The organism is Brevibacterium sp. AGC70 (genome assembly GCF_057334195.1).
This window is the reverse complement of record NZ_JBHFIH010000018.1, coordinates 468,939-510,756: the sequence shown is the minus strand read 5'-3', so window position 1 is coordinate 510,756 and position 41,818 is coordinate 468,939. Positions and strand designations below refer to the sequence as shown.

General features: G+C 60.6%; 35 protein-coding genes. 22 read left to right on the top strand and 13 right to left on the bottom strand.

All coding sequences use genetic code 11. The annotated features are described in order from the left end of the window. From ACE03M_RS17665 to ACE03M_RS17655, 3 genes are all read right to left on the bottom strand, one after another. Positions 1 to 1,469, bottom strand: a 1,469-nt coding sequence (locus ACE03M_RS17665) for an aspartate ammonia-lyase (RefSeq protein ID WP_485935345.1), incomplete at its 3' end; no start/stop codon positions are given. A 5-nt stretch (positions 1,470 to 1,474) separates the two neighbouring features. After that, positions 1,475 to 2,767 (bottom strand): flavin-containing monooxygenase, encoded by a 1,293-nt coding sequence (locus ACE03M_RS17660; protein WP_485935344.1) that lies wholly within the window; start codon positions 2,765 to 2,767, stop codon positions 1,475 to 1,477. A 241-nt stretch (positions 2,768 to 3,008) separates the two neighbouring features. Next, a complete protein-coding gene (locus ACE03M_RS17655; RefSeq protein ID WP_485935343.1) occupies positions 3,009 to 3,941 on the bottom strand; it encodes a LysR substrate-binding domain-containing protein in 933 nt (310 codons plus the stop codon). A gap of 174 nt (positions 3,942 to 4,115) precedes the next feature. Here ACE03M_RS17655 and ACE03M_RS17650 point away from each other — a divergent pair, with 174 nt between their 5' ends. The 5 genes from ACE03M_RS17650 (at position 4,116) to ACE03M_RS17630 (ending at position 9,450) form a co-directional block, all read left to right on the top strand. Beyond that, positions 4,116 to 4,580, top strand: coding sequence for a RidA family protein (locus ACE03M_RS17650; protein WP_485935342.1), 465 nt, complete (start codon positions 4,116 to 4,118; stop codon positions 4,578 to 4,580). Further along, positions 4,577 to 5,260, top strand: a complete 684-nt coding sequence (locus ACE03M_RS17645; RefSeq protein WP_485935341.1) for a DUF1028 domain-containing protein — start codon at positions 4,577 to 4,579, stop codon at positions 5,258 to 5,260. The genes ACE03M_RS17650 and ACE03M_RS17645 overlap by 4 nt, the downstream gene beginning before the upstream one ends. Continuing rightward, a complete protein-coding gene (locus tag ACE03M_RS17640; protein ID WP_485935340.1) occupies positions 5,257 to 6,450 on the top strand; it encodes a M20 family metallopeptidase in 1,194 nt (397 codons plus the stop codon). The genes ACE03M_RS17645 and ACE03M_RS17640 overlap by 4 nt, the downstream gene beginning before the upstream one ends. Positions 6,451 to 6,552: 102 nt before the next feature. Then, positions 6,553 to 7,902 carry an MFS transporter gene (locus tag ACE03M_RS17635; protein WP_485935339.1) on the top strand — a complete coding sequence of 450 codons (1,350 nt, stop codon included), beginning with the start codon at positions 6,553 to 6,555 and terminating at the stop codon, positions 7,900 to 7,902. A 36-nt stretch (positions 7,903 to 7,938) separates the two neighbouring features. Then, on the top strand, positions 7,939 to 9,450 hold the full coding sequence (locus ACE03M_RS17630; protein ID WP_485935338.1) for an aldehyde dehydrogenase family protein: 1,512 nt from the start codon (positions 7,939 to 7,941) through the stop codon (positions 9,448 to 9,450). Positions 9,451 to 9,519: 69 nt separating this feature from the next. On the opposite strand, the gene ACE03M_RS17625 is transcribed toward ACE03M_RS17630, so the two are convergent. Beyond that, positions 9,520 to 10,137: a TetR/AcrR family transcriptional regulator gene (locus tag ACE03M_RS17625; protein WP_485935337.1), complete on the bottom strand. Its 618-nt coding sequence runs from the start codon at positions 10,135 to 10,137 to the stop codon at positions 9,520 to 9,522. Between the two features lie 146 nt (positions 10,138 to 10,283). Here ACE03M_RS17625 and ACE03M_RS17620 point away from each other — a divergent pair, with 146 nt between their 5' ends. The 3 genes from ACE03M_RS17620 to ACE03M_RS17610 all read left to right on the top strand — a co-directional run bounded on the left by ACE03M_RS17620 (position 10,284) and on the right by ACE03M_RS17610 (position 14,610). Then, the gene (locus tag ACE03M_RS17620) at positions 10,284 to 11,837 is read left to right on the top strand and encodes an APC family permease (protein WP_485935336.1); all 1,554 of its coding nucleotides are present in this window, start codon (positions 10,284 to 10,286) and stop codon (positions 11,835 to 11,837) included. Positions 11,838 to 11,842: 5 nt separating this feature from the next. After that, positions 11,843 to 13,807: a primary-amine oxidase gene (locus ACE03M_RS17615; RefSeq protein WP_485935335.1), complete on the top strand. Its 1,965-nt coding sequence runs from the start codon at positions 11,843 to 11,845 to the stop codon at positions 13,805 to 13,807. A 125-nt stretch (positions 13,808 to 13,932) separates the two neighbouring features. Further along, positions 13,933 to 14,610: a hypothetical protein gene (locus ACE03M_RS17610; RefSeq protein WP_485935334.1), complete on the top strand. Its 678-nt coding sequence runs from the start codon at positions 13,933 to 13,935 to the stop codon at positions 14,608 to 14,610. Positions 14,611 to 15,069: 459 nt separating this feature from the next. Here ACE03M_RS17610 and ACE03M_RS17605 read toward each other — a convergent pair whose 3' ends face one another. Both ACE03M_RS17605 and ACE03M_RS17600 read right to left on the bottom strand, forming a co-directional pair. Further along, positions 15,070 to 16,743: an amidohydrolase gene (locus ACE03M_RS17605; RefSeq protein WP_485935333.1), complete on the bottom strand. Its 1,674-nt coding sequence runs from the start codon at positions 16,741 to 16,743 to the stop codon at positions 15,070 to 15,072. Between the two features lie 42 nt (positions 16,744 to 16,785). Further along, entirely contained in the window at positions 16,786 to 18,276 is a 1,491-nt protein-coding gene (locus ACE03M_RS17600) for a peptide MFS transporter (RefSeq protein WP_485935332.1), read from the bottom strand. A 195-nt stretch (positions 18,277 to 18,471) separates the two neighbouring features. On the opposite strand from ACE03M_RS17600, the gene ACE03M_RS17595 reads away from it, so the two are divergent. Then, a complete protein-coding gene (locus tag ACE03M_RS17595) occupies positions 18,472 to 18,861 on the top strand; it encodes a DUF2891 family protein (protein WP_485935331.1) in 390 nt (129 codons plus the stop codon). 154 nt (positions 18,862 to 19,015) lie between these two features. Here the strand turns inward: ACE03M_RS17595 and hutH are convergent, their stop codons facing one another. The 5 genes from hutH to ACE03M_RS17570 form a co-directional block, all read right to left on the bottom strand. Further along, positions 19,016 to 20,575 (bottom strand): histidine ammonia-lyase, encoded by a 1,560-nt coding sequence (hutH, locus tag ACE03M_RS17590; RefSeq protein WP_485935330.1) that lies wholly within the window; start codon positions 20,573 to 20,575, stop codon positions 19,016 to 19,018. Positions 20,576 to 20,615: 40 nt separating this feature from the next. Beyond that, complete coding sequence (locus ACE03M_RS17585; RefSeq protein ID WP_485935329.1) at positions 20,616 to 22,196, bottom strand: BCCT family transporter; 1,581 nt, start codon at positions 22,194 to 22,196, stop codon at positions 20,616 to 20,618. Positions 22,197 to 22,410: 214 nt separating this feature from the next. Continuing rightward, on the bottom strand, positions 22,411 to 23,967 hold the full coding sequence (locus ACE03M_RS17580; RefSeq protein WP_485935328.1) for a zinc-binding metallopeptidase family protein: 1,557 nt from the start codon (positions 23,965 to 23,967) through the stop codon (positions 22,411 to 22,413). Next, entirely contained in the window at positions 23,964 to 25,667 is a 1,704-nt protein-coding gene (locus ACE03M_RS17575) for an amidohydrolase (RefSeq protein WP_485935327.1), read from the bottom strand. Before ACE03M_RS17575 ends, ACE03M_RS17580 begins: the two co-directional genes overlap by 4 nt. A gap of 32 nt (positions 25,668 to 25,699) precedes the next feature. After that, a complete protein-coding gene (locus tag ACE03M_RS17570) occupies positions 25,700 to 27,001 on the bottom strand; it encodes an MFS transporter (protein ID WP_485935326.1) in 1,302 nt (433 codons plus the stop codon). A gap of 208 nt (positions 27,002 to 27,209) precedes the next feature. On the opposite strand from ACE03M_RS17570, the gene ACE03M_RS17565 reads away from it, so the two are divergent. Genes ACE03M_RS17565 through ACE03M_RS17555 form a run of 3 tightly spaced genes read left to right on the top strand, consistent with a single transcriptional unit; the run spans position 27,210 to position 29,488 of the window. Then, positions 27,210 to 28,118, top strand: a complete 909-nt coding sequence (locus tag ACE03M_RS17565; RefSeq protein ID WP_485935325.1) for an Lrp/AsnC family transcriptional regulator — start codon at positions 27,210 to 27,212, stop codon at positions 28,116 to 28,118. A 9-nt stretch (positions 28,119 to 28,127) separates the two neighbouring features. Continuing rightward, complete coding sequence (locus ACE03M_RS17560) at positions 28,128 to 28,556, top strand: (deoxy)nucleoside triphosphate pyrophosphohydrolase (protein WP_485935324.1); 429 nt, start codon at positions 28,128 to 28,130, stop codon at positions 28,554 to 28,556. Between the two features lie 2 nt (positions 28,557 to 28,558). Then, positions 28,559 to 29,488, top strand: a complete 930-nt coding sequence (locus tag ACE03M_RS17555) for an HNH endonuclease (protein WP_485935323.1) — start codon at positions 28,559 to 28,561, stop codon at positions 29,486 to 29,488. A 215-nt stretch (positions 29,489 to 29,703) separates the two neighbouring features. Here ACE03M_RS17555 and ACE03M_RS17550 read toward each other — a convergent pair whose 3' ends face one another. Then, positions 29,704 to 30,150, bottom strand: a complete 447-nt coding sequence (locus ACE03M_RS17550; RefSeq protein ID WP_485935355.1) for an acyl-CoA dehydrogenase family protein — start codon at positions 30,148 to 30,150, stop codon at positions 29,704 to 29,706. After that, positions 30,062 to 30,268, bottom strand: a complete 207-nt coding sequence (locus tag ACE03M_RS17545; RefSeq protein WP_485935354.1) for an acyl-CoA dehydrogenase family protein — start codon at positions 30,266 to 30,268, stop codon at positions 30,062 to 30,064. Before ACE03M_RS17545 ends, ACE03M_RS17550 begins: the two co-directional genes overlap by 89 nt. Before the next feature lie 278 nt (positions 30,269 to 30,546). Between ACE03M_RS17545 and dctP the strand changes: the two genes are divergently transcribed. From dctP to ACE03M_RS17495, 10 genes are all read left to right on the top strand, one after another. Beyond that, the gene (gene dctP / locus ACE03M_RS17540) at positions 30,547 to 31,662 is read left to right on the top strand and encodes a TRAP transporter substrate-binding protein DctP (protein WP_485935322.1); all 1,116 of its coding nucleotides are present in this window, start codon (positions 30,547 to 30,549) and stop codon (positions 31,660 to 31,662) included. A gap of 52 nt (positions 31,663 to 31,714) precedes the next feature. Next, a complete protein-coding gene (locus ACE03M_RS17535; RefSeq protein ID WP_485935321.1) occupies positions 31,715 to 32,236 on the top strand; it encodes a TRAP transporter small permease in 522 nt (173 codons plus the stop codon). Next, positions 32,227 to 33,702 (top strand): TRAP transporter large permease, encoded by a 1,476-nt coding sequence (locus tag ACE03M_RS17530; protein WP_485935320.1) that lies wholly within the window; start codon positions 32,227 to 32,229, stop codon positions 33,700 to 33,702. Before ACE03M_RS17535 ends, ACE03M_RS17530 begins: the two co-directional genes overlap by 10 nt. 48 nt (positions 33,703 to 33,750) lie before the next feature. After that, positions 33,751 to 34,791, top strand: coding sequence for a thiamine pyrophosphate-dependent dehydrogenase E1 component subunit alpha (locus tag ACE03M_RS17525; protein WP_485935319.1), 1,041 nt, complete (start codon positions 33,751 to 33,753; stop codon positions 34,789 to 34,791). Between the two features lie 11 nt (positions 34,792 to 34,802). Beyond that, positions 34,803 to 35,774 (top strand): alpha-ketoacid dehydrogenase subunit beta, encoded by a 972-nt coding sequence (locus ACE03M_RS17520; protein ID WP_485935318.1) that lies wholly within the window; start codon positions 34,803 to 34,805, stop codon positions 35,772 to 35,774. Continuing rightward, positions 35,771 to 37,192, top strand: a complete 1,422-nt coding sequence (locus ACE03M_RS17515; RefSeq protein ID WP_485935317.1) for a dihydrolipoamide acetyltransferase family protein — start codon at positions 35,771 to 35,773, stop codon at positions 37,190 to 37,192. The genes ACE03M_RS17520 and ACE03M_RS17515 overlap by 4 nt, the downstream gene beginning before the upstream one ends. Next, entirely contained in the window at positions 37,192 to 38,601 is a 1,410-nt protein-coding gene (locus ACE03M_RS17510; protein ID WP_485935316.1) for a dihydrolipoyl dehydrogenase family protein, read from the top strand. Before ACE03M_RS17515 ends, ACE03M_RS17510 begins: the two co-directional genes overlap by 1 nt. A 44-nt stretch (positions 38,602 to 38,645) precedes the next feature. After that, positions 38,646 to 39,722: a Zn-dependent alcohol dehydrogenase gene (locus tag ACE03M_RS17505; RefSeq protein ID WP_485935315.1), complete on the top strand. Its 1,077-nt coding sequence runs from the start codon at positions 38,646 to 38,648 to the stop codon at positions 39,720 to 39,722. 7 nt (positions 39,723 to 39,729) lie between these two features. Next, a complete protein-coding gene (locus ACE03M_RS17500; protein WP_485935314.1) occupies positions 39,730 to 40,248 on the top strand; it encodes an Lrp/AsnC family transcriptional regulator in 519 nt (172 codons plus the stop codon). Positions 40,249 to 40,342: 94 nt separating this feature from the next. Continuing rightward, positions 40,343 to 41,722, top strand: coding sequence for an NAD-dependent succinate-semialdehyde dehydrogenase (locus tag ACE03M_RS17495; RefSeq protein ID WP_485935313.1), 1,380 nt, complete (start codon positions 40,343 to 40,345; stop codon positions 41,720 to 41,722). Positions 41,723 to 41,818 lie beyond the last annotated feature (96 nt).

Genomic DNA, 41,818 nt, shown 5'->3' with positions numbered 1-41,818 from the left:
GTCATCTCATCCCGGGGAACCGCCTCGGTGCTGTCGGCCGAGTTCTCCACACCGTGATCGGCAGGCAAGCCGGTCAGACGCTCGGGCTTGAGGATCTCCTCGAGTTGGGTTCGGTCGAGGAGCCCCTGCTTCACGACGAGGTCGGAGATCGGTTCATTCGTCGCCAGCGCCTGCTTCGCCAGTTGCGCGGCAGGGGCGTAACCGATGACCGGGGCGAGAGCGGTGATGACGGTGACGGAACGGGCCACAGTGTCCTCAAGGGCCGCCTCGTTGGCGGTGATGCCGTTGACACAGTTGACACGGAAAGTCTGGCAGGCACGTTCAAGCCAGGTGATCGACTGGAACAGGGAATGAGCGATGACCGGCTCGAACGCGTTGAGCTGGAGCTGGCCGGCCTCGACGGCCATGGACACAGTGACGTCGGCACCGGCGACCGAGTAGGCGACCTGGGAGACCGCCTCGGGAATGACGGGGTTGACCTTGCCGGGCATGATCGAAGAGCCCGCTTGACGGGCCGGAAGGTTGATCTCACCGAAACCGGCCTGTGGTCCCGAGGACAGCAGACGCAGGTCGTTGGCGATCTTCGACATCTTCAGAGCACTGCGCTTGAGCGCCCCGGAGAAGGTGATGAAGACCCCGGTATCCGAGGTGGATTCGACGAGGTCGCCGGCGGTGACGAGTTCGAGTCCGGTGATGGTGCGCAGGTGCTTGATCACCGCTTCCTTGTACCCGACGGGTGCGTTGATCGCCGTTCCGATCGCAGTGGCGCCCATGTTGACCTCCCCGAGGAGTGCGACAGCGTCTTCGAGCCGCTGCACGTCCTCGCGCAGGGTGGTGGCGAAGGCGTTGAATTCCTGGCCCAGGGTCATCGGCACCGCGTCTTGGAGCTGGGTGCGACCGACCTTGATGATGTGGGAGAACTCGCGGCCCTTCGCGGCAAAGGCATCGGCCAAAAGAGTGAGTTCGACGAGGAGGTTCTGCAGTGAGAAGGCCAGTGCGATCTTGATCGCCGTTGGGTAGGTGTCGTTCGTCGACTGGCTGTGGTTCGTGTGGTCGTTGGGGTTGATGAACGAGTAGTCGCCCTTGGCGTGACCACCGATCTCGAGCGCACGGTTCGTGATCACCTCATTGGCGTTCATGTTCGTCGAGGTGCCTGCCCCTCCCTGGATCACGCCGACGGTGAACTCGTCGTGGAGCCGCCCACCCTTGATCTCCTCGCAGGCGGCGTCGATGAGGTTGGCTCGCTGCTCATCAAGGGCACCGATTTCGAGGTTCGCCCGTGCCGCGGCCTGCTTGACGCAGGCGAAGGCGCGGATGAAGTCAGGGTAGACGGAGACCGGGCGGCGGGTGATCGGGAAGTTCTCCATCGCCCTAGCAGTGTGGACGCCCCAATAGGCGGTGTCGGGGATCTCGAGGCTGCCGATCGAATCGGTCTCGGTACGGGTAGGTGCAGAAGCGCTGTCGGTCATATTCATTACGATACTGCGCGGTCGAGGAGGGCGTTATGATCCGGCTCATAGTCGCGGTACTTCCGCTGGATCTCGATCTGATCGGCGAGGTATTTCGCGTCGTGCCACACCCCCCAGATAAAGCTCGAACCGCGACGCGACAGCCACGGCAGACCGAGGAAGTACATGCCGGGAACAGGTGTGACGCCGCGCTGCTGGACCGGGTGGCCTCGCTCGTCGAGGACACCGTCGACCTGCAGCCAGGAGTAGTCGACACCGAATCCGGTCGCCCAGATCACGGTGGTCACGCCCGCGTCAGCAAGGTCGAGTTCGAGGATCGGGTTCGTCACAGTGTCGGGATCAGGGCCGAGCACATGTGCTTCAGGCTCGGGTGGCAGGTCGAGGCCGTTGCGTTCGATGTAGTCGTCGGCCTCACGCAGCAATGAGAGATAGTTGTAATCGCCGCGGGCGATGTTCCTGCCCAGGTCGGAGCCGATCTGCAGTGTGCCGTGGAGATAAGCGTTCGCTCGGCCGAGCAGGGTGATGCCCGAGTCCGCGAGGTCACGGAAGTCGACCGTGTGGCCACCTTCTGCACCGGAGACGGCGATGGTGACGTGGTCAGCCCCGACAGGTGGTGCTGCCAGATCCCATTTGCCCAGGGCCCCGAGCCACCAGCAGAAGTCGCGGTGGCGATAGGCCCGCGGTGGGCGATCGTGTGGGCCCACGGCCAGATAGACCTTCTTGCCGGACTTCTGAATCTCCGCGGCGATCTGGACCCCCGATGATCCAGCGCCGACGACGAGCACGGCCCCCTCGTCCAGCTGTGCGGGGTTCTTGTACGAGTTCGAATGGATCTGGGTGATCCCGGAACTCTCAGGGATGATCGCCGGGATGGTCGGAGTCTGGAAAGGGCCTGTCGCGGCGACGACGAAGTCGGCCTCGATGGTGCCCTGATCGGTATCGACGAGGTAGCCGCGGGCCTTCTCGCGTTCGGTCACTGTGGTCACGGTGATTCCGGTGCGCACAGGGAGGTTCTTGCGTTCCACCAGTGTGCGGAAGTATTCGGCGACCTGGTCTTTGGTCGCGAATCCATCGGGATCCACGTCGGCAAACTCCTGGGTGGGGAACCGGTCGTGCCAGGCAGGGCCATTGGCGACGAGGGAGTCCCAGCGCCTCGACTGCCAGGCCTCGGCAATCCGGTTCTTCTCCAGGACGATGTGGGCAACTCCCTTGGACTGCAGGTGCTCGCTCATCGCGATTCCGGCTTGGCCCGCGCCGATGATGACAACTTCGGTGGTCTCGGTCTCTTTGCCCGGCATGGGACACTCCTGTTCTCGAAAACCGCACCTGACCTGCAGATACGGCACTTGCGTCTTTGCTCGTGAGCCGACGTTTCTCGTCGCTCTCTCGGGATCCAGCAAACCGCAGGTAAGAGTGTCAATGCCAATAGTTGTTGACGGTCAATTGCATCTACTGAATAGATGTAGCCGCCTTGAGTCAATCATTTCCGGGTATCTCAAAGCTCAGCAGAAAGCACGGAACTCAGCCGAATCGACTAGATCAGACGTAACCCTCGCCTGAGGCCGCCTCGGCGAAGATCTCGCGCATCATCGCCGTCACGGCCCTCGCCTTCGCTGTTCCTGCCGCCTGCGACAATGCCGAGACGACGAGGTGAAGGCTCGGCGCAGGGTCAGCGATTTCGAGGATCGCAGTCTTCGCACCGGTGTAGGTCTGTTCGATGTCGGGGCGCTGGTTGAGGATCGAGAACCCCAGCCCCATCGCGACCATCGAGCGCACGGTCTCGTAGTTCGAGGACTTGTATTTGACCTTGGGAGTGATGCCGGCCGAACGCAGCATGGTGAGGAAGTACTCGCGGCTGTCGGGCAGGTCGAGGAGGACGAGGGGGTCCTCGGCGAGCGTGGACAGCTTGACTCTCTTCTTCCCGGCCAGCCGGTGGCTCGTGTCGACGATGACGTGCGGTCGCACCTCGCCGACCCGCTGGGCCTGGATGCCTTCGGCATCGGTGAGGTCGTAGTTGATCGCGATCTCCGCCCGCCCACTGCGCAGCGCGGCCATGCACTCCTCATGGTCACCCTCGACAACCTCGATCGACAGCTCGGGGTGGCGTTCGTTGAGCCGCCCGATGAGCTGGGGAAGGATGAACGGGGCCAGGGTCTTGAAGCAAGCGAGGACGATCGTGCCGCGGACCTCGTTCTGCCCGGCTTGGATCGATTCGACCGCATCGGTGATGAGCCCGAAGATCTGGCGGGTCTCGTGCAGCAGCCCTTCACCGGCGGGAGTGAGGACGAGGCCCTTGGAGTGCTGGCGCACGAAGAGCGGGGCACCGAGTGCCTTCTCCAGTTGATTGATCGCCGTGGACACCGCCGATTGGGCGATGTGGAGCTCCTGGCTGGCCGTGGTCATATTCAGTGTCTTCGCGCATTCTGCGAAGTACGAGAGCTGGGTGAGCGTGATCGAGAACCTGTGGACCATGGCGACCTCTTCGTCAGTGAAGTTATTCTTCAGATTTGGAATCTGTTTTTCAGATGGAGTCTCTAGATAATAGCTATTTCACAGATACTCCGATGTTTCCGAGAATGGAACCACACACCGAACGGCCCCACAACCCGTTCGACATGTTCCGATCAGCTCGAAGAGGAGACCGCAGTGGCCGAACCCACGCACACACGTCTGAGAATGTTCAACACCAAAGAGACCTACCCCGAACAGAATCTCGACAACGATCTGTGCCAGGCCGTCGTCGCCGGTGGTGTCGTCTATCTCCGCGGGCAGATCGGCCAGGACCTGGAGACTCGCGAGTCCGTGGGCATCGGTGACGTCACCGCGCAGGCAGAGAAGGCAATGTCCAACATCGCCATGCTCCTCGAAGAAGCGGGCAGTCGGCTCGAGGACATCGTCAAGGTCACCATCTACATCATCGATCCCCGCTACCGCGAGGATGTCTACCGCACCGTGGGCAAATGGCTCAAGGGCGTCTACCCCGTCTCGACCGGCATCGTCGTCCAGGCTCTCGCCCGCCCCGAGTGGCTCGTCGAAATCGACGCCACCGCCGTCATCAGCGAACCCAGCGCATCCACGGCCGCATCCACCCACGCCGAGGTGGCCAAGTGACCTTCTCCCTCCTCCTCCACGATCCAGATACCGGTGAGTTCGGTGCCGCAATCGCCTCGTCCTCCCCTGCCGTATCCGCCCGGTGCCTCAACCTGGCCGACGGAATCGGCGGAGTGAACTCGCAGAACGTCACGGACCCTCGCCTCGGCGGGCGGATCCTCGACGAGATGGCAGCCGGGAAGCTGGCGCAGCTTGCCCTCGATTCCATCGTCGACCAAGTCGAGTCCGAGATCATCGCCTACCGCCAGATCCTCGTCATCGACGGCGGCGGCAACACCGCCGCCCATTCCGGCGCCGAGGCGCTCGGGATCTTCGGTGCCCGCACAGAACAGAATGCCGTGACCGGTGGAAACATGCTCAAGTCGCTCGACGTCCTCGATGCCTTCATCGAGACCGCCCTGGAATCGAAGGGGCGGATCGAACGTCGCCTCTTCGCAGCCTTCCAGGCCGCCTTCGACGCCGGTGGAGAGGCCGGTCCCGTGCATTCGGCCGGGCTCGCCGTCGTCAGCGACGCCGGGTGGAGGGTGACTGATCTGCGCGTGGACTGGGCCGAGGATGACCCAATCGGAGAGCTCGGTGAACTTCTCGACATCTGGATGCCCCAACGCGAGGACTACATCACCCGCGGTCTCAATCCCGTGGCCTCACCGTCCTACGGTGTCCCCGGAGACGAGCGATGAGCCAGCCCACCGACGTCGAACAGTCCACGACGCAGGGCGCCGCTTCAGTGACGACTGCAGATCAGTCCGTGAAGGATCAGATCGCGGCCCGCCTCGCCGAGGTGGGCCCGGTACTCATTGGTCTGTCAGATTCGCTCCACGACGACCCCGAACTCGGGTGGCAGGAATTTCGGTCCTCCGCCTCGGTGGCCGGCGTCTTGGCCGCTCACGGATTCACCGTCGAACATCCCTACCTCGGACTCGAGACCGCCTTTCGTGCAACATTCGGCACCAGCGACTTCACCATCGGATTCCTCGCCGAATACGACGCTCTGCCAGGACTCGGTCATGCCTGCGGGCACAATCTCATCTCCGCTATGAGCGTGGGAGGGGCCATGGGCCTTGCCGCAGTCGCCGATGAACTCGGCATCACGGTCGAGGTCATCGGCACACCGGCCGAAGAAGGCGGCGGCGGGAAGATCGAACTCCTCGAACGCGGCGCGTTCACTGAGCTCGACTTCGCCCTCATGGCTCACCCCGCACCCGTCGATGTCGCCGAAGCCGAGCCCTTCGCCGTGACGCACTGGCATGTCGAATACACCGGCCGGGCAGCTCACGCTGCCGCCTACCCGGAGCGCGGCATCAACGCCAATGACGCATTCCTCGTCGCCCAGGTGGCCCTCGGCCTGCTGCGTCAACAGCTGCCGAAGACGGTCAGGGTTCACGGTGTGATGACCAACGGCGGTGAAGCACCGAACGCGATCCCGGCGAAGACGGAAGGCCGATGGTACGTCCGGGCCGAATCGACCGACGAACTGCTCGAAGTCGAGAAGCAGGTCATCAACTGCTTCGAAGCAGGAGCGCTGGCCACCGGAGCGAGCCTGTCGATCACTCCGGAAAGCAAACGGTATGCCGAGATGCGCACCGATGAGGAAGCGCTGGAGTCCTACCGGAGCAATGCCATCGCCCTTGGACGCAGCTTCGACGTCGACCCGGTCGCGGCCACGATGAACCGCGCCTCGACGGATATGGGCAATGTGTCCCAGATCGTCAACGCCATTCACCCCTACATCGGGGTCGGCGGTGACGCGAGCAACCACCAGGCCGCCTTCGCCGAATCCTGTGTCGGGGAAGAGGCCGAACGCACGCTCCTCGACGGCGCAACGGCTCTGGCGTGGACTGCAGCGGACGTCAGCGCCCGGCGTTCCTGAACCACCTGCACCATCGGTCTCAGCCTGAGGCCACACGCAAAGCATGCAACACCACACCACAAGGTCCCCGGCGGACCTGAGGTTCCAAAGGAGGAACTCGATATGAGCGGTGCACACCCTACCGATGCGAATGATCTGGCCTATAAGAAGGGCCTGCAGAAGAGCGTCGCCGCCGGATCCATCGGCGTGCTCGTCCACTGGTTCGACTGGGCCGTCTACGCCTATATGGCGACGACGATCGCAGCGATCTTCTTCCCTGAAGGCGACGAAACCGCAGGACTGCTCGCGACCTTTGCCGTCTTTGCGGTCTCTTTCCTCGTCCGCCCGCTGGGTGCGATCATCTTCGGTCGTCTCGGCGACAAGCTCGGACGCAAGGTCACCCTCTCAGTCGTCATCCTTGCCATGGCGGCTTCGACTCTCGTCCTCGGCATCCTGCCGACCTACGAGACGATCGGGATGCTCGCCCCGGTCCTCCTCATCATCACACGCATCGTGCAGGGTCTGGCCGCCGGCGGCGAATTCGGCAGTGCGGCGGCGTTCCTCGGCGAGTTCTCGCCCAGGAAGCGCCGAGGCTTCGGCTGCAGCTGGCTGGAATTCGGTTCCCTGCTCGGGTTCCTCCTCGCTTCTCTCGTCGTCTTTCTGCTCACCCAAGTGCTCAGCCCCGAACAGGTGCTGGCGGGCGGCTGGAGGATTCCCTTCCTCATCACCGTTCCTCTGGGTCTCGTCGGCCTCTACATTCGCCGCAAAATCGAGGACACTCCAGAGTTCGAGGCGCTGCAGAAGATGGAGACCGTCTCCGAGTCACCGCTGCGCGAGGTCTTCGAGCGCAACCCCAAACAGTTCATCCAGACGTGTGGCATGGAGATCTTCATGAACGTCACGTTCTATGTCGTCCTCGTCTACCTGCTCACCTACCAGGAGACCGAGCTGGGCTTCGATCCCGGCCGAGCGGCCCTGCTCTCGACCCTGGCCTCGGCACTCGGACTCATCATCGTTCCGCTGTCGGGCATCGCCTCCGACAAGTTCGGTCGCAAGCCCGTGCTCATGACCGCCGCAGTCTCCCTGACAGTTCTCGCGATCCCGCTGTTCATGCTCATGCAGGTCCAGTCCGACCTGGCCGCGTTCGTCTCGACCTTCGGGCTGGCGTTCATCCTCGCCATCATCCTCGGCACTCACGCCGTGACCGTCGTCGAGCTCTTCCCGACGCGGACCAGGCAGACCGGGCTCTCGATCGCCTATGCACTCACGGCCGCTCTGTTCGCCGGCACCGCGCCCTACGCCCTGACCTGGCTCATCGAGAACACCGGCAGCATGCTCAGCCCCGGCTTCTTCTTGGCCGTCGTCGGCGTCGTCGGCATCATCACCGTGGTCTCGATTCCAGAGACCAAAGGCATCGACCTCCTCAAGGACGATGATCTCGATACCCCGGCAACCGCCTCGGCGAGCGCTTAGCTATCCATCCCACCACACACGACTGGAGACTCGCCCATGACCGACACCATCTCAACACCCACCGGCATCGCCACAACCTGGCATGACAAGGCAGCGAAGCTGACCATCGACGGACGTCCCGTGATCAACGGCGAGCGCGTCGAGGCACACTCGGGCCAGACCCAGGCGAAGACGAACCCTGCCAACGGTGAGACGATCTCGCAGCTCCACCTCGGCGGGCAGGCCGATGTCGATGCCGCGGTGAGTGCGGCACGTGCGGCCTACGAATCCGGGGAGTGGTCACGAGCCTCGGCCACCCATCGCCGTGAAGTGCTGCTGCGCCTGGCTGAGCTCATCGAGGCGCGGGCCGACGAATTCGCTCTGCTCGACACCCTCGACATGGGCAAGCCGATCGGGGAATCTTCGACGATCGATGCTCCCGGTTCCGCCGCGCTCTACCGTTTCTACGGGGAGGCGATCGAGAAGACCGCGGACGAAATCCCGGTCACGCCGGTAGGGTCGACCGCCCTGGTGACCCGTGAACCGCTCGGGGTCATCGGCATCATCGTGCCGTGGAACTACCCGCTGGAAATCGCGACGTGGAAGATCGCTCCAGCCCTGGCGGCAGGCAATGCGCTCGTCGTCAAACCCCCGGTCGAAGCCTCGCACTCGATCCTGCTGTTGGCCGAACTCGCTGCCGAGGCGGGAGTTCCGGCAGGCATCCTCAACGTCGTCCCCGGTCGCGGATCGGTCGTGGGCAGGGCGCTGGGCATGCACATGGACGTCGACATGCTCGGCTTCACCGGTTCCACCGAGGTGGCCATGCAGCTCCAGCAGTATGCCGGGACATCGAACATGAAACGTCTGGCCTTGGAAGCCGGCGGGAAGAGTTCGAACATCGTCTTCGCTGACTGCGACGACCTCGAAGCTGCGGCTGTGAAATCAGCGTTCGGTGCCTTCTACAACCAAGGCGAGGTGTGCTCGGCGAACTCACGTATCTTCGTCGAACGCCCCGTGTACGAGGAGTTCCTCGAACTGTTCAAGGCAGCGGCTGATGGCTTCCAGCCCGGCGATCCGCTGGACCCTGAGACGGCGATCGGTTCACTGGTCTCTGAGAAGCATGCTGACCAGGTGTGGGAGTGTGTCGAGGAGGCCCGCGCAGACGGCACCATCATCAAGGGCGGCAATCGCCCGGAGATCAACGGGTCCAAGGCATTCATCGACCCCACGATCGTCACCGACCTGCCCGCCGACCACCGCCTCCACCAGCATGAGATCTTCGGTCCCGTCGCTCTCGTCACTCCCTTCGACACCGAGGACGAAGCGATCGAGAAGGCAAACGGTACGCCCTATGGGCTCGCGGCCTCACTGTGGACCGGCAGCATGGCCCGGGCCCACCGGGTCTCGTCCCGCCTCGTCGCGGGCACGGTCTCTGTCAACACCGTCGATGCCCTCGGTTTCACGACACCCTTCGGCGGGTTCAAGCAGTCCGGATTTGGTCGGGATCTGTCGGTACATGCACTGGAGAACTACTCGGACTTCAAGACCACCTGGCTGCAGTGGGGGTGATCGCCTGAGGTGCCCCTTCAGCGCGGTGAACCTGCAATAGCTACCCGTATACGGCGCGCTTTTGCAGGTTCACCGCGCTGTTTTTGTCTCTGATAACGCACACCCCGCCATGACCTCGGCATTAGCGGCGATCATCCGATAGATATCGTCGGCGTCGAGCGGTGTTCCGCCCATGAAGTGCAAGCCGTAAGCATCCTCCATCGCCACCAGGTTGCTCGCCGCCGTCTCGACTGGCAATGCCATCGTGAACTCACCGGCCTCGACGCCTTCGCTCAGCACATCGGAGTAGAGCGAGACCTCAAGCCGATACAGCTCAGCCATGAGCTCAGCATGATATGCGTCCCGATAGGCGTGGGTGTGCAGTTCGTTGAGAACCTGAAAATCGACATCGTCTCGAGACCGAGGGATCCCGCTGCGGATCATACGACTGAGCTTGAGTCCGGGGCTCTCCGCTTCGGTTCCCTGATTCCGCCGATTCCAATAGAAGCGCGAAACAGCGTCTTCGTGGACATCGCGCACCAGATCGCCGAGGTCCGGGTAGTAGTACGCAACCGACCCGGCACCTAGCTCCGAATAGGCGGCAACATCGATCGCGCGCAGGCCGTTGAGGCCCCGTGCAACGATGGCTCGTTTCGCCGAGTGGACCAGCTGTTCACGCCGCGCCTTCTGATTCTTCGGTCTCGCCATACGCTCATTATCTCCTGAAGTGATCTAGATAAACACTGATCGCTATGCCGAAATCGCCACTTTCCTCTGTTCATCACCAGTCATCCATGCCATTCTTTTGGGTGTAGCCCAAAGAATCAAATGGACGCCCACTCACAAGGAGGTGGATGGTGTCTTCACACGAACAGACCACCGCATACGCGGACGAACAGAAGCAGCATCTGAAGAAGACTCTCGGTCGCTTCGACATCGTGCTCATCGTCATGTCGGCCGTGCTCAGCATCGAAGTCCTCGCCGAAACGGCAGGCTTCGGCGCCGAGACATTCACCTGGACTCTCGTCCTCGCCGTCTTCTTCCTCGTGCCCTACGCCCTCGTCTTCGCCGAGACCGGCAGCACCTTCGTCGGCGAGGGCGGAGCCTATCTGTGGGTCCGTCAAGCCTTCGGCCGACCTGCTGGCGCAATCGCCTCGATCCTCAGCTGGGTCACACAGCCAGTGTGGGTCGGCGGCTCCATGGCATTCCTGGCCACCGGCACCTGGAACCAATTCATCAGCCCGCTTGAGGCAGGATCGGTCGGCGATTGGGTCTTCAAGATCGTCTTCATCTGGATCACTGTGCTCGCCGCGATCGTGTCACTGTCGAAGGCAAAGTGGCTGCCGACACTCGGCGGTGCGCTCAAGGTCATCTTCATCGCGTTCTTCCTCTTCACCACGATCATCTACGCAGCACAGCACGGTGTGCAGCCACTGCACCTCTCCGACTTCAGCCCCAGCCTCGGCGGATTCCTCGGCCTCGTTCCGCTGCTGCTCTTCTCTTACCTCGGCTTCGAGGCATCAAACAGCGCATCGGATGAGATGAAGGACCCGAAAAAGGACATCCCGGCCGCAATCGCACGCTCGGGCTTCATCTCGGCTCTCTGCTACCTCCTGCCCGTCTTGGCCATGCTGCTCGTACTTCCCACCGAGACCATCACGGGAATCGGAGGCATGCTCGATGCAGTCAAGACCGTCTTTACGATCTACGGTCCCGCCGCCGAAGTCATGGTCGTCGTCGCAGCTCTGCTGTTCGTCATCATTCTCGCTTCACAGGGCGCTGCCTGGATGATCATGAGTGACCGCATGCAGGCGCTCACCGCCGCAGACGGCGCTTTCTTCGGCGGGTTCTTCGGCAAGATCTCCCGAGGACTGGGCACTCCTGTCAACGTCAATCTGCTTTCGGGGGTCGTTGCCACCCTCTTCCTCATCGCGGCCATGCAACTCAGTGGTGACGCAGGAGCGCTGTTCGGCGTCGTGCTCTCGATTTCCATCTCGACCTTCCTGCTCAGTTACCTCCTCATCATCCCGGCAGCGATCAGACTGCGGTGGAAGCACCCGGACATCGAGCGCCCGTTCCGCGTGCCCGCGAGCAACATCGGCTTCACCATCCTCGGCGGCATCGCCTTCCTCTGGATCCTGCTCGGCTCGTGGGTCGCCATCTTCCCCGGCACTCTCGATCGGCTCTTCGGCCTCGACTACAACTTCCTCGACGAATGGGGTGTCGACCAGGGACCGTTCACCGCGCTCACCCTCGGCACTCTCATCGTTCTTGCCGCTCTCGCGATCGTCGGCTATATCCGCGGTGCCAAGATCCGCGCATACCGGCCCGCTCTTGACCCCGAGACGCTGCAAGCCAGCCTCGACAACAACTTCGACAAGCCACTCACTACCCCGGAAGGTGTCTGAACGAAATGACCACGACCACCTCAATGACGTCTCCCACGTCGACCGCTTCACACCCCCTCGACCGCCTGACCGGCGAGGAGATCGAACTCAGCCGAGCCATCATCGTCGACGCGGGCCACGTCAGCGAGCAGACGCTGTTCGCTCTGGTAAGCCTCGTCGAACCCCATAAACGTGACGTGATCACCGGCGCGACGAACCTGGATCGTCGTGTGCGCTCCCTGCTCGTCGAACGCGGCAGCGGCGAACAGACCGAGATTCTCGTGTCTCTGACCGAGCGCAAGGTTCTGTTCGCTCGCGTACTCGACGTCGCGAACGAAGGACAGGCCCCGATTACGATGACCGAGTACGAATCGGCCGAACAGATGATCCGCAACGACACCACCTTCCGTGCGGCGATCGAGGCTCGCGGCATCACCGACATCGAGACAGTGCGCATCTGTGCACTCTCGGCCGGCCGCTTCGACATTCCCGGCGAGGAGGGTCGTCGCCTCGTCCGCGGTTCCTCCTTCATCCAGTCAGACCCACAGGACAACGCCTGGGCGCACCCGCTCGAGGGACTCGTCGCCTACCTCGATCTCAACACCGGTGAGGTCATCGACGTCATTGACACCGACATTGTCCCGGTGCCCAAGGAACGCTTCGACTACCATCTCGACTCGTGGCTGCCCAAGCCGCGCACGACGCAGAAGCCGATCGAGATCTCTCAGCCCAAGGGCGTGAGCTTCTCCCTCGACGGAGACGTGCTCAGCTGGGAGAAGTGGCAGGTCCGCCTGGGCTTCGACCCGGTCGAGGGGCTCGTCCTCCACCAGATCGGCTTCGATGACAACGGCCGGCAGCGCCCCATCGTCTACCGCGCCTCCGTGGCAGAGATGGTTGTGCCCTACGGTGACCCGAGCCCCGTGCGCTTCTGGCAGAACTACTTTGACGCCGGTGAGTACTCGATGGGCAAGAGCGCGAACTCGCTCGAACTCGGCTGCGACTGCCTCGGCGAGATCCAGTACTCCGACGCTGTGCTCGCCAACGAACAGGGTCACGCACACACCATCAAGAACGCGATCTGCATCCATGAAGAGGACGCCGGCATCCTGTTCAAACACACCGATGAGTTCACCGGAGCTGCCGATGTGCGCCGCAACCGCCGCATCGTCATCTCCTTCTTCATCACCGTCGGCAACTACGACTACGGCTTCTACTGGTACCTCTATCTTGACGGCACAATCGAACTCGAGTGCAAGGCCACAGGTATCGTCTACACCGCGGCCTACGGCGATGAGTCCCAGCGTCAGCGCTGGTCATCACCGCTCGGCGACGAAGGCCTCGGCATGCCCTTCCACCAGCACATGTTCTGTGCCCGCCTGGACATGCAGGTCGACGGCATCGAGAACGCGGTCGACGAACAGGAAGTCGTGCGCGTTCCCTTCGGTGACGACAACCCTTACGGCAATGCGTTCACCCGCAAGCAGACCCGCCTGACCGAGGAAGGCGGCAGGCTCGCCAGTGGTGAGGCCGGCCGAGTCTGGCACGTCATCAACCCGGAAAAGCAGAATCGTCATGGATTCCCCGTCGGCTACCAGTTGCACATGCCCGATGAGCCGACAATGATGGCGGCCGAAGGATCGTCGATTTCGAAGCGAGCCGGATTCGGGTCGAAGCATGTGTGGCTGACTCAGTTCGACGAGAACGAGCGGTTCCCGTCGGGCACATACCCGAATCAGAACCCGGGACAGGGCACCATCACCCAGTGGGTAGAGCAGCAGCGTCCGGTCGACGGTGATGACATCGTCCTCTGGCCTTCGTTCGCCATGACTCACTTCCCGCGGCCCGAGGACTGGCCGATCATGCCGGTTGACCGACTCGGATTCTCGATGAAGCCCTATGGCTTCTTCGACCAGAATCCCGCGCTTGATGTCCCGCGCCCCAAGTCGGGCCACTGCACCTCGGAAGGCGGCAGTTCCTGCGAGTGCGGCTGACATTCGCGGAGAGGGCGGTGTTCGAGCCTGAGTGCCCACCACCCCCCTTTCCGGTACTCTCACAAATACCTGGTCGTCTGTAGGCAAACACGAATGACCGATGCCCAAAGGAGGGCGAACATCACATGAGCCCCATCGCATCCATTCTCATGGTCGCTGCGGCAGTTCCCTGTGTCATCGGGGCCATCAATTCACGGAGTCGCATGGCGATCACCGCATCATCGGTGATGTTGCTGGCCATGGTCGACCTGGCATATGTGAGTCTTCTTTCGCCGGTCCTCTGGTCGGGAACGCTGCTCCTCGTTGGATTGTGCGTAGCGATGCGGCTCGGGTCGAGGCTGAAGGAGAAGCCGACAGCGAGAGCAATGAGTGCATGGCCCGAGAAAGTTCTTATCAGCGCCACCACTGCTCACTCCCCCACTGCACCCACCTTGAGCGATACCGCTGAGTCATCATCGCTGGAGCGACCAACCGAGTGGCACAAGGCCCGCCCGTTCCCTCACCTAGGAAGATCGTCCGCGATCCTGTCCGCGGCCGCTTATCCGATCATGGCCTGGCAGGTCCTCAACCATGGGGCCCACCATGCTGCCGGTTCGGGCGCCGGTGCCCACGCCGTTCATCAGCACCACGGGCAGGCCTTCGACGGCTCTCTCGCCAGCGGTGTCATCACGTTGAGCGTCATCGTCGTATCGCTGCTACTTGCGCTCTGCGCGGTACAGGCTCTAACCCGCAAACGGCCCGCGCTGATGTTCGAAAGCCTTGGCATGGCCACGATGCTGTTAATCATGCAGTTCATGAACTGAACCTGACCTGTGGTTGGCACTATGAGTCAGATGTTCGAAAAACTCGTGCCGAAAAGACGACGAATGTGCCTTAGAGCCCGGTGGTGAATTGCGCAGTGCACCTCGGGCACGCGTCCACCCCATATAAGCCTCGATCGTCAGCTGCGTCCAGCACATCACAGAGAATGGCACTCCGGCTCCGCTCGTCGCGGGGCTATGCTTCGCGAGGTGCCCGGCGCATTCGGCACGGCAGAGATTGCACGGGTAGTACAGCCTACGGCAAGCGAAACGAATGGCAATGATGTCGAGCTCGGTCGAGTCATGCGCGCAAGGTGTCTGGCGATCGCCCGTTTTACCCAGTACTTGTGGCGACATCGCCATTGTCTCTGTCGTCCGTCAGGGAAACACTCGGACCACAGCCTACTCTGCGGCGAATATCCCGACCACAGTCGTCAACGGCTCATCCTTCAGGAAAAGGAATCAACTCCGCTGATAGACAACCTCTCCCGCAGACACTGTAGTCTCCACCAGAATGTCACCAAGATCCCCCGGCACCACCTCGAACGGGTCCCGGTCGAGGATTGCGAAGTCCGCTGATTTCCCCACCTCAATACTTCCCGAGGCATCGTCGAACCCATTGGCATAGGCGGCGTCGACTGTATAGGCACGGAGCGCCTGCCCGACGGTGATCTTCTCATCGCCGAGCAGTGGCTCATTCTGCGCGACATCGTCTTGACCATGGGGATCATTATGCGGGGCCGTCCGGTTGACTGCCACGTGCATGCCCCAGATCGGATCGGGGCTCGAGACCGGCCAGTCGCTGCCGAAAGACAGCCGGACTCCGGCGTCCCTCATCGAGGCAAAGATGAAGTGATGAGACTGCTGATCTTCGTGGAGCAGCGGCAACTTGGTGTCGACGAGAACAGAGTCACGCCTGGCCCACAAGGGCTGCACATTGGCGATGATTCCGGCCTCCGCCATCCGAGCCAGCTCGGCGGGATCGGCGATGTCGAGATGGGCGACCTGGTGACGACGCGCCGGCGACGGTCCACCGTTCTGGGTCAGTGCGTCAACAGCCAGTTTGAGAGCATTGTCGCCCACGGCATGGATGTGGACGTCGAAGTCGTTGGCTTCGAGGCCGCTGACGATCTCGTTGAGTTCATCGGCCTCGAACATGAGCAGACCATGTTCGTGATCGTGACCGCGGTAGGAGCGTTTGAGAGCGCCGGTGAGGTTCTCACAGACACCGTCGAGCATGATCTTGACGACTGTGGCCTGCAGACCACCTCGGCGTCGGTTGCCGTCGATGCCTTGGATCGTGGCTCGTCGTTCCTTGACGGTCTCGATCTGCTGGGCGTAGGGGACGGCACGGTCCCACCACAGCGCGGCGGTGACTTTGCTGGCAAATCTACCGTCTTCGGCAGTCGAGATGTATGGGTGGAAGGTATCGATCGGTGAGCCGGTGAGGACCCCGACGCCGGCATCTTGCCAGCCGACAATGCCCAGCGAATGGAAGTAGTCCTGCGAGTTCCTCAGCGCCAGGTCCACATCCGCCGGGGTCCTCGGAGGGAACAGGCCTGTGACGAGTTCCGCTGCGCTTTCAAAGAGCAGCCCCATGGGATTACCCTCGGCGTCCTTGACGATACGTCCGCCATCAGGGTCAGGAGTATCGCGAGTGATCCCCGCGACCTCGAGGGCACGGGTGTTGACCCAAGTGCCGTGAGCATCGTGGCTGGTGATCGAGGCAGGGCGATCGCTGACAACGGAGTCCAGATCGCGGCGGTGAGGGAATCCATCGGTGAAAACGTCCCCGTACCACCCGGACCCGAGGACCCATTCGTCGTCTGGATGTTCATCAGCGTACTCGGCTATTCGATCGAGATAAGGCTGGTAGCCGTGGATGTCGTCGAGGTTGCATTCCACCATCCCCAACCCGCCGAGGACGGGGTGGGCGTGAGCGTCATGGAACCCGGGGATCAGTGTCCGACCGTTCAAATCGATCACTTCGGTGTCGGGACCGGTCGCTGCCGTGCAGTTGGCATCGCCGATGGCGATGATTGTTCCCGCGTCGATGGCGACGGCGTCTGTTGTTGGTGTCATCGGATCCATCGTATGAATGGTTCCGCCGCGGTAGATACGGTCAGCGACAGGCATGAGGAACTCCTTGGTCATGGGAAGGTGCAGAACTGTGGAAGGTCAGGCGACGCCGAGCTTCCGCAGTGGGCCGCGGATTGCGTAGAGGAAGATTGCCGTGAGCAGACTGATCACGGTCATGAGGGCAAAGAATCCGACTTCGCTGGTCTCGGAGTACAGCTGTCCCATGAAGCCGGAGAGACTGGCACCGGCGGCTGTGGTCAAACCCCATAGGGCCATCATCTGGGAGTTGAAGGCAACGGGAGACAGCTGGGAGGCCACTGACATGCCGATCGGTGCGTAGGTCACCTCGGTGATGCCCATGACGATCATGCCGGCGATGACAGCGACGAGAGGAATCAGGCCGGAGAAGATCAATGGGAAGATCGCGAAGAGCCCGAACGTCAGAGTCATCAACACGAAACCGAATGCGAGCTTCGATGTCGTGCTCGGAACGCGACGGTTGGGTCGGTTCGCCAGCTTCTGCCCATACGCGGCAATGATCGGCCCCGCGACGATGCCGGCGATGACTTCAAATGTGCTGATATAAGCGGCGGGCATCGAGTAGCTGCCGATGTTCAGTTCCACCCGTGAATCAGCGTAGACGGCGAATGTGGTGAAGAGTTGGAGGATCATCGTCCAGAAAATCGCACCGGTGATGAAGAGCGGGATGAACGCCTTGACCTTCAGGCGCTCGTCCGCGGTCACGTTCTTCGATCGCAGCATGGCCACGAAGTACACGACGGCGACGATGAGGATCGTCCCGAGCACGTAGTTGTTGAGATTGCCGGTGGACATGAGTCCCGTGCTCACGAGCATGGCGATGACGGCAACCACAGCGATGCCGAACCCTGCAGCTTTCCACTTGCCCTGCGAACTCACCGGGTTCGGGACGATCCGAGCTTCTTCGGGCACTGTGTTACGACCGAGGAAATATGTGATGAGACCGATGGCCATGCCGACTGCCGCGGCACCGAACCCATAGTGGAACCCGAGTTCGACCTGGAGGTACCCGGTAGCAAGTGGGCCAAACAGGGCACCGATGAGGATACCTGTGTAGAAGATCGCATAACCGGAATCCCGCCGAAATGATGGTTGAGCGTACAGCCGACCCACCATGGCATGAGTGTTGGGCGCGAGCGCACCCGTGCCGATCGTGATGAGCGCCAGGCCCGTGAGAAGTCCCGCCATTCCTGGTAGGGCCGCGAGGCTGATGTGCCCCGCCATGATGATAGCGCCGCCGGCCATCACCATTGTTCGAGCCGGAACCAGCCGATCGGCGAACCAGGCTCCCACGGGCTGACCGAGATAGACGGCGCCACCGTAGGCGCCAGCAATGGCCAGAGCTTCGGTTTCGGTCAGCCCCAATCCACCGTCGCCGGCCGAGTAGTAGATGTAATAGGCGAGGATGACTTGGAGTCCGTAGAAGCTGAAGCGCTCCCACATCTCGATGGACGAGAGGGTGAAGAGCCCGATCGGCTGTCTTTGCTGAGTAGGACTCGTATCCGGCGAGCTGGCCGGTCCCGCGGGGTCGGCAATCTGAGAATTGGACATGACTTCCTCGGCATGTTGAGTGCCCTGTCGAGCACAAGATTCTGTGTGGATGGGTGAATTGAAAGGGCCACCGCTATCCGGCTGAGGTGGTGCTTCGAGCCTAATGACGTCGCTTCATCGATTCCAATAGTCGTTCTGGATGTCCACTGTCTGATTTTCAGATGGGCGACGACCCTGGGTTGCAGAATCGTTCCCATGACATCCACTGCTGACTTCGTCCACCTCTTCGCCGAGGTAGCCCTGGCCAACATCACCCGCGAGTATCTATTCGCCGCCCACCACGTCGCACGCAGATTGATCGACATCGTCCCGGCAAGCGAGAAGAACCCGGCCTTCGCAAACTCATTCGACTGGCACTCCAGCGTGCACATGCACTACCTATTGGTCTCGCGTCTGGACACCGAGCCTGATCGCAGTGCAGATTGGCGCGATGAAGCCATCGCCGAGGCGGCCCGCCGCTTTTGTGCCGAGGACCGGGCCTGGAACTTCCGTCAGGAGCGCAGCGGCCATGACTGCCTCTCCCCCGGGCTCTGCGAGGCCGACCTCATGGCAGAAGTCCTCACCGAGAATGTACTCGCTGTCTAGTTGCCGAACTTCTTGTCGGAACTGACACTTGCAAAATCGGCACTGACGCCGGTTGAAGTCATCGACTCCACCGACACTGTGTCGTCAACATAACCGGCCACCTCACGCCCGCCACGTCCGGATGCCCGGCGTCAAGCTTCTCAAGTCATCCGGGTCAAACTGTGCGCAATTTGCTCCCACCTGACTCCACCGCAGTTATGAGTTCTTCACCGACGATCAGAGAATGAATCGCTTCGATATCTTTGTGGACCTGGCGGTCTCTTTCAAGCTTCGGGACCACCGCTCGAACTGTGTCGTAAGCAGCGCCCACTCCTCGTCCGATGGGTTCAGACGAAATGAACTCCACCGCTTGGCACGCACACAGGAGCTCGATGGCGACCACCTGGGTAACATTCTCGATCACCTCCAGACTCTTGAGTGCGGAAGAAGTGCCCATACTCACATGGTCTTCTTGACCCGCTGCTGATGGAATGGAGTCCACCGAAGCAGGCTGAGCCAACCGCTTGTTGTCAGAGACCAGCGCGGCGGCAGTGTACTGAGGAATCATGTACCCCGAGTCGGTGCCCGGGTTCGGCGACAAGAATGGAGGAAGTCCGCTATGGTGAGCGGAAGTCAGCCGGAATGTCCGCCGTTCTGAAATGCTGGAGAGTTCTGTGAGCGCTATTGCGAGCATGTCCAGAGCCATCGCCACAGACTCACCGTGACAATTCGACGACGACAATGACATCTCATCCTCGGCGAAGATCAGCGGGTTATCGGTCGCGGAGTTCATTTCATCTTCGATCACAGACTTGACGAATCGAATCATATCTTTTGCGGCACCGTGTACTTGAGGAATCGATCTCAGGCTCAGAGCGTCCTGCACCCTGCACTGGGAATCCGCCTCCTCCAAGCTGCTTCCCTGCAACAATGTTCGGAGGTTCTCGGCCGTCGCCCCGACGCCCTCGTGCTTCTTCACAGCGCCGATACGAGCGTCGAATGCGGAGACGTTCCCACGAAGTCCCTCAACTGAAACGGCGCTTGCGATGTCCGCCGTCTTCAGCAGCGACAAGGCATCGTGCACGGCTAGGCCTCCGAGTGCGACCATGTCGCACGTGCCGTTGAGCAGACTCAGTCCCTCTTTTGCCTGCAGGACGACCGGCCTCAGTCCCCGGCGTTTGAGCGCTTCTGCACCAGAGACCTCCGAGCCATCCACGCATGCTTCGCCTTCACCGATGAGAACCAACGCGATATGGGCTTGGTATGACAGGTACCCGAGCGACCCCTTGCGAGGCACTCGCGGGATCACGTCTTCATTCACCATGCCAAGAAGCAGATCCACGACTTCTTCCCTGATCCCGGAGTACCCGAGCGAAAGGTTTCGGACCATCACTGCCATCACCGCGCGCGTTTCGACCGCAGAGAGAAGGTCTCCTACTCCGCTGGCGTGGCTGCGGACAAGGCTGAGCTGCAGCTGGGCTGATTCCTCCGGGCTGATTCGGATCTTGCTGTTATCGCCGACACCGGTCGTAATTCCATAGACAATTGCGTCCTGACTCAGCAGATCGTCGACGACTCGCCGGGACTCCCGAATCCCGCGACGCGCATCATCCGAAAGCCGCACCAAACGTCGATCTCGGGCGATGCGATGCAGGTCATCGACGTTGAACCCAGAGGGACTGATGGTCACATATTCTTGCGTGTTGATCTCATGCTCCTTCGCTCGAAACGACATTCTTGATGCTTTCGGTCTGACGGCAGAAACGGGAACAGGCTCAGTTCTCGAGTTGCGCAGCTTCAGCCGGGTCCGCCCTCGGTTCACCCATCACTTTCGTGTCCGACCGAAGGTTTTTGACGGCAGAGAACGAGATGAGAATGATCAGGAACAAGACGGGAAATCCTGCAAGGGTTGCGGTCTGTTTGACCGCGTCAATGCCCGAAATCTCTCCACCGGTTCCGGCCGTCACGGTGAGTATTGCCAGAACCCCGATCAGTCCACCCCAGAAGATCTTGACCACGGCCGGCGGCTCCGGATTTTTGAGGTCGTTTCCGGTAGTTGTCAGAGACGACATCGTAGTGGTCAGTGAATCAGCCAGAGTGGTGAAGGAGATGAAGATTGCGATCAGCATCAGGATGCCGAAGAGCAGCGAAAGTGGGAGTTCGTCCAGGAAAGCGAACAGGGACAGTGGCACACCGCCTTCGCCGTTGATGATGTCCCAGAGTTTGCCGTCGCCCTTCCAGTCGAAGTACATCGCTGCTCCACCGAATACCCAGAACCAGAATGCTCCGAATGCCGCCGGCAACAGCATATTGACCGTGACGAACTCACGGATCGTACGCCCATAAGAGACGCGAGCGATGAACATACCGATCAAAGGAGCATTTGCTCCCCACAGCGCCCATTCGAAAATCGGCCAATCGCGGGGCCACGATTCGCCATCCATCGGGCTGAACCATAGATGCATCTCCGCGAAATCGGAAAGGTACTTTCCAGTTCCTTGAGTACCAATGGTCATGATGTAAGCCGTTGGGCCAACCACGAGCACGAAGACCAAAAGCAAGAGGAAGAGCCTGGTGTTCTGCTCCGCCAGGAACTTGATTCCTTTCTGCAGGCCGGTGTAGCTCGACAGAATATAGGTGATGGTGATGAGAATGGCGATGACAGCCCACAGGGTGGGCCCGTTGACGATGTCCGTATAGTGCGAGACGCCGCTGCCGATCTGCAGGACCCCTTCACCGAGGATCGCGGACATAGCACCCGCAATGGCGAACATGCAGACATTGTCAACGATCGTTCCGATGCCACCGAGCGCCCGCTTTCCGAAAATCGGATACAGCGCGGAGCTGACGGCATAGGGCATGCCCTTGTTGTAATGTGCGTATCCGATTGCTATTCCGCAGATGACATACAGGGCGTATGGCGCGATCGTCCACTGCATCGTCACGGCCGCGATAGAGAACGTCGCTGCCTGTTCAGATCCTGGTTCCAGCCCAAGCGCCGCCGGAGGGTTCATAAAATGGGTCAGTGGCTCGGCGGTTCCCCAGAACAGAATGCCGGTACCGATCCCGCTGGTCAGCGAGATCGCAAACCATTGCCATTTCGTCATGGTCGGTTTGGCTGAGTCACCACCGATTTTGATCTTTCCGAATTTCGAGAAGCCCAGATACAGGCAGACGAAGATCAAAACGAAAACGGTCAAGCTGAACAGCCAACCGAAGTTGCTGAAAGCGAACCCCACCACGGACGACTGTATGTTGTAGAACCACTGAGGGGCTGCGATACCCAGGACTGCTGTGGCGACCAGCAGGACAGCCATTGGGGCGAATACTCCCCACCGCATCTTCTTATTGTTCATCATTGACTCCGGTGGATTGTCCATCAATTACGACCAACCAACAGCACCGGGAAAACACCAGCTCTGTACCGTCATTGGTGACTCAGATGCTGATGCAAACTTTGGCGTTAGAAAGGCCTCCGGCCATGCTGGCAGGTCGTTATCTGGCTCACAATGCGTTCCAAAAGAATTGTGTCCGACATATCGGACAATATTCTCAGATCTCCGACGGTACTCACCACCACCGCTGGCCACTTGCCCGATCTAGTCTGTAGTCGGGCCATGGAAGTTCGATAGGTGGAACGAAGTCCGCTGACAGTAGCGCCGGCATCGGATCAGCGACAGCACGCGACTCGAACTCGCTTGTCGCCTCGGCGAGGACGTCAGGCTTGGCGAGCAGGTCGAGGAAGGTTCCCGAAACTGTCTTTCCAGCGGTGAGGATCGTCGGTGCGATCGTTTCGCGCATTCCACCCAGCGCATTCATCACCCATGCGGGATACGGGCCGGCACCGGGCGCCGGGGCCAGGGCCGGGCGCGAGACGTAGAACCGCACGAGGGGTGCATAGTGGCTCATCTCCACGTAGTCGTCGCTTGTCCAGTTTCGCTGCCATGCCGGCATCTGCTCGCGCAGCAGCCGTTCGGCTTCCTGCGGTTCGATGAGGTGTTCTGTTTCTGCGAGGAACGGCGTCTCGTTCACCTCGATACCTAGCTCCTGCTGCACTTCTTGGGCGAGCGCCACCGCCTCGGAACCGTAGGTCGGCGGCCCCACCTCGGCGAGGTTGTCGTAGAGCGCCTGCGCGAGGACGTGGTTTGTCCGTCCTGGTCGACTTCTGGCCACCCAGCGGTCTTCAACGTCGCAGTGGCCCATCATCGCTGCTGCCTGAGCATTGCGATCTAGGATGGCCAGGATGTGCTCGGCCATTTCGAGGTCTGGTGTGCGCCAGGAGAACTGAATTCGAGCGACTCTCTGGGGCAAATTATCTGCTGTTGCTTGACCGTCAGTGAGGATCGCGTCGGAGAAGCTCCAGCCGCCGGCCGCCGGCAGCATTGCGTCAAGCATCGACCTCGAAGAGGTCAGCATCTGCATAAGCGACAGATTCGCGCCCGGTGCACGAGCCGCCGAATGCGATGCGGGTATGGGTGAATGTGGGTCAGAGCTCGACAGCTGCCAGGTTTCTGGAGCATCGCAGACGAACGAATAGACCTTGCTGTAGTAGGCCCCGCACTGGGTGTCCCAGCGAGCGGTATTGCACAGTGGCAGCATGTAGAAGGGATGGAAAGACACGATCGCGTCCGCATCGTCGTAATACCCGCGCAGCCCGTGGACGACCTTCGATCCATGCATCTTCTCCGCCGGTTCTCCCGTGTAGAGAAGTGTCCCGGTGATCCCGTGGGTGGTCATCGCGTGTTTGGTCGCAAGGAGCCCGGCCAACGTAGAGATACCCAGCACCGAATGCGGATCCGTGTGCCCGGGCGCAAAGCGCGATAGCCCCTCGCGCGGCTCCTCCCGAGTGGTTGCAGCCTGCGAGTTGCCGGGGACTGCGTCGTATTCGGCGTAAGTGAGCAGCGTAGGTCCTGAACCGTTGGACCAGCCCGCACTGAAAGCCGTGGGCATACCGCCGGAACCGTCTTCGACCTCGAAGCCTTCCTCCCGCAGCCGTTGCACGTACCAGGCTTGGGAGTCGTACTCCCGCCAGGCCGGTTCCGCCAGCTCCCAGATATGAGTATGCCAATCGAGAAGTTGCTCGAGATTCTCGTCGATCCATTCCTGGGCCGTTGCCTTCGCGTTCATGCACTCGCATCTTCCTGTGCTGATCCCGAAATATCACTCGTGCACAGCCTGGGCACCCCGTCGACCCAGGTCTCCAGTACAGGAATGGCAGCGATTTCTTCACCCGGCACGGTCAGGGGATCAGCTCCGAGGACAGTGAAGTCCGCTCGCTTACCGACGCTCAGGGATCCGAATTCGTTCTCTCGGCCCAGGGTGATCGCGCCTTCCAGAGTGTGTGCCCGCAGTGCCGCCTCAGCTGAGATCCGCAGTTCGTCTGGTCCCAGCTTGTGTCCGCGCCTGGTCACCCTGGTCACTGCGGTCTGGATCGCTTCGAGTGGGCGGGGCTCGGCGACCGGAGCGTCCGAGGACAGGGTAATGGGCACACCGGCGTCACGAAACTCTCCGAGCGGATTGAATCGTTCCCCGGGTGTGCCGATGGCCTGCTCGACTCCTTCCCCCCAGTTGTAATAGTGCTGAGTCTGGTTGACCGGTCTGACTCCCAATTCGGCCATGCGTTTCACTTCGACAGGATCGGGGAGTCCACAGTGTTCGATCCGGTGGCGAGCATCGGGGTCGGGGCGCACTTGCAGTGCAGCCTCGATGGCGTCGACGACCATTTTGATGGCAATCGGCGACTGCGCGTGGGTTGCAGTCTGCAGGCCCGCGGCATGTGCCCGATGCACAAGTCCGGTGTACTCCTCCGGCGAGTGATAGAGCTGCCCGGTCCGGCACGGGTCACCGACATACCCGTCCGGGAAATAAGCGGTCCACCCCCCTAAGGTGCCGTCAGCGTAGAGCTTGATACCAGCGGCGGAAAGGAAGGCATTGCCGAAGGGACCCGTGAGGCCGAGATCGAGAACGGCGTCAAGTAGGTGGGAGAGGAAGTACATCGACACCCGCATCTGAAGCCCGCCCCGTTCAGCCATAGCAAGGTAGGCGGTGAACTCGCGTTTCGAGACCTGCGCATCCCCGATCGCGGTCACGCCGCCTCTGAGAAACTCGCGTTGAACGATGTCGAGTTGCTTCTGGTGTTCGACTGCTTCGTCGCCGAGGTGGAAGTTCGGCCCGTGGTGTCCGATCTTGACCCCGCCCAGCCCGGTGAGCACATTGCATGCCGCGTCTGAGAGTTCTCCAGTCAGATCTCCGTCAGAGTTGCGGAAGAACTCGCCGCCCTCAGGGTTCGGAGTGTCACGGGTGATGCCGAATTTCTCGAAGGTGAACGTGTTGACGACTCCCCCGTGGCCAGAAGCGTTCATGATGTACACCTCGCGGTCGCGGGCGACTTCGTCGAGTTCGTGTCGGGTCGGGTGCCGACGTTCGATGAGGTTGCGCTGTTCGTAGCCGTAGCCACGGATGGGCACATCGGCGGGAAGTTTCGCTGATTCCCGGCGCAGAACCTCGACGATCTCGGGGATCGACGTTGCCGCGTTCGGGGAGACATCGATCCAGGTGTGCAGCTGACCGTACATGAGCGGATGAGCATGTGGGTCAACGAAACCTGGGACGATCGTGGCGTCGGGAAGGTCGACACGGACAGGATCAAGGCCACGATTGACGGCGGCCTCCTCGGCGTCGGTCGCCGTTCCCACTTCGAGAATCTTCCCGCCGGCGATGAGCATCGCAGAGGCGTCGCGAGCGGTGTCCTCAACAGTGTGAATCACGTTCGCAGTGATCAGTGTGGCTGCGGAATCGCAGTCGTCAAAGGTGGCCAATTGTCGCACGGGTGTCTCCTTGGATAGTGGTGTCCAGTGGGTCAGGTGTTGGCAGTTTCAGGTTCGTCGCTGTGTTGCGGTGCCAGTGCGGTGGCGATCCAGGCAACCGCGGAGAGGAAGCCGAAGAGACCGATGACGGACCAGATTGAACCGGTCGCTGCCATGAGGGAGGTCGCAACAATGGGTGAGAGCCCGCCCCACACCGCCGCGCCGACGCCGTAGGCCAAGGACATGGAGGTATAACGGGCCTGGGGGCGATACATCTGCGTGAGAAGGGCGGACAATGGCGCCCAGGTCGCGCTCATCGTCACTCGTATCGCACAGACGAAGATGTAGATCAGTGTCACTGTGTGATTCTCGATGGCGAGGATGAGCGGGATGGAGCAGAGGAAGGACATGCCGACACCGAGGTACATGAGGCGTTTTCCTCCCCACTTGTCACCGAGCAATGCCAGCGGAAGCGTCACGAGTGCTTCGAGGAACGACGCGAGCGTCATTGCCCCGAGGATAATGGAGGCGGCGAGCCCGATTTCTTCACTGGTCGCGTAGCTCTGAACGTAGGAAGTGGCGAGGTAGTAGCCGCCCGAAGCGATGGCGACCATGCCGAATCCCAGAAGGACGGGGTACCAGTTGAAGCGCAGAGTGTGGATGATCGGTGTCGTCTCGCTGGCGCCGCTTTGTTTGAAGACGGGGGTCTCTTCGATGCGCAGCCGAACCCAGATGCCCACAGCAATGAGGACGATGCTGATGAGGAACGGCACGCGCCACCCCCAGCTGAAGAGAACATCGTCACCCATGAGGGAGAGCACCCAGAAAGCGCCGGAGGAGAGGAGCGCGCCGAGGGGGTTGCCCAGTTGGGTGAAACCGCCGTAGAAGGTCTTGAACTTCGGTGGAGCGCTCTCGACGGCCATCAGGCTCGCGCCGCCCCACTCGCCACCGACTGCCAATCCTTGGATGATGCGGAGGAAGATAAGGAGCACCGCTGCGGTCATGCCCCACGTGTCGTAGCCGGGCAGACAGCCGACGAGGACGGTCGCCACACCCATCATCAGCAAGGTGATAGTCAATGCCGGCTTGCGGCCGAGCCGGTCGCCGATGTGCCCGAAGATGATGCCGCCCAGAGGTCGGACGAAGAACGCCACCGCGTAGGTGCCAAACGATGCGAGAGTGCCCAGAGTTCGGTCGACCTCCGGGAAGAAGATTTGAGGGAAGACAATGGCGGCGGCCGTGGCGTAGACATAGAAGTCGTACCACTCAATAGTCGTGCCGACGGCTGCGGCAAATCCGGATTTGAGCGCGCGACGATGCGTGCGCTCGGGGACGCTTGGCGTGGGTGAGGTCATAGTGAGCTCCTTTGCTCGGATCGCCACGATGACATAGCTGTGCGGCGAGATTTGTGGCCTTGGAGTGATGGTAGGTCTGTTCGGGCACAGTGTCACCGGCAATGGTTAATCAGGGATGGGCCTGGCGCCGCTGATTTGCGAGCTTCGGAGGCAGCATGCGCGATAATGGAGAGCAACTACTCAATTCCACTGCACGATTGGAGGCATCATGGGGCATACGGAGGATTCTCAACTCGATGCTGCGATCATCCGTGCGCTTCAACGGGATGGACGCAAGAGCGTGCTTGACCTCGCTCGTGCCCATGGAGTCTCACGACATGTCATCTCCGAACGACTGCGTGTGCTCACAGAACGCGAAGGATTGCGCGTGGTCGCAGCGCTCGACCCCGGAGTTGCCGGCCATCATGTGCTGACACATTCCATGGTCCGCGTCGATGGCCCAGTATCCCCGGTCGCCGAGGCGGTGGGACGATTGCCGAATGCTGTGTTCGTGTCCATAGCAAGCGGAGAACGCCCGTTGGTATTCGAGTCTCGACACGGTTCGAGCCGGGAGCTTTTAGACACACTCGATGCGGTCAGAACGATCTCCGGCGTCCGTGAGATTCGAGTGACGACCTACGTCGAAGTACTGCGCGGCTTCTTCGTTCCCCAAAGACGCGATGACATCGCGTTGGATGAACTCGACTTCGAACTCATCGCTGCGCTGCAAGTCGATGGCCGGACAAGCTATCGTACTCTCGCCGAGGTTGTTCACCGCTCACCGTCAGCTGTGCGGTCCAGGGTTCAGCGGCTCATTTCTGCTGGCGTCATCCGTATCGCTGCGATCAAATCCGGCGGACTCTCCACCAGCCGCTTTGCCACAGGGCTGGGCATCACCCTGGCAGGCAGCTTTGAGCCAGTGCGACAGTTCATTCTGGAATCAGACTCGATCGAGTTCGCCGCACGATCTCATGGCACCCATGATTTCATTGCCACCGCGGTCGGCTCGTCCTCCACCGAGGTTCTTGCAACAGTCGAGGCTCTACGCGCGCTCGACGATGTTGCCGCCGTCGAGACCTGGGCCCATTTCGATCTCGTCAAGGAGGACTATGCCAGAGCGACGGGGCGGGTGGCATAGTCTGTAGACATGAGCGGAACTGTTCGCGTAGTCGCAGCTGTCTTCCAAGCCGGCAGCCAGGTGTTGGCGTGCAAACGTAAACCTGAAAAAGCTGCCGGCGGAAAATGGGAATTCCCAGGCGGAAAAGTGGAATCGAATGAATCTGCCGAAGCAGCGCTGCGACGAGAGTTGATTGAAGAATTGAACGTTCACATCAAAGCTGTCGGGGGTCTAATCTGGCGCGAGACGACGACAGACTCAGATTTGTCAATCGACCTCGCTTGCTATTGGGTGAAAACCGATGCCTTCCCCAGCTCAAGTACAGATCATGATGAACTCCGTTGGTGCTTTGTGGAAGAACTCGGTCAATTGGATTTCGCTGAAGCAGATAAACCCGCGGTGCGTGAGCTGGAACGACTCGAGACCGTCTCGGGCTCAATCAACAAGATGGAGGGTTGACTGTGGTCGAGCCAGACGGGCTTCGCGAAGCTGCTATCTCATGGTTACAAATGCGCACGGATGGCGGGAATGAGCCACTCACTCGCGAAGATCTCAATGACTTTCATTTTGCAGATGAGGACACGCGGCTAATAGCTCCCATGCAAGGTATCTGGAAACCGGGCAACTACCGCGCTGCATTGTCATTTCGCACTTCGTACACGGAACCGGGCAAGACGCCGCCTTACGAAGACTCCACCGGTGTGGACGGCCGATTTAGATACAAATGGCGAGGTACCGACCCGAACCACCCAGAGAATATCGGCCTCCGGGAAGCACGGGACCGACACTTACCACTTATCTGGTTTCGTGGAGTAGCAAAGACCCCAGCTCGCTACCAAGCCATCACACCCGTTTACATCGTCGACGAGGAACCTGAATATCAACAATTCGTCTTTGTGGCCGCTGAAGACGCTCAAGCCGCATTTGAACTGAGCGAATCGGCACACGAAACGGTCGCTCGACGTTACCTAATGCGGATGGCCAAAGCACGAGTTCACCAACCAGTTTTTAGATCCATGGTTCTGTCTGCATATGAAAATCGTTGCACCGTCTGCATGCTGGCACATCCGAGCCTTCTGGATGCTGCGCACATCATCCCGGACAACGATGAACGCGGTGTAGCCGCAGTGGTTAACGGACTGGCGATGTGCAAAATTCACCACGCCGCATTCGACAGGTTCTTCCTAGGAATTCGTCCCGATTACGTGGTTGAGATCCGCCATGATCTGCTGGAAGAAGTCGATGGACCTATGTTAAGGCATGGCCTTCAGGAACTACATGGTAATCAACTGATGTCGATCCCCAAGAGCCGTCGGGACCGCCCCAGAGTGGACCTCCTTGAGCACAAGTATGAGCAATTCCAGAATGCGACAAAGAACGACGTTACATGAGCAATCGCAGCCTCGGCATCATTTTCTCTATCGCAGCATGGTCGACCTTCTGCGATTGAAGAGTTGCGCAGCCCTAAATTGAAAGGGAGCTAGGAGCCGCCTCGGCGACGGTGTGTGCAGCGAACCACGGGCGCAGCACCGCATCGATGGCTTCTCGGACTTCGAAGCGACCGCCTTCGGCATTCAGATCAACATCAAGCATCGGCCCGATCATTTCAAGCTTCTCGGTCAGCCCTGTCGCGGTACCCAGCTCGCGCCAGGGCTTGTTCGAGATGACGGCAACCATAATCTCGCGCACCGTGAGATCTCGGCATTCTTGGTCGAGAAGAATCGGGGTGATTTCCCGAAGGGAATGTCGGGTATTTCGGTGAAGAAGATCGGGTACTTCGGATGGAAGACCTGGGACATCGCGTACGGCAACTCGGTCGATCGGGTTGGCGCAGGCAGCACTGGCGCTTGGCCTCACCAGTCGAGGCACGGACGAAGAGAATGATGCAATCAGCCTGATCGTCAAAAGTGCACCACATCTTCGTGCCATTGATGACCCACCCACCGTCATCGGCACGAGTGGCCTTACAACGGATGTTGGCGACATCGGATCCGGCTTCTGCCTCGGACAGGGCGAAGGCGCCGAGATACTCGCCGGTGGCGACCCTCGGCAAAAAGGCAGTACTCGAAGATCCCCAACCCCAGGCCACCGAATTCTTCGGGGAACAAAATGCCGAAGAATCCCATGTCGGCCGTCTGAGAAACGAACCAATCCGGGAACTGTCCCTCGATGGGGTCGAGTTTGCCGACAAGGGGAGGGCGACATCGTGGGCGAACTGCTGGATGCCTTCGAAATTGAACGAGTCGCGGCCATTGATCAAATGATGTGTTTCAATGTAGCCTGTATGTCGTACGTAGACATGAAGCTCAATCTAAATGGACACATGACGCCCATAGCTCATAAGTACAAGACGATTGATGTTCCACAGCTTTCCTCACTCGGAAGCTTTCCAGCCGGTCCCCGTACACCACAACCGAAAACATGTAGTTGAGCGTCAAAGGAGATCCTCATGATTCAGCGTTTTAAGAAGTTGGCCGCCGCAGTTGCCGTCGCCGGGGTGGCACTGTCCGCCGTCGGCTGCCAAGGAGTGGCCTCAGGCGGAAGTGGTGAAGGAGACCTCGCGAATTGGAAGGGTGCGAACTACATGCCCGAGAAGAATTCCTTCAGCAAATCGCTCATCGAAGTCTCTGACTATCTCCAAGACCAAGGTGTTGCGAAGTCCGAACTGTTCCACCAAGGCTCGCTCTTGGGACCTGAAGACATCCTTCCCGGCGTATCCGAAGGACGGGCGAATTTCGGCATCATCAACCCGTTCTACTACCCGGGCGATCTGCCGCTGACCAATGTCGCCAGCGTTCCTTTCATCTCCAATGACCCGTGGGCATTTACAACAGCGCTCAACGATCTCTACGTCTCGAACGAAGCGCTCAAGGCCGAGTACGAGAAAGCCGGCGTCGAACTCATAACGTTCGTTCCGGTCTCAGCGACAATCGTGGGAACGAAGAAGGAAGTCAAAAGCCTCGACGACCTCAAGGGTAAGAAGATCCGTGCGGTCGGTCTCCTCTCTTCTGCCTTCTCAGAGATCGGAGCCAGCCCCGTCTCTGTGCCGGCCGGTGACGTCTATCAGTCGATCGAGCAGGGCGTCATCGACGGATACACGTCATACCCCTTCGATATCGCTGTCGACAACAGCTTCAACGAGGTCGCTCCAAAAGTGGTCGACGCGGGAACCGGAACCTATAGTGTCGGCGCGATCCTCATGAACAAGGCCAACTGGGATTCTCTGTCCGAAGACCAGCAGAAGAAGATCCGCGGAAACATGTCAACCTTCACTGATGACTCCAGTGATCAAATCGCCAGTGACCTGAAAGAGATGTGCGACAAGTTCCTTGACGCCGACGGGTCGGCAACCGCACTGCCTGAGGGCGAAGTCTCGAAGTTCATAGACGTCGTCGGTGACTCGCTCATCAAACAGTGGAAGAAGGACGCCGAAGGGTCCGGAGTCGATGCAGACACCAGCACGAAGTTCCTGGCAGAACTCGAAGATGCGATCCACAAGCACGAACAGGAATCGACCTACGACCTCACCATCGGTCCCTGCATCGCTCAGGCCGCCAAGAAATGAGTGCCCCGTCAGCGACTTGGAGAAAGGATGAATCGTGCGTCTATTGGACAGAGTGACACGCACTGTATCGATTGCCTTCGCCATCTGCGCGTCCTCTATCATCGCCGTCATCATGGTGCTGACGACAGCCGACGTTATCAAGCGATTTCTCACAGGGTCGTCTATTCCCGGAGTCACTGAATTCAGCGAGGTCTTTCTTGTAGCTGCGGTCTACCTGGGATTGGCATTCGCTATGCGCATCGGAGCGCACATCGGAGTGGACATCGTCATCATGCGTCTGAAGCCGAAGGTGTCGACGGTCGTGCAGCTGATCGGCATAACTTTCGCCATCGTCGTCCTTGTGTGGATGACCGTCGAAACCACTGGAGCCGCACTGCACTCAATCTCAATCAACGAATACCGGTACGGGCTCATCAAGGTCCCGGTATGGCCGGCCAAGTTGATAGTTCCCATCGGGTTAAGTGCGCTGATCCTCGAATGTGTGAGGCTCGTGGCCACACTTCTGACCTCTGAGAAGCGCAAAACCTCCGAAGACACCGAACCCGAACAGCTGGAGGCTCCATCATGGAACTGATTGTCGGCTTAATCGTCATCGGCGTCGTCCTCACGCTCCTGGCGCTGTTGGCCACTGGAGTTCCGGTGGCATTCGCATTGGCTGTGGCTGGCGCGCTCGGAATCTTCGTCTTCTCCGGATCTGACATCGCATCGTCGACCTTGGCTAATCTCCCGTACCGGAGCACAGCCAATGCGGCTCTGGTGATCATTCCGATGTTCGTCCTGATGGGGATCCTTGCGGAGAAGGCCAGGATCGCCGAAGATGTCTTCCTCATCGGCCATCGCCTGCTCAGGCGTTTCCCCGGCGGTCTCGCCCTTGCCTCACTCTTCGCCTGTGCCGCGTTCGGTGCGGTGTCTGGATCGAGCGTAGCCACTGCTGCCACGATCGGCCGCATGTCGATCGGTCAGATGCAGAAGTACGGGTACAGCACGGCGTTCGCCGCCGGAGTCGTCGCAGCCGGTGGAACACTGAGCTTCCTCATCCCACCGAGTATTGTTCTCGTCCTCTACGCGTTGCTCACGGGCGAGTCTGTGGGCGCTATGCTGACCGCCGGGATCGTTCCAGGGCTGCTGTCAGTGCTGGTCTTCGGCATTCTCATTATCATGCGGGCAAAGCTCAATCCCACCTTGGTCGGCGGCATGCCCCGTGCCGCCAAAGTCTTGACCGGAACCTCGGTAACGACCGCGACTGCCTCAGCCTCTGCGCCAATCGCGGCCACTACCCGTCCACGACGAAGATCAGACTCTGCCGATTTGGCTTCCGGCACTGACTTCGTCGAAGACGAGGTCGACCTGGAATTCGCCGATATGGCTGAGAAGCGCAAGGGGTACGCGGGTGCCCTCAAGATCGCTCTGCTCTTCACCGTCGTCATCGGCGGAATCTACTTCGGCATCCTCACCGCAACTGAATCGGCTGCCATCGGTGCCGTCCTGGCGCTGATCATGCTGCTCGCCGATGGGTTCCGAGTCGGTCGCAAGACACTGCTCGTCAACATCAAGGAATCACTGTCCGAAGCAGCCTCGCTGTCGAGCTTCATCTTCGCCATCCTCATCGGTGCCAGCATATTCACCTACTTCCTCGTCAGTGCCGGTGTGCCTTCGGGCTTCGCCAAGTGGGTCATCTCTTTGGATCCGCCGCCTGCACTCGTGGTGCTTCTGCTGCTGGCGCTGATGATTCCGCTGGGAATGTTCCTCGATTCGCTCTCAGTCCTTCTCATCGTGGTGCCATTGGCCTATCCGGTGGTTACCGCACTCGGCTACGACGGAATCTGGTTCGGCATCCTCATGATCAAGATGGTCGAGCTTGGTCTCATCACACCGCCGGTTGGAATGAATGCTTTCGTCCTCGCAGGCACGAAGGGCGTGACCCTCGAAGATGCATTCCGAGGAATCTTTTGGTTCATACCCACAGAGATCATCATCGTCCTCATCCTCTTCTCATTCCCCGACCTGGTGACCTGGCTGCCCAGCCTGATGCGGGGCTGAACCCGGCGTCCTCCTATCGCAGTTGACTCACTCAAGAAAGTAGAACTCATGGAAAAGCTTCGTATCCTCAGCCCAGAAGGCGAGTTGGTTCCGAACGGAACACCGTCGATGGACGCCGAGACAACAAGACGGACGCTGCAATGGATGATCCTGTCGAAACAGGTCGACGAACGGGCGTTCAGTCTCCAGCGCCAAGGACGAATGGGAACATATTCGGCCGTCCGCGGCCAAGAAGCCTCCGTCATGGGCTCATGCACAGCACTGGATCCGGCCCTCGACTGGATCGTCCCGCAGTATCGTGAACTGCCCGGCCTGCTTCGCCACGGTCTGAGCATCGAAGGATTCCTGGCCTACTGGAAGGGCAACTCCGACGCGGGCACGATCCCGGACGGAATCAAAGTCCTTCCCCCTCAGATCGGCTTAGCCGCACAATTGCCCCAGGCAGTCGGCCTGGCCTGGGGGCTCAAACTCCAGAACGATCCGGGCGTCGTCATGACCTTCATCGGTGACGGCGGGTCCTCGGAAGGTGACTTCCATGAAGCACTCAACCTCGCAGGAGTGACGAAGGCCCCGATCGTCTTCGTCCTCCAGAACAACGGATGGGCGATCTCGACTCCCCGGCATAAGCAGTCCGCCGCGGAGAACTTCGCCAGCCGCGGTGTCGGCTATGGGGTCCCGAGCATCCTCGTGGACGGCAACGATCTGTTCGCTGTACACCAAGCCGCCTCCGAAGCTGTGGAACGGGCGAAGTCCGGCGGCGGTCCGACCCTCATCGAATCGGTGACCTACCGCCTCGGTGCGCACAATACGGCCGATGATCCGACGAAGTATCTCAGTCCGGAGGAGAAGGCTGAGTGGGAGTCAGTGGACCCCATCGACCGGGTTCTCAATTACCTTCGATCAGTCGGTGAGCTGACAGATGACCAGCTCGCGCAGATCGAAACCGCCAACCAGATTGAGGTCGATCGAGCCGTCGAAGCCCTCAATCTCGTCGGCCCACCCGATCCACGTACCTTGTTCGACCATGTCTACGCGGAAGACCCAGTGCGCTTAGAACGCCAGAAGACCGCTTTTGTGAAAGGGCTCTGAAAATGCCGGTGATGACAATGATCGAAGCAATTCGTTCAACCTTGCGCAGCGAACTCGAACGCGACGAAAAAGTAGTTGTGATGGGTCAGGACGTCGGCAAACTCGGAGGAGTCTTCCGTGCGACGGAGAACCTCCAGGCCGAATTCGGCGAGAACCGCGTCATCGATATGCCATTGGCAGAGGCATCGATCGTAGGATCGGCCCTGGGCATGTCCCTGAGCGGGATAAAGCCGATTGCGGAAATACAATTCCTCGGTTTCGCGCATCAGGCCTACCATCAGATCGTGCCGCAGCTGGCCCGTTATCGATACCGTTCACGGGGACGCTACACTACTCCCGTGGTCATCCGTGCGCCCTTCGGCGGAGGTGTGCGAGCACCAGAGCTCCATTCGGATGCGATCGAAGCGCACTTCACCCATGTACCCGGGCTCAAGGTCGTGATGCCCTCGAATCCTTACGAGGCCAAGGGTCTCCTGCTGGAGGCGATCCGGGGTGAGGACCCTGTCCTCTTCTGCGAGCCGCTCAAGGCCTACCGACTCGTCAAGGGCGAAGTTCCCGTGGAAGACTACACAATTCCCTTCGGCCAGGCCCGCGTCGCCCGCGAGGGTGAAGACATCACGCTGATCTCCTGGAGCGCCGGCGTGCAGCTCATCGAGAAGGCCGCCCAGGAACTGGCTGCCGAGGGCATCTCCGCTCACGTCCTCGACCTCCGCACCCTCAATCCTCTCGACATCGATGGGATCAAGGAGGCGGTCGCTCGAACCGGACGAGCCATGGTCGTCCATGAGGCGACGCAGACGTCCGGATTCGGCGCCGAGGTGGTTGCCACGATCCAAGAGGAGACGTTCTATTCACTCGAGGCTCCGGTCGCGCGCGTCACGTCTCCCGATGTGCCCTATCCGAATATCGGAATCGAGGAATACTTCCTCCCCACAGTCGACCGTGTCGTCGAAGAAGCGAAGAAAGTAGTGGCGGCGTCATGACCGATTTCGTCTACAGACTCCCAGACGTCGGCGAAGGGCTCGATCAGGCTGAGATCATGTCCTGGAAAGTCTCCGTGGGTGACACCGTCGTTCCCGATCAGGTGCTCGCTGAAGTCGAGACCGACAAGTCCATGGTCGAAGTCCCCTCTCCTGTGGCCGGAGTCGTCACGAAACTCGCCGGCAGCCCAGGCGACTTCATCAACGTGGGTGCTACCTTCGTCGAGATCGCACTGGACGACAGTGCAGATGTGGCCGCCGGTGAAGACTCCATCGCACCGTTCGGTGCCGAGTACTCCCCCGCGTCGAACGCAGCACCCGAATCAGGTGCGGCTCCCGAATCAGGTGCGATCTCCGATGAGGGTGCCGCTCGGGAACCACGAGGTGCTCCACGAGTCCTCGCCTCCCCCGCGACGCGAAGGTTCGCCCACGACTCCGGTGTCGACCTCAAAGACGTCGCAGGCAGCGGGCCCGCCGGTCGCATCACGAAGGCTGATGTCGACGGTTTCCTCACCGTGCCGAACACGTCGTCTCAGACCCCGACCGCGGAGTCAGGCTCCGGCGCCATCGCAGGTGGGCCAGGTTCTTCGGCGGAAGCGGGTGCTGGAACCGGTTCGCTGGCCTCGGCTTCGGCCGGCGCAAGCGCGTCGACTGCTGCCGGCACCTCGGCCGATCAGAAACGGGCCGAACCGACGCGGACCGAGCCGATTCACGCGGACGAGTCCGTACCGTTTCGCGGCCTCCGGCGCACGATCGCGAAGAACATGGTCGAGTCCTGGCAGACCATTCCGCACATCACGGACTTCCGCGAAATCGATGCCACCGGCCTGGTGGAAGCACGGGCCACACTCAATACGCAGCTGCAAGCGATCGGGCGCAATGAGAAGGTGACCTTCCTGCCCTTCCTCATCCGCGCCGTCTCCATCGCCTTGCGCCACCGCAAGGAGTTCAACTCCACCCTAGACCTTGAAAACGAGACCATCACCTATCTGGGCCAGCGCAACATCGGCCTGGCGGTGTCGACTCCGGCCGGACTCTTCGTGCCCGTCATCCAGGGTGCCGACTCGAAGATGCTGCTCGCCCTTGCTCGTGAATCGCAGGAACTGGCTCAGAGCGCCAGGGAGCGCACCATCACGAGTGCACAGATGTCGCGGGGCACATTCACGATCACGAACTTCGGTTCCTATGGCGGATGGTTGGGCACCCCGATCATCCGACCGCCCGAGGTGGCCATTGCCGGCTTCGGCAAGATCGTCGACAAGGTGGTGCCCGTCGACGGTCGACCAGAGATCCGCAAGGTTCTGCCGATCGCCGTGTCCGCCGACCACCGAATCATCGACGGTGCCGATATGGGTGCATTCCTGCAGTTGCTCACCCAGTTGTTGGAGAACCCGACGCTGCTGATGGCCGGTGATTTCTGATGGTGGTCGGAGAGATGCCCGAGGGCGTCGACCTGCTCGTCATTGGCGGCGGACCCGGAGGCTACACCGCGGCGCTCGAAGCTGCCGCGCTCGGACGTTCGGTCACACTCATCGATGCCGACGGACCCGCCGGGATCGGCGGCACATGTCTGCTGCACGGTTGCATCCCGTCCAAAGGACTCATCGAGCTCGCCGAGGTTCGGTCCAAGGCACGAGATCTAGCACCGGGAACATTGTCGGTGCCCGCGGTCGATCTGGGCGCGTTTCAGACGTGGAAGACCTCCATGGTCACTGGGCTCTCCCATGGCGTGGCCTCACGACTGAAGACCGCTGGTGTTGAAGTCGTCACCGGCAGATTCATGTTCACCGGGCCCCGGCGCGGAGTTGCAGAAAAGGACGGGGACCACCCGCCCCAGCACTATGAGTTCAATGATGCGATCATCGCGACCGGGTCGAGAGCGATCGAAGTTCCGCCGCTGCCCTTCAGCCACCCGCTCATCCACGATGCTTCTTCGCTTCTCGACTTGGATTCCCTGCCTGAGGCGCTTGTCGTCGTCGGTGGCGGCTACATCGGAATCGAGCTCGGCACGGCACTGGCCAAACTCGGCAGCACCGTGACCATCGTCGAAGCCTTGGATACGATCTTGCCGAATGCTCCGGCACACGCGTCCCGTTTAGTCACACGCAGGGCCGAAGAGTTGAGCATCGAGGTCCTCACCGGGAATTCGGCGGTCGGTGTCACTGCCGAGGGCATCACCATCGAATCCGCGGCAGGCCAACGCAGTATCCCGGCCGACGCCATCCTGGTGGCGGTCGGGCGACGACCCAATACGGACGACCTGGGTTTGGCCGAAGCCGGCATCTCCACGACACCAGACGGGCTCATTCCCGTCGACCCCGCAGGTCGGGCAGGCAAACACATTGCCGCCATCGGCGACGTAGTCGTTGGTCCCGCCTTGGCGCACAAGGCCACGGCCGAGGCCAAGGTCGCGGCCGCCTCGGTGTCGGGAGAAAATGTTCGCATGATCTCAACGGTGATCCCCCAGGTGATGTTCTCCGATCCAGAGATCGCCATCGCCCGGATCGAACCCGGACTGGGCGAACCACCGGCGGCAGGGACGACCACAACGCAGAAGCTGCCGCTCGGATTCTCCGGACGAGCGGCAACCATGGGCCAGTCCAACGGTTACGTCGAAATCGAAATTGAGACTGCTACGGACGCCATCGTTTCAGCCGTCGCCGTGGGACCGCATTCTTCGGAACTCATCGGTGAAATGGTGCTCGCGATCGAAATGGGCGCCTCGGCGCAGGACCTGTCGTTGAGCATCCACCCGCACCCGACGCTATCGGAGATGTGGCCTGATGCGGCCGCACTCCACACACAAGCTCACTCACAGCCGACCGCGTAGAACAGCGCAGCCAGCAGACGAAAGGACAGACCAGCATGGTCAGAATGGCAGTACTCGAACAGGCCGGAGGGCCAGTATCCATCAGAGACTATGACCTTCCGGAGGTGACGGCGACGGACGTGCATGTCAAGGTCGCTGCGGCCGGTGTATGTCACTCGGATCTGTCGTTCATCAACGGCACCGTGCAATCACCCATGCCCGTGGTCCTCGGACACGAAGCCTCAGGCGTCGTTCTCGAAGTCGGGGCTGACGTCACCGACGTCAACGTCGGGGACCATGTCATCCTCAATTGGGCTCCCCCCTGCCGGGAATGCTGGTTCTGCTCCAATGGCGAACCATGGTTGTGTTCGGCCGTTGAAAAGGCCGGCACCGCAGCCCAGTTCACGACCGGCCCCGAGGGGGAACCCGTGTACAAGGCACTGGGTGTCGGTGCCTTCGCCGAGGAGGTCGTGCTTCCCGCACATGCCGTCGTCACGATCCCCAAAGACGTCGATCTCACCCAGGCGGCCCTTATGGGGTGTGCTGTCCTCACCGGAGTCGGCGCCGCGAACAACACCGCCAAGGTGCAGAAGAGTCAGACCGTGCTCGTCATCGGGCTCGGCGGAATCGGCCTCTCTACGATCGCCGGCGCGAAACTGGCCGGGGCCTCGTCGATCATCGCCGTCGACGTCAACTCCGATAAGGAAGAGTTGGCTCGCAGCCTGGGCGCAACGGACTTCGTGGTCTCCAATGAGAAGCTGCCCAAGGACATTCGGGCACTGACCGGAGGGCTGGGAGTCGACCACGCCTTCGAATGCGTCGGCAAGTCGGTGACGATCAAACTGGCGTGGAAGTCCACTCGCCGCGGCGGAGAATGCACGGTCGTCGGAGTCGGACGAGCCGATGACCTGGTCAGCCTCAGCGCAATGGAGATCTTCCACTTCAACCGGACCCTGCGCTCGTCGGTCTTCGGATCCTCGGATCCGCAGAAGGATATACCGAAGCTCATCGACAAGGTGCAGGAGGGGAACCTGGATTTAGCCACGATGATCACCCATCGGATAGGTTTGACAGACCCATTCGAAGGATTCGACCGTATGGAGAGAGCCGAAGGGGCTCGAACCGTCATCGTCATGGAATAGGAACAGCATGGCACTTCAGAACTCGAGCCCCAGTGAGAAGAACGGCGCGAAGCCTCTCGACCAGATCGATCTTCACATCCTCCACCTGCTGGTCGCAGATCCTCGCCGTTCTCAGAGATCTCTGGCCAAGGAAGTGGGTCTGTCACCATCGGCCGTGTCCGAGCGAATCAATCAGCTCGAAGAACGGGGCGTCATCACGGGATACACGACGACCGTCGATCTCTCGAAGCTGGGGTTGCCGATATCCGTCTACGTCGGAATCTCTTGTGAGCTGGGAATCGATCATGTCGCACAGTCTCGTCAGCTCACAGAGATCCCGGAGGTCGAATCGGTGGTGTTAACCACCGGGGAGTTCGATCTGCTCCTCAAGATCAATGTCTGCGATATGGCCCACCTCAATGAGGTGCTGTTCACGAAACTCATCGAGGGCGGCCGCGGACTGTCCCGGTCTCATTCGATGGTCAGCCTCAAGGAATTCCAACAAGCAGACTACGTGTCGAAAATGGTCAAACGGCTGATGGACTGACACGTCAAGCAGTGCCCGCGTCTCGACAGGAGACGCCACATCACCTGAGCCGCTCATGCGTATGCGGCTAATGAACCACAATCTAGGAGTGGAAATGTACAGTGTTGTCGATCCGTCTACCGGTAAGCTGCTCGAATCATTTGACACCGCAACGGACGCCGAGATCCACAGCGCACTTGAGCGTTCAGATGCGGCTTTCACCGTCTGGTCGCAGACCCCGGTGGAAGAACGAGCGAAAATTCTCGAGAAGCTGTCGGTCATTTACAGGGAACGTTCTGAGGAACTGGCCGAAATCATCCAGATTGAGATGGGCAAGCCGCTGCCGGAAGGCAAGGGAGAGCTCGTTCTCTGTTCGCTTATCTATAAGTACTTCGCCAAGAACGCAGCGGAGTTCATTGAAGATGAGCCCCTGCGTGGTCCCAAGGATGCTCAGGCCTATATCCACCGTGAGCCGGTGGGGTCGTTGCTGGGAATCATGCCCTGGAACTTCCCGTACTACCAGGTTGCACGCTTCGCGGCACCGAACCTGGCGCTGGGAAACACGATCATCCTCAAGCATGCTCCGAACTGCCCCCGCTCTGCCCGCGTGATCGAAGAGATCTTCCAGGAGTCGGGCCTGCCGCAAGACGCCTACATCAACGTCTATGCTTCCAATGAGCAGATCGCAGACATCGTTCTACCCTCACCGCTCAACCATGGAGTGTCGCTGACCGGCTCCGAACGCGCCGGCTCGGCAGTCGCTGCTGAGGCAGGAAAGAACCTGAAGAAGGTTGTCCTCGAACTCGGCGGTTCTGACCCCTACATTGTGCTTGATTCTGCCGATGTCGACACCACGGTGAAGACTCTCCTCAACGCTCGACTGGGCAACAACGGGCAGGCTTGCAATGCTCCGAAGCGCATGATCATCATGGAAGACTTTTACGCCGAGGTACTGGAGAAGATGGTGTCCAAGGTCAAGTCCCGCACACCCGAGGACCCGTACAGCGATGAGTCTCGACTCAGCCCGCTGTCGACCGAACAGGCCGCCAGTCGATTCGTCGAGCAGATCGACAAGGCTGCCAGCCAGGGTGCCACCGTGCACACCGGCGGCACCAGGTACGAGGGGCCCGGCGCATTCGTCAGTCCTGCCGTCATTACCGATGTCAGTTCCGACATGAACGCGCACCATGAAGAGATTTTCGGCCCGGCCGTCATTCTCTACAAGGCTTCCACCGAGGACGAAGCGGTTGCCTTGGCCAATGACACTCCGTTCGGTCTGGGTGCCGCCGTGTTCTCTTCCGATACGGATCGGGCCGAGACCATCGCCAAGCAGATCAAGGCGGGGATGGTCTTCATCAACACTCCCGAGCAGTCGCGGGAGTTCCTGCCCTTCGGTGGCGTCAAACGCTCCGGCATCGGTCGTGAACTCGGCCCCCTGGCCATGGATGAGTTCGTCAACAAGAAGCTCATCTACAAGGCCGAGCCAGGTGAGTGACCTCGAGGTGTAAGTAGTCTGGTCCCTCGTCGCAGTCGGCGAGGGACCAGGTGAGATGGAAGCGGTGCCGGATTGTGGATGAACACGATCCGGCAC

Bases quoted from the DNA above. Each gene is read 5' to 3' on its own strand.
- ACE03M_RS17585 (WP_485935329.1), bottom strand. From the start codon at position 22,196: ATGAACAATAAGAAGATGCGGTGGGGAGTATTCGCCCCAATGGCTGTC.
- ACE03M_RS17520 (WP_485935318.1), top strand. From the start codon at position 34,803: ATGACAATGATCGAAGCAATTCGTTCAACCTTGCGCAGCGAACTCGAA.
- ACE03M_RS17630 (WP_485935338.1), top strand. From the start codon at position 7,939: ATGACCGACACCATCTCAACACCCACCGGCATCGCCACAACCTGGCAT.
- ACE03M_RS17620 (WP_485935336.1), top strand. From the start codon at position 10,284: ATGGTGTCTTCACACGAACAGACCACCGCATACGCGGACGAACAGAAG.
- ACE03M_RS17565 (WP_485935325.1), top strand. From the start codon at position 27,210: ATGGGGCATACGGAGGATTCTCAACTCGATGCTGCGATCATCCGTGCG.
- dctP (WP_485935322.1), top strand. From the start codon at position 30,547: ATGATTCAGCGTTTTAAGAAGTTGGCCGCCGCAGTTGCCGTCGCCGGG.
- ACE03M_RS17505 (WP_485935315.1), top strand. From the start codon at position 38,646: ATGGCAGTACTCGAACAGGCCGGAGGGCCAGTATCCATCAGAGACTAT.
- ACE03M_RS17495 (WP_485935313.1), top strand. From the start codon at position 40,343: ATGTACAGTGTTGTCGATCCGTCTACCGGTAAGCTGCTCGAATCATTT.
- ACE03M_RS17500 (WP_485935314.1), top strand. From the start codon at position 39,730: ATGGCACTTCAGAACTCGAGCCCCAGTGAGAAGAACGGCGCGAAGCCT.
- ACE03M_RS17595 (WP_485935331.1), top strand. From the start codon at position 18,472: ATGACATCCACTGCTGACTTCGTCCACCTCTTCGCCGAGGTAGCCCTG.
- ACE03M_RS17605 (WP_485935333.1), bottom strand. From the start codon at position 16,743: ATGCCTGTCGCTGACCGTATCTACCGCGGCGGAACCATTCATACGATG.
- hutH (WP_485935330.1), bottom strand. From the start codon at position 20,575: ATGTCGTTTCGAGCGAAGGAGCATGAGATCAACACGCAAGAATATGTG.
- ACE03M_RS17610 (WP_485935334.1), top strand. From the start codon at position 13,933: ATGAGCCCCATCGCATCCATTCTCATGGTCGCTGCGGCAGTTCCCTGT.
- ACE03M_RS17570 (WP_485935326.1), bottom strand. From the start codon at position 27,001: ATGACCTCACCCACGCCAAGCGTCCCCGAGCGCACGCATCGTCGCGCG.
- ACE03M_RS17580 (WP_485935328.1), bottom strand. From the start codon at position 23,967: ATGAACGCGAAGGCAACGGCCCAGGAATGGATCGACGAGAATCTCGAG.
- ACE03M_RS17660 (WP_485935344.1), bottom strand. From the start codon at position 2,767: ATGCCGGGCAAAGAGACCGAGACCACCGAAGTTGTCATCATCGGCGCG.
- ACE03M_RS17560 (WP_485935324.1), top strand. From the start codon at position 28,128: ATGAGCGGAACTGTTCGCGTAGTCGCAGCTGTCTTCCAAGCCGGCAGC.
- ACE03M_RS17600 (WP_485935332.1), bottom strand. From the start codon at position 18,276: ATGTCCAATTCTCAGATTGCCGACCCCGCGGGACCGGCCAGCTCGCCG.
- ACE03M_RS17655 (WP_485935343.1), bottom strand. From the start codon at position 3,941: ATGGTCCACAGGTTCTCGATCACGCTCACCCAGCTCTCGTACTTCGCA.
- ACE03M_RS17635 (WP_485935339.1), top strand. From the start codon at position 6,553: ATGAGCGGTGCACACCCTACCGATGCGAATGATCTGGCCTATAAGAAG.
- ACE03M_RS17615 (WP_485935335.1), top strand. From the start codon at position 11,843: ATGACCACGACCACCTCAATGACGTCTCCCACGTCGACCGCTTCACAC.
- ACE03M_RS17515 (WP_485935317.1), top strand. From the start codon at position 35,771: ATGACCGATTTCGTCTACAGACTCCCAGACGTCGGCGAAGGGCTCGAT.
- ACE03M_RS17625 (WP_485935337.1), bottom strand. From the start codon at position 10,137: ATGGCGAGACCGAAGAATCAGAAGGCGCGGCGTGAACAGCTGGTCCAC.
- ACE03M_RS17525 (WP_485935319.1), top strand. From the start codon at position 33,751: ATGGAAAAGCTTCGTATCCTCAGCCCAGAAGGCGAGTTGGTTCCGAAC.
- ACE03M_RS17510 (WP_485935316.1), top strand. From the start codon at position 37,192: ATGGTGGTCGGAGAGATGCCCGAGGGCGTCGACCTGCTCGTCATTGGC.
- ACE03M_RS17530 (WP_485935320.1), top strand. From the start codon at position 32,227: ATGGAACTGATTGTCGGCTTAATCGTCATCGGCGTCGTCCTCACGCTC.
- ACE03M_RS17640 (WP_485935340.1), top strand. From the start codon at position 5,257: ATGAGCCAGCCCACCGACGTCGAACAGTCCACGACGCAGGGCGCCGCT.